Source organism: Asticcacaulis endophyticus, assembly GCF_014652575.1.
GTDB lineage: Bacteria > Pseudomonadota > Alphaproteobacteria > Caulobacterales > Caulobacteraceae > Asticcacaulis > Asticcacaulis endophyticus.
This window is the reverse complement of the sequence record NZ_BMZB01000001.1, coordinates 1,445,093-1,502,763: the sequence shown is the minus strand read 5'-3', so window position 1 is coordinate 1,502,763 and position 57,671 is coordinate 1,445,093. Positions and strand designations below refer to the sequence as shown.

General features: G+C 58.0%; 43 protein-coding genes and 1 riboswitch (2 of these 44 running past the window's edge). Of the genes, 17 read left to right on the top strand and 26 right to left on the bottom strand.

Translation table 11 applies throughout. From position 1 onward, the window contains the following. The 4 genes from galA to IE102_RS06705 form a co-directional block, all read left to right on the top strand. A protein-coding gene (gene galA / locus IE102_RS06720) for a beta-galactosidase GalA (protein ID WP_189485630.1) crosses the window boundary here: on the top strand, window positions 1-1,978 show its 3' portion. Its footprint begins 527 nt before the window's first position; only the last 1,978 of its 2,505 coding nucleotides appear in the window; its start codon lies off the left edge, out of view; its stop codon occupies window positions 1,976-1,978. An 80-nt stretch (window positions 1,979-2,058) separates the two neighbouring features. Then, the gene (locus tag IE102_RS06715) at window positions 2,059-2,655 is read left to right on the top strand and encodes a hypothetical protein (protein WP_189485629.1); all 597 of its coding nucleotides are present in this window, start codon (window positions 2,059-2,061) and stop codon (window positions 2,653-2,655) included. 1 nt (window position 2,656) lies between these two features. After that, window positions 2,657-4,171 (top strand): PepSY-associated TM helix domain-containing protein, encoded by a 1,515-nt coding sequence (locus IE102_RS06710; protein ID WP_189485628.1) that lies wholly within the window; start codon window positions 2,657-2,659, stop codon window positions 4,169-4,171. 128 nt (window positions 4,172-4,299) lie between these two features. Next, window positions 4,300-6,402: a TonB-dependent siderophore receptor gene (locus IE102_RS06705; RefSeq protein WP_189485627.1), complete on the top strand. Its 2,103-nt coding sequence runs from the start codon at window positions 4,300-4,302 to the stop codon at window positions 6,400-6,402. 156 nt (window positions 6,403-6,558) lie between these two features. Here IE102_RS06705 and IE102_RS06700 read toward each other — a convergent pair whose 3' ends face one another. Continuing rightward, window positions 6,559-9,198 carry a TonB-dependent receptor domain-containing protein gene (locus tag IE102_RS06700; protein WP_189485626.1) on the bottom strand — a complete coding sequence of 880 codons (2,640 nt, stop codon included), beginning with the start codon at window positions 9,196-9,198 and terminating at the stop codon, window positions 6,559-6,561. A gap of 88 nt (window positions 9,199-9,286) precedes the next feature. Next, the gene (locus tag IE102_RS06695) at window positions 9,287-10,750 is read right to left on the bottom strand and encodes a beta-helix domain-containing protein (protein WP_229807592.1); all 1,464 of its coding nucleotides are present in this window, start codon (window positions 10,748-10,750) and stop codon (window positions 9,287-9,289) included. A 327-nt stretch (window positions 10,751-11,077) separates the two neighbouring features. Between IE102_RS06695 and IE102_RS06690 the strand changes: the two genes are divergently transcribed. Further along, window positions 11,078-12,604, top strand: a complete 1,527-nt coding sequence (locus tag IE102_RS06690; RefSeq protein ID WP_189485625.1) for an oligosaccharide flippase family protein — start codon at window positions 11,078-11,080, stop codon at window positions 12,602-12,604. 118 nt (window positions 12,605-12,722) lie between these two features. Here IE102_RS06690 and IE102_RS06685 read toward each other — a convergent pair whose 3' ends face one another. Then, complete coding sequence (locus IE102_RS06685) at window positions 12,723-14,051, bottom strand: MFS transporter (protein WP_229807591.1); 1,329 nt, start codon at window positions 14,049-14,051, stop codon at window positions 12,723-12,725. 763 nt (window positions 14,052-14,814) lie between these two features. Between IE102_RS06685 and IE102_RS06680 the strand changes: the two genes are divergently transcribed. The 3 genes from IE102_RS06680 (at window position 14,815) to IE102_RS06670 (ending at window position 20,677) form a co-directional block, all read left to right on the top strand. Further along, window positions 14,815-16,335: an OpgD/OpgG family glucan biosynthesis protein gene (locus IE102_RS06680; protein WP_189485624.1), complete on the top strand. Its 1,521-nt coding sequence runs from the start codon at window positions 14,815-14,817 to the stop codon at window positions 16,333-16,335. Further along, complete coding sequence (gene mdoH / locus IE102_RS06675; RefSeq protein ID WP_189485623.1) at window positions 16,323-18,200, top strand: glucans biosynthesis glucosyltransferase MdoH; 1,878 nt, start codon at window positions 16,323-16,325, stop codon at window positions 18,198-18,200. The genes IE102_RS06680 and mdoH overlap by 13 nt, the downstream gene beginning before the upstream one ends. A 383-nt stretch (window positions 18,201-18,583) precedes the next feature. After that, window positions 18,584-20,677: a catalase gene (locus IE102_RS06670; protein ID WP_189485622.1), complete on the top strand. Its 2,094-nt coding sequence runs from the start codon at window positions 18,584-18,586 to the stop codon at window positions 20,675-20,677. Here the strand turns inward: IE102_RS06670 and IE102_RS06665 are convergent. The 8 genes from IE102_RS06665 to IE102_RS06630 all read right to left on the bottom strand — a co-directional run bounded on the left by IE102_RS06665 (window position 20,669) and on the right by IE102_RS06630 (window position 27,870). After that, window positions 20,669-22,264: an MFS transporter gene (locus IE102_RS06665; RefSeq protein WP_189485621.1), complete on the bottom strand. Its 1,596-nt coding sequence runs from the start codon at window positions 22,262-22,264 to the stop codon at window positions 20,669-20,671. The two genes, IE102_RS06670 and IE102_RS06665, sit on opposite strands and share 9 nt — an antisense overlap. A 3-nt stretch (window positions 22,265-22,267) precedes the next feature. Continuing rightward, complete coding sequence (locus tag IE102_RS06660; protein ID WP_189485620.1) at window positions 22,268-22,426, bottom strand: DUF1427 family protein; 159 nt, start codon at window positions 22,424-22,426, stop codon at window positions 22,268-22,270. A gap of 2 nt (window positions 22,427-22,428) precedes the next feature. Continuing rightward, entirely contained in the window at window positions 22,429-22,701 is a 273-nt protein-coding gene (locus IE102_RS06655; protein ID WP_189485619.1) for a DUF1427 family protein, read from the bottom strand. A 2-nt stretch (window positions 22,702-22,703) separates the two neighbouring features. Continuing rightward, a complete protein-coding gene (locus IE102_RS06650; RefSeq protein WP_189485618.1) occupies window positions 22,704-24,647 on the bottom strand; it encodes an amidohydrolase in 1,944 nt (647 codons plus the stop codon). A gap of 22 nt (window positions 24,648-24,669) precedes the next feature. Beyond that, window positions 24,670-25,350 (bottom strand): hydrolase, encoded by a 681-nt coding sequence (locus IE102_RS06645; RefSeq protein WP_189485617.1) that lies wholly within the window; start codon window positions 25,348-25,350, stop codon window positions 24,670-24,672. Between the two features lie 238 nt (window positions 25,351-25,588). Continuing rightward, window positions 25,589-25,978, bottom strand: coding sequence for a c-type cytochrome (locus tag IE102_RS06640; protein WP_189485616.1), 390 nt, complete (start codon window positions 25,976-25,978; stop codon window positions 25,589-25,591). A gap of 58 nt (window positions 25,979-26,036) precedes the next feature. Continuing rightward, window positions 26,037-27,401, bottom strand: coding sequence for an FAD-containing oxidoreductase (locus tag IE102_RS06635; RefSeq protein ID WP_189485615.1), 1,365 nt, complete (start codon window positions 27,399-27,401; stop codon window positions 26,037-26,039). Between the two features lie 10 nt (window positions 27,402-27,411). Further along, entirely contained in the window at window positions 27,412-27,870 is a 459-nt protein-coding gene (locus IE102_RS06630) for a DUF4126 family protein (protein ID WP_189485614.1), read from the bottom strand. A gap of 251 nt (window positions 27,871-28,121) precedes the next feature. Between IE102_RS06630 and egtB the strand changes: the two genes are divergently transcribed. The 4 genes from egtB to IE102_RS06610 all read left to right on the top strand — a co-directional run bounded on the left by egtB (window position 28,122) and on the right by IE102_RS06610 (window position 34,124). Further along, window positions 28,122-30,275, top strand: coding sequence for an ergothioneine biosynthesis protein EgtB (gene egtB, locus IE102_RS06625; RefSeq protein ID WP_189485613.1), 2,154 nt, complete (start codon window positions 28,122-28,124; stop codon window positions 30,273-30,275). A 107-nt stretch (window positions 30,276-30,382) separates the two neighbouring features. Continuing rightward, window positions 30,383-32,221 (top strand): M10 family metallopeptidase C-terminal domain-containing protein, encoded by a 1,839-nt coding sequence (locus IE102_RS06620; protein ID WP_189485612.1) that lies wholly within the window; start codon window positions 30,383-30,385, stop codon window positions 32,219-32,221. A 117-nt stretch (window positions 32,222-32,338) separates the two neighbouring features. Then, a complete protein-coding gene (locus IE102_RS06615) occupies window positions 32,339-33,418 on the top strand; it encodes a zinc-binding metallopeptidase family protein (RefSeq protein ID WP_189485611.1) in 1,080 nt (359 codons plus the stop codon). Between the two features lie 82 nt (window positions 33,419-33,500). Beyond that, on the top strand, window positions 33,501-34,124 hold the full coding sequence (locus IE102_RS06610) for a DUF2939 domain-containing protein (RefSeq protein ID WP_189485610.1): 624 nt from the start codon (window positions 33,501-33,503) through the stop codon (window positions 34,122-34,124). 2 nt (window positions 34,125-34,126) lie between these two features. On the opposite strand, the gene IE102_RS06605 is transcribed toward IE102_RS06610, so the two are convergent. Next, window positions 34,127-35,446, bottom strand: coding sequence for an amidohydrolase (locus tag IE102_RS06605; RefSeq protein WP_229807590.1), 1,320 nt, complete (start codon window positions 35,444-35,446; stop codon window positions 34,127-34,129). 118 nt (window positions 35,447-35,564) lie between these two features. On the opposite strand from IE102_RS06605, the gene IE102_RS06600 reads away from it, so the two are divergent. From IE102_RS06600 to IE102_RS06590, 3 genes are all read left to right on the top strand, one after another. Then, window positions 35,565-36,485, top strand: coding sequence for an AEC family transporter (locus IE102_RS06600; RefSeq protein ID WP_189485609.1), 921 nt, complete (start codon window positions 35,565-35,567; stop codon window positions 36,483-36,485). A gap of 11 nt (window positions 36,486-36,496) precedes the next feature. After that, entirely contained in the window at window positions 36,497-36,787 is a 291-nt protein-coding gene (locus IE102_RS06595) for a Dabb family protein (RefSeq protein WP_189485608.1), read from the top strand. A gap of 39 nt (window positions 36,788-36,826) precedes the next feature. Continuing rightward, window positions 36,827-36,913: riboswitch (yybP-ykoY riboswitch) on the top strand. Between the two features lie 104 nt (window positions 36,914-37,017). Beyond that, window positions 37,018-37,596 (top strand): TMEM165/GDT1 family protein, encoded by a 579-nt coding sequence (locus IE102_RS06590; RefSeq protein ID WP_189485607.1) that lies wholly within the window; start codon window positions 37,018-37,020, stop codon window positions 37,594-37,596. Here IE102_RS06590 and IE102_RS06585 read toward each other — a convergent pair. The 4 genes from IE102_RS06585 to dnaG form a co-directional block, all read right to left on the bottom strand. Continuing rightward, a complete protein-coding gene (locus tag IE102_RS06585; RefSeq protein ID WP_189485606.1) occupies window positions 37,585-38,373 on the bottom strand; it encodes a glucose 1-dehydrogenase in 789 nt (262 codons plus the stop codon). The genes IE102_RS06590 and IE102_RS06585 overlap by 12 nt on opposite strands. Continuing rightward, window positions 38,361-38,867 carry a hypothetical protein gene (locus tag IE102_RS06580; protein ID WP_189485605.1) on the bottom strand — a complete coding sequence of 169 codons (507 nt, stop codon included), beginning with the start codon at window positions 38,865-38,867 and terminating at the stop codon, window positions 38,361-38,363. The genes IE102_RS06585 and IE102_RS06580 overlap by 13 nt, the downstream gene beginning before the upstream one ends. A 317-nt stretch (window positions 38,868-39,184) precedes the next feature. Beyond that, the gene (rpoD, locus tag IE102_RS06575; protein ID WP_189485604.1) at window positions 39,185-41,290 is read right to left on the bottom strand and encodes an RNA polymerase sigma factor RpoD; all 2,106 of its coding nucleotides are present in this window, start codon (window positions 41,288-41,290) and stop codon (window positions 39,185-39,187) included. 104 nt (window positions 41,291-41,394) lie between these two features. Then, window positions 41,395-43,311, bottom strand: coding sequence for a DNA primase (gene dnaG / locus IE102_RS06570; RefSeq protein ID WP_189485603.1), 1,917 nt, complete (start codon window positions 43,309-43,311; stop codon window positions 41,395-41,397). 222 nt (window positions 43,312-43,533) lie between these two features. Here dnaG and IE102_RS06565 point away from each other — a divergent pair, with 222 nt between their 5' ends. Then, on the top strand, window positions 43,534-48,534 hold the full coding sequence (locus tag IE102_RS06565) for a Calx-beta domain-containing protein (protein WP_189485602.1): 5,001 nt from the start codon (window positions 43,534-43,536) through the stop codon (window positions 48,532-48,534). A gap of 230 nt (window positions 48,535-48,764) precedes the next feature. Further along, window positions 48,765-49,247 (top strand): Hsp20 family protein, encoded by a 483-nt coding sequence (locus IE102_RS06560; RefSeq protein WP_189485601.1) that lies wholly within the window; start codon window positions 48,765-48,767, stop codon window positions 49,245-49,247. A 315-nt stretch (window positions 49,248-49,562) separates the two neighbouring features. Here IE102_RS06560 and IE102_RS06555 read toward each other — a convergent pair whose 3' ends face one another. From IE102_RS06555 to murC, 10 genes are all read right to left on the bottom strand, one after another. Next, window positions 49,563-49,907: a VOC family protein gene (locus IE102_RS06555; protein WP_189485600.1), complete on the bottom strand. Its 345-nt coding sequence runs from the start codon at window positions 49,905-49,907 to the stop codon at window positions 49,563-49,565. A gap of 39 nt (window positions 49,908-49,946) precedes the next feature. After that, window positions 49,947-50,708: a helix-turn-helix transcriptional regulator gene (locus IE102_RS06550; protein ID WP_189485599.1), complete on the bottom strand. Its 762-nt coding sequence runs from the start codon at window positions 50,706-50,708 to the stop codon at window positions 49,947-49,949. A 65-nt stretch (window positions 50,709-50,773) separates the two neighbouring features. Beyond that, entirely contained in the window at window positions 50,774-52,027 is a 1,254-nt protein-coding gene (locus IE102_RS06545) for a pentapeptide repeat-containing protein (protein ID WP_189486035.1), read from the bottom strand. 64 nt (window positions 52,028-52,091) lie between these two features. Further along, complete coding sequence (locus IE102_RS17835; RefSeq protein ID WP_229807589.1) at window positions 52,092-53,099, bottom strand: DUF559 domain-containing protein; 1,008 nt, start codon at window positions 53,097-53,099, stop codon at window positions 52,092-52,094. Window positions 53,100-53,212: 113 nt separating this feature from the next. After that, window positions 53,213-53,938: a 2,3-diphosphoglycerate-dependent phosphoglycerate mutase gene (gene gpmA, locus IE102_RS06530; RefSeq protein WP_189485598.1), complete on the bottom strand. Its 726-nt coding sequence runs from the start codon at window positions 53,936-53,938 to the stop codon at window positions 53,213-53,215. 64 nt (window positions 53,939-54,002) lie between these two features. Continuing rightward, a complete protein-coding gene (locus IE102_RS06525) occupies window positions 54,003-54,416 on the bottom strand; it encodes a hypothetical protein (protein WP_189485597.1) in 414 nt (137 codons plus the stop codon). Further along, entirely contained in the window at window positions 54,413-55,243 is an 831-nt protein-coding gene (folP, locus tag IE102_RS06520; RefSeq protein WP_229807588.1) for a dihydropteroate synthase, read from the bottom strand. The genes IE102_RS06525 and folP overlap by 4 nt, the downstream gene beginning before the upstream one ends. Before the next feature lie 141 nt (window positions 55,244-55,384). Then, on the bottom strand, window positions 55,385-56,290 hold the full coding sequence (murB, locus tag IE102_RS06515; RefSeq protein ID WP_189486032.1) for a UDP-N-acetylmuramate dehydrogenase: 906 nt from the start codon (window positions 56,288-56,290) through the stop codon (window positions 55,385-55,387). Window positions 56,291-56,295: 5 nt separating this feature from the next. Continuing rightward, entirely contained in the window at window positions 56,296-56,733 is a 438-nt protein-coding gene (locus tag IE102_RS06510; protein WP_189485596.1) for a DMP19 family protein, read from the bottom strand. Window positions 56,734-56,748: 15 nt separating this feature from the next. Next, window positions 56,749-57,671 carry the 3' portion of a UDP-N-acetylmuramate--L-alanine ligase gene (gene murC, locus IE102_RS06505; RefSeq protein ID WP_189485595.1) on the bottom strand. Its footprint extends 505 nt past the window's final position, so 923 of the gene's 1,428 nt are visible here — the last part of the coding sequence; its start codon lies off the right edge, out of view; it ends in the stop codon at window positions 56,749-56,751.

Here is a 57,671-nt window from a genome sequence, read left to right as displayed (position 1 = left end):
GTTCCGCGATGCCGTCATCATCTTCAATGGCTTTATCCTGAAACGCCATGAGAGCGGTTATACGTCTTTCAATGTCGACATTACCGACTTCATCAATACCGACGATAAGCCCAATGTGCTGGTGGTGCGCGTTGACGCGACGCAGGGCGAAGGCTGGTTCTACGAAGGGGCCGGCATCTATCGCCATGTTTGGCTGGTTAAGGCCAACCCGGTTCACATCCCGCAGTGGGGCGTATGGGTGCGCGGCAGTGCGGATGGTAAGACCTCCGTTTCGGTCACCATCGCCAACACCTCGGCCGAAAAAGCCGACGTTAAATATGTCATTACCGCCTATGATGCTGACGGCAAGGCCGTTCTAACCGAAGACTATGTTCTGGATTACGGCCTGCAAGCCGGTGACCGGCGTGAGAGCACGATGGTCACTCAAGTGCCCGCGCCACGTCTGTGGTCGATCGAGGCGCCCCATCTCTACCGGCTGGAAACCAGGCTATATCTGGGCACAGCCCATATCGACACGCAGGTCACCTATTTCGGCCTGCGCGACATTAAGTTCGATGCCGAAAAAGGCTTCTTTCTTAACGGCAAACACGTCAAACTCAAGGGCACCAACAACCATCAGGATCATGCCGGTGTCGGTGCCGCCATCCCCGATGCGCTGAACTTGTGGCGCTTGCAGCAGCTTAAGGACATGGGCTCCAACGCCTATCGCTGCTCACACAATCCGCCGACGCCCGAAGTGCTGATGGCCTGCGATCGGCTGGGGATCGTGGTCATCGATGAGACGCGCAAGATGTCCTCAAGTGAGGACGGCCTCTATCAGCTTGAGGCCATGATCGTGCGCGACCGCAATCACGCATCAGTCATCCTGTGGTCAATCTGCAACGAAGAGCCCCTGCAAGGGACTGAACGCGGCATCGAAGTCGCCAGGACCATGAAGGCCCTGTGCAACCGCCTTGATCCGACCCGCCCGGTGACGGCAGCGCTTGATAATTCCTACGGCAAGGGCATCACCTCGGTCGTTGACGTGCTGGGCTTCAACTACCGCCACGGTCAGATGGAGCAGTTCCACAAAGACTATCCGCACATTCCAATTTACGGCTCGGAGACGGGCTCGACCGTCTCGACGCGCGGGGAATATGTGACGGATGCGGCCAAATCGTTCGTGCGCGCCTATGACACCGAACATCCGTGGTGGGCCTCGACCGCCGAAGCCTACTGGCCACTGTTCGACGAAAAGCCGTTTATTGCCGGAGCCTTTATCTGGACCGGTTTTGACTATCGCGGGGAGCCGACGCCCTATAACCGCTGGCCGGCGATTTCGTCGCAGTTCGGCATTCTGGACACCTGCGGCTTCCCCAAGGACAACTATTACTATTACCGCGCATGGTGGAAATCTGAGCCGCTGCTGCACCTGTTCCCGCACTGGAACTGGGAGGGCAAGGAAGGCGAGACGATCCCCGTCTGGGTGCATTCCAACCTTGATGAGGTTGAGTTGTTCGTTAACGGCAAGTCAGCGGGCAAGAAGCCGGTCGTCAAGAACCGTCACCTTGAGTGGGATGTCGTCTATCAGCCCGGCAAAATTCAGGCCTTTGGCTATAAAGGCGGCAAGGTCGTGATGAAGCAGACCCGCGAAACGGCAGGGCCTGCGGCCAAACTGGTGCTCACCGCCGACCGCACGGCCCTCAAAGGCGATGGCCGCGATGTGGCGATCCTTAAGGTCGAAGCCTTCGATGCCAAGGGCCGTCCGGTGCCAAAAGCGGATCATCTGGTGACCTTTAGCGTCTCCGGCCCCGGTGCGGTGATCGGCGTCGGCAATGGCAATCCGGTCAGCCACGAGGCTGATAAGGCGTCGGCGCGTAAGCTGTTCAACGGTCTGGCTCAGGCGATTGTTCAGACCGATCGTAAAGTGGGGGCCATCACCGTGACCGCCAGCGCCGAAGGTCTGCGGGCCGGTAGTGTGAAACTGACGGCGAGTTAAAAGGTTGATAACAAACACGACCATGCAAATGCTTCGCAGTTTCTATTTACAGAGCCGCAAGCATTTGTTATCGCGTGATCATGACTTTTATTCTCACCGTGATCGCCATCGCCCTGATCGCCGCCGCCATTGGTTTACTGTATGTCAAATGGCGGGGCGAAGGCGTGCCCGCCCTTGTGCTGGGTCTGGCCGTGCCGGTGGCATGGGGGTGTTTGTGTGTATCGGCGGCCCTGTGGATGCGCGCCTATACACCTGATTTTGGTCTTTCGGTCGGGTTCCTGATCTTTATGTGTTTGCCACTGATTATCATCGGCTGGCAGGGCTACAGGGGCTGGATATCGGCCCCGCTCAGCCATCGTGAGCGCCGCGAAAAGGCCCCCGCCGACCCCACAGCCTCGCCCGGTAAGGGCCTGCGCATCACCGCGCGGTTTCTGTCCTGCCTGATCGTCGCCCCCGTCACCGGCATGGCCGTCGGGCTTCTGGCCTGGGCCTACATGCCGGGTCACGGTTCGACGCGTTATGCCTGGGCGGTGTTCTTTTTTACCTTTTCATTCGCCGTAGCTCTGATGGCGGGTTTAGCCGCCCAACGTCCGTGGCGGGCCACTGGCCTGATTGCCCTCACCGGTGCCGCCGCCTCCGCCCTTGTCAGCCTGCCTATCCTAACGGGAAGCGTTTAATATGTCCGTCTGGCCCAAAGTCCCCGCCCCGTTCGTTCGCCGCCTGTTGAGCGGCCACAAAATTCTGGGCCTTGCCCTGTGCGGCATCCTGTATCTGATCTGCATGACCGGCTGGGCCGGGGTCTATTATGTTGAGGTTGAGCGCTGGGAACGGCCCAATGTGCCGGAATTTTCCACCGCTACCCCCGAAGCGATTGCCCGCGCCACGGCGGATATGCGCGCAGTCATGCTGGCTGATGATCACCGCGGGCCGCTGGACACGGATCTTTATATCACCACCCCGTCGCAGGCCATGCCGCGCCTGACGGTGGGTTATGGCCACGAAGCCCGCGCCTATGATCAGGACGGGCGCTATGTTGGTGAAGCCAGCCACGACCTGACCCACTTTTTGACCGAACTGCATTACTATCTGCACCTGCCCGAAACCTTCGGCATGATCGTGGTCTGCCTGTTTGGGGTCGGCATGATGGCCCTGCTGATCGGTGGGGCATTGTCCCACCCCAAGATGTTCCGCGACGCCTTTGCCATTCGCGTGCGCCGTCAGGGCCACCTGACCCGCGCCGACATCCATAACCGCATCGGCGCGTGGACCCTGCCGTTCGGGCTGATCATTACGCTTACCGGCACGGCGATCGGCCTGGGGCAACTGGTCGCGCTGGTCATGGGTGCGCTCTATTATGACGGCAACAGCCTCAAAGCCTATGAGCCCATATTCGGCACCCCCGAAGAAGTGACCGCCGCCACCGGAGGCTTACCGCTTCAGGACGGCGCGATGATCAACGCCGTTAATAACCTGACTGCCGCCCAACCGGATCAGCCGATCACCTTCATCGCCATCCGCATGGTCGGCACCCCGACCGAATTTATCGAGATCACCACCAAGCCCAATCAGCGTCTGGTCTACGGCGAAGCGTGGCGGTTTGACTCTCTGGGCAACCTCAAGGGCAGCTATAATCTGTCGGATGGTCCGGCCGGCCGTCAGGTTGCCGCCAGTCTGTACGACCTGCATTTCGGATCGTTCGGCGGCTGGCCGGTCAAGTTGATCTACGTCATTCTGGGCTTTGGCCTGACGGTCATGATCGCCGCAGGGCTTGATATCTGGCTGATCAAATCGGCCGAAAAGGGCAAGCCCCATCCGCTGATCCATCGCCTGTGGACCGTGCTGATCTATGGCTCACCCGCCCTGATTGCCGCAACCTTTGCACTGGGTATGGGGCTTAATCTGCCGCCGGTGCCGGTATTCTGGGGCGGCATGGCGTTGATGGCGGTACTCACCCTGATCAGCCCGCGCTTCAGCGACGCCCCTATTGCCGACGTGTCACGCCTGATGCGGCTGGCGCTGGGCCTGAGCCTGCTGGCCATGGTCAGCGTCCATCAGGCGACCCACATGTCGTTCACCACCGCCGCGTTACAGGTCAATATCGTGGTGGTTCTGTTAGGCATCGGGCTTACGCTGACGGCGGCACGCGGCTGGCTCACCGCCCGCAAGGCAATGATGTTGCAAATAGGCCAGTAAAGCTGACTATTTGCAATTAATTCTCAATCAAACTTGACTTATCAGCCAGCAAGAGTCATTGCGACGCATTGTTGAAAAAAAGCTGGCGACTTTGTGTGTGACCAGCGCAAAACAAAGGCCTTTACCTGATGTTCAAATCCTCCCTGCGCAAATCCTCCCTGCGGACGACCGCCTCTGTCCTCATTCTGTCCAGCCTGACCTTCGCCCTGCCCGCCGCTGCCGATGATGCAGCCGACGCGGGTGATGTGCGTGAAGTCATCGTCATGGGCAAGCGCGTCATCCGTGAATCGGCAGGCGCCACCGGCCTTGACCTGAGTTTGCGCGAAACGCCGCAGTCAGTGACCGTGATTACCGCTCAGCAGATCAAAGAATTCGGCCTGTCGGATGCCAACCAATTGCTGGACACCATCCCCGGCATTAACGTCGTGCCGGCGGAGACCGATCGCACCTATTACAATTCACGCGGCTTTGAGATCACCACATTTCAGGTCGATGGCGTGGGCCAGCCTCTGGATTGGGGCCTGCAAACCGGCGCGTTTGACACTGTGATCTACGACCGTATTGAAGCGGTGCGCGGGGCCACCGGCATGATGACCGGCACCGGCAACCCGTCGGCGACCATCAACTATATCCGTAAGCGTCCGACCAAGGACTTCCGCGCCAATGCCTCCGTCGGTTACGGCACATGGGATAATATGCGCCTCGAAGCCGATGTCTCAACACCGCTCAATGCCGATGGCACGGTGGCGGCGCGCTTTGTCTACGCCAATACCGACACAGAATCCTACCTCAACTATTACGGCGTCAACCGCAACGTCTATTACGGCGTCGTGGCGTGGGACATTACCCCTAAGCTGAACTTCACCGCCGGCTATTCGCAGCAGGACAATCTGGCCACCGGCAACAACTGGGGCGCTTTGCCTCTGGTCTATACCGATGGTACGCCCATTGATTATGATGTGTCGGAAACGACCGCCGCCCCGTGGACCTTCTGGGATACCTTCAGCAAGACCAGCTTTGGCGAACTGTCCTATAAGTTCGAGAACGGCTGGACGATCAAGGGCATCTATACCCACAAGGATCTGGAAGACGAGGCTAAGCTGTTGTACGCCTATGGCAATCCTGATCCGGTGACCGGCCTCGGTGTTGTCGCCATGAGCGGCTATTATCCGTCCGAATTAAAACAGGACATGTTCGACGTTATCGTCAATGGCGGGGTCAGCCTGTTTGGCCGCGAACATCAGGTCGTCGCAGGCCTCAACACCTATGAGAGCAAAAGCCATAAGTGGGAAGCCTTTGCCGATATGTTCGCCTATGATGCCTATCAGGGTACCCATATTGTGGCACCACCTGAGCCCACCTACCCGGACACTTACCTCGCCGAAGACATCACCGATAAGCTGACGCGCGGCTACGCCGCTATCCATCTGAATATTTCCGACAGCCTGAAAAGCGTGGTCGGGTTCAATGCCATCAAGCTTGAGACCACGGGCGAATCCTACGCCGTAGATGCGTCACGTGAAGAAGAGGCGGTCAGCCCCTATGTCGGCATAGTCTATGATGTGACACCGAATGCATCGCTGTACGCCAGCTATTCGGATATCTTCAATCCTCAGTCAGAGGGCAATTTTGACGGCAGCCGCCTGCCCGCGGCCAAGGGCAAAAGCTATGAAGTCGGCGTCAAATCGGAATGGTTCGAAAAACGCCTCTACGCCACCGCGTCCGTTTTCAAGTCCGAACAATATGATCTGGCGGAATATGCCGGCTTTAACCTAGATACAGGCAAGAGCTATTATACCGGCATCGACACCTTCGTGAAAGGTTATGAACTCGAAGTCGCAGGCAAGATCACCCCGCAGTGGACGCTGAATGGCGGCTGGACCCAGATGTCGATCGAAGGCCAAGATGGCAATGACGTACGCACCTATATTCCGCGTAAGACTCTCAAGTTGTCTACCACCTATAGCATCCCGGAACTGCGCGATTTGAAGCTGGGCGGGTCTGTGCGCTGGCAGGACGACATCTCAACCACCGATCTGGGCTATACGGTCACGCAAGGCTCTTATGCCATCGTCGATCTGATGGGCCGTATCAAACTAACCGATAAGGTGGGCGCCACCCTCAATGTCAAAAATGCCTTTGATGAGAAATATTTCGGCAGCCTGATGTGGAGCCAGTCCTTTTACGGTGCCTCGCGCAGCGTAATGGTCAGCCTCGACTACACGTTCTAAGATTAAGCCGGGCTAAGCCTGATTAGGCGCACATCTCCACAATGAAAAGGCCGGAGCATTTATGATGCTCTGGCCTTTTTATATTCTGGCCATTTTGTATAAAGAAAGCCCCTCCGCCAGAAGCGAAGGGGCTTAAATTTATCCAGATCAGCTATCTTAGAACTGGGTCGACAGGCTGACCGAGACGCTCTGGCCGATATCGTAGTTGTTGATATTTACGCGGCCATTGCGCTCCTGGTACTCTTCGTATTCGGTGCCGAGCAGGTTGCGAACTTCCAGACCGAAGTTCAGTTCCTGACCGAAGGCGTCAAAGCCCTTACGGTAGGTGAAGTCGAGCATGGCGCCCGGCTCCTGAATGTAGTCAGGATAGCCCGGCTTGCCACGGGCAGAGACGCGCTCGGAGACGTAGGTCAGCAGAAGTGTGGCTTGTGACTTGGCTTCAAGGTCGTTCCAGCCGAACTGGACGTTGGCCACATGCTCCGACTGGCCCTGAAGACGCGAGCCGTCGAGGATGTAGTTGGTGGCGGGTGTCGGCATGCCCTGGTTGGCCGCGGTGTAAACCACGTCACCGGACTTTGCGGTCACTTCTGAGTCCGTCCAGGTATAGTTGGCGGCGACCAGCCACTTTTTCGAGGCAAACCATGCGCCTTCTACGGGGGAGTCAAACTCGCCCTTGTAGTCGAATTCCATCCCGATCAGCGTGGCTTTCGGCGCGTTGATGTAGGACTGCTGGCCTTCACCGGAACCGGTATCAAGGATGGTGGCTTCGACCGGCTTTTCGATGTCCTTATAGAACAGGCCGGCGGTGATGTACTGACCGGCGTCGTAGTACCACTCATAACGGGCATCGAAATTAGTGATTTCGGTGTCCTTCAGGAACGGGTTGCCGACGAACAGACGATCCTGTTCAGGGTCAAGATAGACCTGCGGGGCCAGTTCGCGGAATTGCGGACGACCGATGGTCTTGGAGATACCGCCGCGCAACTGCATGTCGTCGGCAAAGTTCCAGGTCACGGTGGCCGAAGGCAGGAGGTATTCTTCCTTCAGCGGTGTGATCGGTGTGGGTGTTGTGCCCGACGTGAACAGATTGACCGTGGTGATGCGCTGCTTGGCGGATTCAAAGCGTAAGCCCGCCGCGACACGCACCAGCGGAATGACTTCGACATCGACCTTGGCGAAGGCTGCATTGACGAACAGACCGCCTTCGTAAGCCGCAGCGCCGTCGCCGCCGGTGACTTCGGTCAACACCAGACGATCCGGCGAGATGTTGAAGTCCGATAGCAGGAAGTCAACACGGGTATACTGCACCGGGGTCGGCAGGGTGTTGTTCGGCGTCAGATAGCTGAACTGACGGTTCCAGGCATCACGCTTGTTCTCAAGGATATCAAAACCGCCGGTCAGGGTGCCGTCACGGCCTTCGCCGAGCGAGAAGTCATAATCGAGGCTGGCGCCTGCGCTCTTGACCTTATCGTTCAGTTCCGAGAAATCGGTGCGGTTACGCACGCGCGACGCATCGTGATACCAGCGCCCTTCGAGGCCGACACCGTAAGTGATCGACTTTTCGTACGGCACGTCACGCTCGGTTTGCGCGTAGGAGGCGCGCCAGTTCAGGGTCAGCTTGTCGGTCAGATCGGAGTTGCCGTTCAACTGGGTCGAGAACAACTGACGCTCATACCAGCCGCTTTGTTCACGGCGGCGGACTTCGCCATTGGCGCCGTCATAGCCTTCGCGAACCTGAGTGCGCTTGGTGGTGTTGCGGATGAACAGGTTGGTCCACTGCACCGAATGCTTGGCCTGACGGAAACCCAGACCGAACAGGCCGTTCAGGCTGACGTTATTTTCCGAGGTCGAATAGTCGTAATCGTCATAGACGGCCAGCTTATCCAGGTCGTTCACGGCGGTCTGCTGGATACCATTGCGGACTTTCCAGCTATTGGAGAAGTCGACCAGACCGATCACGCCCAGTTCACCAGCGGCAACATCAAAGCTGCGGCCCCCGACGACGTTGAAGCTGAGATTGGCCGGTAAGCTGTCGGTTTCCTGAATGAGGTTAAGCGGCGCGTTGACAAAGTCCTGACCGATTTTTTGCAGTTCGGTGTCGGTGAAATTGCCCTGCGTGACCTGCTTGCCGGTGGCGATGGCCTGACGCAGGCGCAAAGGTAACTTACGCGTGCCGTCATCAAAGCCGAACCAGTCGCTGTCGGAACCGTAGTGCGTAAAGGCGTGCTGGCCGGTCGTTTCGGTATTGCCGCCTGTGCTGACGCTCAGCGACAGGAAAGGCGATGCCGGGGTCGTCACGGTCTTAAGGTCGACCACGCCGCCACCGAATTCACCCCAGTAATCAGCCGAGTGGGTCTTTTGAACCGACAGGCGGCTCAGGATCGAGGACGGGAACAGGTCGAGCGGCACGACGCGCTGAAGCGGCTCAGGCGACGGCAAGGGCGAACCGTTCAGAAGGGCTGACGAATAACGCTCGCCCAGACCACGCACATAAACGAAACGGCCTTCGACCAGCGACAGACCGGTCACGCGGGTAAGGGCAGTGGCTGCCGAGTCATCGCCGGTACGCTTTAGGTCTTCCGAGGTCATGATGGAGACGACTTCGGCGGTGCGGCGCATGGAGTTCGGCACGAACTTGCCCTTCACCGTCACTTCGGTGATGGGTTCTTCGGCGGCGGTATCGGTAACTTCGGGCTGGACGTCAGCCGGTGGGGCTTCCTGAGCAATAGCGGCCCAGGGCGCGATCAGCGCCGAGGTCGCCATAAGCACGGCCAGAGACAGGGTTGTGGGCTTCATGTGATCAAACCTTTGCTGATCAAAAAAAGGAAAAAGGGCGTCGGGCCATAGCCGGCCTGACGCCCCGCATCAGGCGCTTATGCTTTGATTAGCAAGGGTTGCTGTCCAGACCGCAGGACCAGCCCTTCCACCAGTTGTCGTTGGCATCTTTCACGGCGCCGACATAGGTGACGCTGGAGAAGACGGCGTTGACGGCGGTTGCCGGAGTGACCGTGACGGCGGTTTCATTGGCGCCGTTCACGAAATCAACCAGGGTCGACGTGCCGTTAGCGGTGTTGTTGGTGCCGCCGGTGAAGATCGCCGCCGTGTTGCCGGAAGAGGCAAACTGGGTGGCAAAGCCTGACATGTAGACCGAGCTAAAGGTCGGTGCCGCGGTTTGAGTCGCGACATCAGTGATACGGATGCCGGTCGTGGTGGTGGCCGAGGTGTTGTGGATCACCGAGTTGATCAGGGTCAGGTCCGTGCCGGTGTTCAGTTCCAGGCCGTTCGACGCGACCGACGAGCGGCGGATCAAGGTGGCGTTGGAGATCATCGGATGCGAGCAGTAAGCCGCGTTGCCGGCGCAGGACATTTCAAACAGACGGTCACCGCCGTTGTCACGTTGCTTAACGATCAGGAACTGGACCGCGCCGCGGTAGCCGTTGTCGGTGTCGAGGCTGTCGTCGTCGTTGCCGGTCAGGATGATGTGCTTCAGGTTGAGCGTGCCGCCGAACATTTCCATGCCGTCGTCGGACGAGTTATGAACCTGAACGTAATCAACCGTGGTGCCCGAACCGACGCCGGCGAAGGTGATGCCGTTCAGTTCCTTGGCGGGCAGAACTTCAAAGCCGGAGTGCTGTACGCGGACGTACTTCAGGATGCCGGAGTTGTCGTTAGCCGTGTTGCCGCCGTAGAATGCGTTGGTGCCTTCGACCTGACCTTCGGAACAGGCGACGTTCGGCGGGGTGACACCAGCCGGGCAGACATTGGACGGTGCGCGACCGGCGATGACCAGACCACCCCATTGACCGATGGCGTTAGCACCGGCGGTGCCTTCGATGCCTTGCTTGGAGGTGAAGATAATCGGTTCAGAGGCGGTGCCCGACGCGAAGATTTGCGAACCGCGGCTGATGATCAGGTAGTCAAGACCGGCTGAGCCGAAGATCTTCACGCCCGGAGCGATAGTCAGGGTGCCTTTGGTGCCCGCCAGCGGGGCAGCCGGGTTAGCGCCGAGGTCGTCACCGACCTGAACGCGACCGTTAATGGAATAAACCGCACCCGCGACCTTGTTCAGAACCAGATCACCGGTGATCAGGTTTGGCAACTGACAGGCACGCAGGGTGTTGTTGGCAACCAGGCCACCATCCAGCAGGCCGGTCGGACATGCCGTAGCCGGTGTACCATTTCCAGGTGTAGAACTGCTGCTCGAAGACGACGAACCGCCGCCAACCAGGACGCCTTCGCCAGGTGAGGCCACGCCGTCAGCACCGCCACAAGCGGCCAGCGTCAGGGCTACGCCAAGCGCAGCGCCGCCGGTCATAAGGGCGATACGGAATTTTCTGGATTTGATCATGTCTTTGTCTCCAACGTTTGACAGGCGTCGAAGAGCGAAGACCGCTCTCCCCCACAACAAAGGTCGTTTTGCCTTAAGGGGGCTTATAGGGGCCCTATATGACAGAACCGACATGGACATGTGACAGATTTGTGTAAATTGCGACACAGCGGAGGCCGTTGTTCGTTAAGGCCTCGCCTGTGGCGCACAGACCACACTCAAAGCCGGTAGGGAAATCCTAATGGCTTATAACTATGGTAATAACCGGCGCACGCCTTGCCCTACGCGCGCGCTGTGTGCCAATAGCCGGGGCATCTCGCCCGTCAATCTGTACCGCCCGGAAACCTGATGACCGACCAGCCCGCCCCCTCTCCCGGCGATACCCCGAACCCATCCTTATCAGGCCGCACCGCCAAGGCCGGGGCGTGGTCGATCAGCGGGCGGTTACTGGCCAAGGTGCTCGATTTTATCGCCCTGCTTATACTGGCGCGCTTTTTAGGGCCTGCGGATTTCGGGCTGGTGGCCATGGCCATGACGTCGGTGTTTATCGTCGAGACCGTGCTTGACCTGCCGATTACGACGATTTTGCTGCGCGAAGAGCATCTGACCGATGACATGTTCAACACGGCCTTTACGCTCGGCCTGATGCGCAGTTTGATTGTGGCGGCGGTGCTGGGGGCGCTGGCCTGGCCCATGTCGCTGTTTTACAATGAGCCGCGCCTGCTGCCGCTGATTGCGTGTCTGGCGATCTCACCCATCATGCGCGGCCTGATCAGCCCACGGCTTATCCTGTTTGCCAAGCGCTTTGATTTCAGCAAAAGTTTTATACTGGATGTGGCGTCCAAAAGCGTCTCCCTGATCGTGGTGGCGACCGTCGCCATTCTGACCCGCAGCTACTGGGCGCTGGCCATCGGCACCATCACCACGGCGGTCGTGTTTGTGTCCCTGACCTATGTGTTTGCGCCCATGAAGCCGTCCCTGACCTTTAAGGAATGGCCGCGCTTTGCCAATGTCGTTGGCTGGAGCACCCTGACGCAGTTTATATCGTCCGTGAACTGGCAAATGGACCGGCTGATCCTGCCGCGCTACATTGATCTTGTGCCATTTGGGCGGTTTACGGCGGCGACCGATATGGTCAATATCCCTTATCAAGCCATTGCCCTGCCGACCATTGGGCCGATTAACGCCGCCTTTGCGACCCTCATTCAATCGCCCAAAGATCTGGGGGCCGCCTATCTTAAGGCCTCAGCCGGCATACCCATGCTGATTACGCCGGTTTTGCTGTCGCTGGCCATGTTGTCGACGCCGGTGCTGAATGTGCTGTTTGGTGATAAGTGGCTGGAGGCCGCGCCATACCTTACCGCGCTGGCCCTGACCGCGATGATTGTGCTGCCGTCGTTTCCGCTGCCGTGTCTGGCGATGGTGCTAAACCGCAACCAGTTTGTGTCGATGCGCGGGGTGGCCGAACTGGCCGTCAAGCTGCCGATCATGCTGTTTGCCGCCAGCCAGTACGGCGTTTACGGCGCGATTGCCACTCAGGCCATAGCCGCCACCGCCGTGGTTATCTTCTCCATGTTCAGCGTGCGTACCCTGATCGGTCTGAAAATCCGCGATCAGATCGGCGCGTTAGTCCCCTATATGCTGGGCCTTCTTGCGATGGCCGCGACGATTTACGGCCTGAAACCGCTGGTCTGGTTTGACAAAGGCATATGGCTAGAGGTCATCAGCATTGGATTGGTCGTCGCCCCGGCCCTGATCGTGTATGTCGGCGTTGTGTTCTCGGTGTGGACGCTGACCGGGCGACCCAATACGATTGAACACACGATCGTCCATAAGGGGCAGGGCATCGTCAGGCGTTTGCGCCGCCGCGCTTAAGGTTTTTTGACGCGCTTTTATTTCCAAAAACCGCATACACTTTTTGGCAAGCGCTTATAAAAATAGCGCCGCTCCCGTAAGAGAGCGGCGCTTTTTTGAGAGTTGGATATCCGCCGGTTTAGCCGACCCGGATCTTTTCGATCGGTATCCGCTTGAGGTGCGGCGTCAGCAGGTGGATGACCGTAATCGCCACCAGATAGGCACTGCCCGCCACGATGAAGATCGGCTGATATGAGCCAAAGAACTCAAGAATATAGCCGTTATAGGTGGTCATCAGCATACCGCCGATGGCGCCCGCCGTACCGCCGATGCCGATGACCGAAGCTACCGCCGCCTTTGGGAAAATATCCGATGGCAGGGTCATCAGGTTGGCTGACCATGCCTGGTGAGCCGCAGCCGCCAGACCAATAATGGCCACAGCGCCCCACAGATTGCCGACAAACTGGGCAAACACGATGGGTATAACCGCAAACGCGCACAACAGCATGGTGGTCTTACGGGCGGCATTAGGGGTGCGGCCCATCTGAATTTGCTTAGACGACGACCAGCCGCCCGCGACCGAGCCTACATCGGCCAGAATATAGATAGCAATCAGCGGCGGCCCGAAGCTTTTGAGGTCAAGCCCGTAGGATTTTCCCAGAAAGTCCGGCAACCAGAACAGATAAAGCCACCAGATCGGATCGGTCAGGAACTTACCCAGCGCATAGGCCCAGGTGCCGCGGAAGGTCAGAAGCTTAAACCATGAGATTTTCTCAATCGCTTCACCGGAGTGCTGATCAACATCCGAGCGGATGTGCGCCAGTTCGGCGGCATTGACCTTGGGGTGCTTTTCCGGCTGACGGTACATCAGCATCCACGCCACCAGCCACAGGGCCGTCACAATACCGATTGAGATAAAGGCGGCGCGCCAGCCGAACGCCAGCGTAATCGCGGGCACCAAAAGCGGGGTGATGATCGGGCCCATAGCGGTCCCGGCGTTAAAAATGCCGACGGCCTGCGCGCGTTCTTTTTGTGGGAACCATTCCGATACGGCCTTGAGCGATGACGGGAAGCTGCCCGATTCACCAAAGCCCAGAACAAAGCGGGCCAGAGCAAACTGGGTCACCGTATGGATCAGGCCGTGTCCGATCGAGGCAATCGTCCAGATGGTGAAGGCGACGGCATAGCCGATCTTAACGCCGACCCGGTCGATAACCCGTCCGAAGGTCAGAAAGCCGATGGCATAGGCGCACTGAAACCAGAAAACGATATTGGCATATTGGATTTCCGTCCATTTCAGGTCTTCCTGCAGCGTGCCCTTCAGGATGCCGATCATCTGGCGGTCAATATAGTTGATGCCGATAGCGATAAACAACAGGGTGACGATCACCCAGCGGTATTTGCTCATCCGGCTCTCAGGCATGGTGCCCGGCTGCGGGGCTGCGGTGCCCCCCGTTGATTCACTCATAGCGTTCCCTTTTCTGCGACCGTACATGGCCCGCAGTGCAATATCCCGTGTTGCCGCTTGTTTTATGTTTTCGATCACTCAGCGACGTAGTGACCGTTTATGTCCGCGTGCGTGCGCGGCTGCCTGACTCTGGCGCACATATGACTCTAAAAATTCTCAGACTTCAACACGCTGTGTCAGATATAGCGATTTTTTGGTAAGACCATACACCTTACCAAGCGTGCCGCTCGTCGTGACCATGCGTAATTGTCGGTGAAAAATTACCCTAAAAGCCACACCTGAGTGTGTTTGAGTGTGTCAGATTTGACACCAGACAGGCGAAATCAACCGTTCATAATTCGCCTTTGTTGTAATTGGTACGCGTTCCTTATCGAATTTTTACAACCCGAAACCGTAACTGGTTAATTGCGTCTTAAGGATTGCGACACGGACGGCGGCCTGTTTCAAAGCAGGCGCTGTATTCCTCCCCGGTTTGTGTCCTTTGCGACGTTGTCTGTGGTGTCCCGCAAATTGGGACACCGGGATAAGTCAGGCCATTAACGCCCCAAGCGGTTGCCTCATGACCTTAAAGGCCCGCCGACGGTTTCCGTTCACTGCATAAGACAGCAGGGTTCAGAGGGCGACCTCTGAGCACAATTTCAACAGACGGATTCTTAATGACCCGCCGCATGGCCCTTTAAGCCTCCAAAGGGTGTGCCGCTTTGAGTTCAGACCTGAACGCAGCCGCATTCAGGTGACGAGAGTTGTGTGTTTTGGGGATAGGATGAGTTTGAAGCGACGCCAGTTTGTGAGCGGGATCAGTGCGGCGGCCATGGCGACAACCATGCTTGCGCCCGCGCGTGCGCTCAGCGCCCCAAATTTTGGCTTTCAGACGGTCATTGATCTGGCGCGAAAAACCGCCCGCAGCCCCTATGTGGCGCCATCGAGCGAGTTACCCGCCGAACTGGCCAGCCTAGGCTATGACGCCTATCGCGGCATCCGCTTTAAGCCGGAACATGGGCCGTGGAAACAGGCGGGCTTAGGCTATCACCTCGAATTTTTCCATCGCGGCGGCTTAAGCCGCGAACGCATAGACATCTTTGAAGTCCATGACGGTAAGGCACTGCCCTTCCGGTATGACGCCGCGCAGTTCACTTTCGATCCACGCTCGGCCACGGCCCCTGCCGGTGATATCGGCTATGCCGGGTTTCGCATCCACGCCCATAATGTCCCCGGTATGGACGAAATGGCGGTGTTTCTGGGGGCCAGCTATTTCCGGTCTTTAGCCACAAACCAAACCTACGGCCTGTCGGGTCGCGGACTGGCGCTTGCGACCGCCAGCGCGCGCGGCGAAGAATTTCCGATTTTCCGCAGCTACTGGATCGTACGCCCCAAGGCGGGCGATACGTCCGTTCAGGTCTACGCCCTGCTCGATAGCCCCAGCGTCTCTGGTGCCTATGCGTTCAAGATCACGCCGGGCACAGCGACAGTTTATGATATTCAATGCACCCTGTTCCCGCGCGTAACGCTCGATATGGTCGGCATTGCGCCGCTGACGGCCATGTATCTCTACGGCCCTGCCGATCAGGGCGGCTTTGATGATTTCAGAGGGGCCGTTCACGATGCCGACGGCTTGCAACTGCGCACCGGCAGTGATGAGGCCATCTGGCGCGTCCTGACCAACCCGCCTAAGCCTGAAGAAAGCGCCTTTCAGGATACCGGCCCTAAAGGCTTTGGCCTGATGCAGCGCGAGCAATCGCAAGCGGTATTTGAGGATTATGAAGCCCGCTACGACCTGCGCCCCAGCGGTTATGTCACCCCCAAAGGGGACTGGGGTAAGGGGGCGGTGCATCTGATTGAGTTGCCGTCCAATACTGAGGGTTTTGACAACATTGTGGCCTTCTGGCGGCCCTCTGCCCCGCTTGCGCCCCACCGGGGCCACAGTTATCACTATACTGTCATGTGGGGATCACCTTCGGTTGATCCGCAAATCCAGACGATCGGTCGTGTGGTTCAAACCCGCACGGGTAAGGACATTAATGGCTATGGCCGGGTGTTTATGGTCGATTTTGCTCTGAAAGGCATCGACCCTGACACCCTGACCGCCGTGGCGGAATCCTCCGCCGGGACTTTAAGCGCCGTCAGGCTGCAAACCCTAAACGATCGCGGCGTTATCCGCGTGTGGTTTCACCTAGAATTGGGCCACCTCCAACCCGAACAGGCAAAAATAGCGGACCTGCGGCTTGCGCTGCACAAAGACGCTACGGCGCTCACGGAAACATGGATGTTCAGATGGACTTACTGAGATTTGCAGGCCGCTTGGGCCCCGCCTTTGGCATCCGCCAGCCGGTGACCGAACCTCACACGCCGGTCATGCCGTCTGAGGCCCCGCTCGACATGCCGGTGCAGTCCCTGACCGAAGGGGCCTTGTCATCGGCCCTCATCCCGACCTCACCGCGCCACATGATCTGGCGGCGGGTGTTCATCTTTGGCCTGTCGCTGCTGATCGGGGTCACCGGCATTGGCGTGCTGGCGGCGAGCCTGAGCTATCAGGGCTTTCACCCGCTGGAGATGGTGTTTTTAGGTCTGGCGGGCTTTCTGTTCACCTGGATGGCTTTTGCCTTTATCTCATCCCTGGCCGGTGTGTGGGTATACCTTACGCGTCAGGACGATCTGGGCCTGTTTCCGGACGGGCCGATCCCGCTGCTGACCCAGAAAACCGCCATTCTCATGCCGATCTGCAACGAGGACGCCCATGCGGTCGTGGGGCGGCTCGATACCATCCGTCAGTCCCTGATCGCCACCCTGCAAGGCAATCGGTTTGATATCTTTGTCCTGAGCGACACGCAAGATCCGGTTGCGGCTGAGACTGAGCGCACCGCCTTCCTCAAGATGCAGCGCTTAAGCGGTGCGCCGCGTATCTATTACCGCCGCCGCCCGATCAATACCGACCGTAAAGCGGGCAATATCGCCGACTGGGTCAGCCGCCATGGCGGGGCCTACGCCCACATGATCGTGCTCGATGCTGACAGTTTGATGAGCGGCAACACTCTGGTGCGACTGGCGGGCGGGATGGAGCGCCACCCCCGCGTTGGCCTGATCCAGACCGCGCCGCGCCTGATCAACCGCAAAAGCCTGTTTGCGCGCTGTGAGCAATTCGCCGCCCGCCTTTACGGCCCGGTTGCCGCCTGTGGCATTGCGTGGTGGTCCGGGTCTGAGGGCAATTTCTGGGGCCACAACGCCATTATCCGCACCCGCGCCTTTGCCGAAGCTGCCGGTCTGCCGCACCTGCCCGGTCGTGCGCCCTTTGGCGGCCATATCATGAGCCACGACTTTGTTGAGGCCGCCCTGCTACGCCGCGCCGGCTGGGCCGTACATATGGCCCCGCACCTTGACGGATCGTATGAGGAAAGCCCGCCCAGCCTGATGGACACTCTGGGCCGTGACCGGCGCTGGTGTCAGGGCAATCTGCAACATGCCGCCGTAGTCGGCGCTTCGGGCCTGCACGGCATCAACCGTTTCCACCTGCTGCGCGGCGTGTTTAACTATCTGCTGGCCCCGATGTGGGTGGGTATGGTTATTACTGGCGCCGCTCTGGCCGCCGCAGATATTGCCCCTGCGGCGACCTCGGTTGGGCCGCTGGCCGGATTGTTCGCCGTCACCATGGCGTTCCTCATTGTGCCCAAGGTTCTGGCGGCTATTGTTGTTCTGCGCGATCCAGATACCCGCTCTGGCTTTGGCGGCGGTGTGCGCGCGACGGTGAGCCTGATGGTCGAGACGGTGTTGTCGACCCTGATCGCGCCGGTCGTGATGATCAGCCACGCCTTTATGGTGGCGTCGATCCTGTCGGGTCGCAAAAGCGGCTGGAAATCCCAGCGCCGGTCGGAATACGAAGTCTCCGCCGATGAACTGGCCCGGCGCTTCACCGCCCACACCCTGATCGGCATGGGGCTGTTGCTGGTCGCGTCTATCTTTGCGCCCGAAACCTTGCTGATGACCGCCGGTGCGGCCTTTGCACTGATGCTGTCGGTGCCGGTGGCTTACCTTACGGCTAAGGCGACACCGCGCCGCCTGATGCCAGTGTTCCTGATCCCCGAAGAAGGCCGTCTCACGCCACAGGACGATAGCCTGCTGGACACACCCTTAACACCCGTAACGCAGGCGCCATAATTTTAGCTTCCCAAAACCGCCGGAAATGATTTCGGCGGTTTTTTTTCATGCCTCGATTTCGGGCCCCTATTTGGGCAAAAAAAAGCCGGACACGAATGTCCGGCTAAAAGTTTACAGGGAGGAAACGCCCAGGAAGGGCAATCAGCGTCGAAACGCTGAACAACCTCAGAATATGCTGCGACGCACAAAGTTGCAAGTTTTTTAAAACACAATCCGCTTCAACTCATGTTACATTTTGGAGTAGTTTTGTGATCGTATACAAAACGTAAATTTTAAGCGTGTCGCACGCAGTCCCCTTATCTATTCAGCCGCGTTAACGACTGCATCTTTACGCCCATAAGGCGCACCTTCCCGCCATTCAACATATGCGCTGGGAGGCCATCATGGACGATAAGACACATTTTGACACGGTCAAAGGTAACGGCGGCGAAACCCATCAGCAGGTGCCGGAAAAAGGCCCCCACACGCCGGACGGCCATCTGACCACCAATCAGGGCATCCGCGTCTCCGATAACCAGAACAGTCTTAAATCAGGCGCGCGCGGGCCAAGTCTGCTCGAAGACTTCATCCTGCGTGAAAAGATTTTCCACTTTGACCATGAACGCATCCCAGAGCGCATCGTTCATGCGCGTGGTTCCGGCGCGCACGGCTATTTTGAGCTGACGCAATCGCTGTCGGATGTCACCACCGCCGATTTGTTTCAGAGGGTCGGCGAAAAAGTGCCGGTGTTCACCCGCTTTTCGACCGTGGCGGGCGGGGCCGGTTCGGTCGATACGCCACGCGATGTCCGAGGCTTTGCGGTCAAGTTCTATACCCAGGAAGGCAACTGGGATCTGGTCGGCAACAACATCCCGGTCTTTTTCATTCAGGACGCCATCAAGTTCCCTGACCTTGTCCATTCGGTAAAGATGGAAGCCAATTCCGGCTATCCGCAGGCCGGATCGGCGCACGACACCTTCTGGGACTTCGCGTCGCTGATGCCGGAGACGACCCACATGCTGATGTGGGCCATGTCGGACCGCACCATTCCACGCAGTTTACGCACCATCGAAGGCTTCGGGGTTCACACTTTCCGCTTCATCAATGCCAAAGGCCAGTCGACCTTTGTGAAATTCCACTGGAAGCCCAAGCTGGGCCTGCAATCCACGGTCTGGGAAGAAGCGCTTAAGCTGCAATCGGCGGATAATGATTACCACCGCCGCGACCTTTATGAAGCTATCGACACCGGCAACTTCCCGGAATGGGAACTTGGCGTGCAACTGTTCGATCAGGCCTTTGCCGACAGCCTGCCCTATGATGTGCTCGATGCCACCAAGCTGATCCCCGAAGAAACCCTGCCCATTAAAATTATCGGCCGCATGGTGCTGGATCGCAATCCGGATAACTTCTTTGCGGAGACCGAGCAGGTCGCCTACTGCCCGGCCAATATCGTGCCCGGCATAGATTTCAGCAATGATCCCTTGTTGCAGGGGCGGTTATTCTCCTATCTCGATACCCAAAAATCACGCCTGGGCACCGCCAATTTCCATCAATTGCCGATCAATGCGCCCAAATGTCCGGTCATGAACTTCCAACGCGACGGCATGATGCAGATGAACGTGCCCAAGGGCCGCGCCAACTATGAGCCTAATTCTTTGGCCGAATTTGGCGAACCGGGCGGACCGCGCGAATGTCCGGTGACGGGTTTCAAGACTGATGCTGGTCGCGCCGATCAGGACGAACAGGGTGATAAGCTGCGGGTGCGGGCCGAACTGTTTGCCGACCACTACTCTCAGGCCCGCCTGTTCTGGATTTCGCAAACCGAGTCCGAGCAGGCCCACATCGCCTCAAGCTTCGTGTTTGAACTGTCCAAGGTCGGTTTAGCCCCGGTGCGTGAGCGGATGCTCGGTAATCTGCGCAATGTCACGGATGAACTGGCCAAGCGTGTGGCCGACGGTATGAACATGCCCCTGCCGGATAAGGCAAAGGCGGCCCGCGCGCCGTTTGACCTGCCCGCGTCGGACGCCCTGTCGATCCAGAAAAACCTGAAACCCACTCTTAAGGGCCGCGCGGTCGGGATTCTGATCGCCGATGGCACCGATGCCGCTCTGTTGAAGCAGGTCAAGACCTCGGTGACCGACGCGGGCGGCAAAGCCGTGATCATCGCCCCTAAGGTCGGTGGGGCCAAACTGTCGGACGGCAAACTGATGGCCGCCGATGCCCAGCTTCAGGGCGCGCCGTCAGCCCTGTTTGATGCTATCTTTGTCTGCCTGTCAGATGACGGCTGCAAGGCGCTGATGACTGAAGGGGCAGCCATTCAGTTTGTGATGGATGCCTTTGGCCACCTTAAAGCCATCGGTCACACACCGCAAAGCCATCCCCTGCTCGATAAGGCCGGGGTGGTGCATGATGACGGCGTGGTCTTTGCCGAGCACTTTATCGATAAGGCAGCACAGCGCTTCTTTGAGCGAGAACCGAATGTGCGGACGTTAGCTTAACGCCAATAAGTGCCGCACCACCGGCCGATTAGGGCCGGTGTGAAAGCGTAACACCCCCGCCTGCAGGTCAGCATCAGCCTTTGAGACGCGCTGGTGCTGACGCAGGTGCTCCGCCCACGATTCGACCATGAACCATTCGGTGATGCGCTCCGCATCGTCGCTGTCTTCGCTGACACCCCAGCTATAGGCCCCGTCACGCAGGCGCTCAAACGACAACTCTTTCAACGCGGCCAAAAAGGCCGGGCGGTCTTCACGGCGGATTTTATAGTCAATCAGGATCAGGACCGGGCCGCGATCATGGTCGGCGGCCTCAAGCCTGACCGGCTCCGGCCAGTGCACCGATGGCGTCAGGTCCGCCTCACCGACCGGCAGCTTAAAGCGGTGAAAGATCAGCCCCGCCAGAAATAAGCCCGCGGCCGCGATCAGCAGCGTCGTCGCCACATTGGTGACCTGCGCCACCGCCCCCCAGCCCAGACTGCCCGCCGTCATAGCGCCGTTAAATACGGTCAGATAGACCGCCAACGCCCGCCCGCGCACCCAGTTCGGCAGGACTGACTGAGCCGTACCGTTAAGGGTGGTGAGCGCTATGATCCACGCCGCCCCCATAAACAGCAGGATGATCACGGCCACAACCTTGGGCGGAGACGCGGCCAGCACCGTCATGGCAAGGGCGGTTACAATCGCCGCCATCAGCATCAGGCCATCCGCGTTCAGCCTTTGGCGCAACCGCGGCAGGAGCAAGGCCCCGCCAATCGCCCCGGCACCCACGGCACCCAGCAACAGGCCATAAAAGGCGGCATCGCCCTTAAGCAGGGTCTTGGCCACCAGCGGCAGCAGGGCCCAGACCGAACTGGCAAAGGCAAAGAATATAGCCGCCCGCATCAGGACACGGTGCAGTTCGCGGCTGGCCTTCACATAGCGCATCCCCGCCCGGAACGCGCCTGAGAACGATTCTTTCAGATCTGAGGCCTCGGTCTTGGGTCGCTTCCACCACAGCAGGGCGGCAATCACGAAACCGTAAGTCGCCACGTCCGCCCCATAGGTCAGGGCCGCGCCAAACGATGCCAGCAGCATCCCGCCGGCGGCCGGGCCGATGGAGCGGGCAATATTGATACCCAGTGAATTGAGGGCGATGGCGTTTTTTACGTCAGGCTTTTGGACCAGTTCCGGCACAATCGCCTGCCAGGTCGGCCCCATCAGCGCCGCCCCAATCCCACCGACAAACGTCAGACCAATCAGCCATTCGACGCTCATCAGGCCATTCGCCGACAGGACCACCAGAGCCAGACTGACCGATGCCAGCAAAAGCTGAATGAAGATCAACAACTTACGCCGGTCCAGAATATCGGTCAGCACACCCGCCGGAATGGCCAGCAAAAAGATCGGCAGGGTGGCCGCCGCCTGCACCATCGCCACCGCCGCCGGTGATCCGGAAAGATCCGTCATCAGCCAGCTAGAGGCGACATCGCGCATGAATGAGCCGGTATTGCCCAGCACGGTGGCGGCCCACAACACGGCAAATACCGGCTGGCGCAAAGGCGCAAAGGCGCCAGTGGATTTACCCGTGGATTTATAAGCGACTGACATACACTAACTCACAATATATCCGCCTGCGACAAAGCCTAGGGTCATGGTCAGAACCAGCAGGGCGCCGACAAGCCTGGGTGGGGCCGGCAAGGGCAGATCAAAAAAACGACAGACAAACCCGATCAACAGACCAAGCGCGATACCGATAAACGTGGGCCACATGATCAGTCTTTCCTGGAGGTTTGGGGTTGAGGGGTTTGGGTCTGGGCTGGTTTATGGGGATGGCCGGTGGGGCCGCCACTGTGTACTTCGCTCACTTTGGGCCGATGCGACAACCTGCGGTCAGTGAGTATCCACCCGACCGTCATGGCGACGACCAGCAAAGCGCCGGTGATTACGGGCGGCGCAGGGCTGGGGATACCGCTCACGCGGCAGCCGAACCCTATGCCGAAACCGAGCACCAGTCCGATCACGATCTTGAGATGCTGAGCGGTCACGGTCACGCCCAGCACGCGCAGCCGAGCACACCCCAGAAATCACGCAGATTATTCGCCGGAACATTGGCGGCATAGGCGCCTCCGTGGGCATGGCCGTGCACCTTACAGTCCGTACCGCAGGCGCAAGATAGGCGAGAGATTTTGTCGAGCGACGCGATCTCAGCCTTTTTATGCTGATACCCGCCAAAGGTGCGCACCGGCGACCAGTCAGGGCTGATCGGCAGCGCCGCCGGGGCGAGCGGTTTAAACGCGTCCTGCGCATGAACAATCTTGCCGCCGACGATCGTCAGGACGGAATAAAGATCCTTGATATCGCTTTCAGGGATGCGCATCAGGTCGGCATTGGGCACGGCGATATCCGCATATTGACCGACCTTAAGCGCGCCCTTCTTGCCGTTTTCGGTCGAGAACCATGCCGAGCCTTCGGTATAGAGCCGCACCGCCGCTTCGCGATCGAGACGGTTTTGCGGGCCATAGAGCGACAGGCCGCCCAGCGTCTTACCAGAGATCAGCCAATATATGCCCACCCACGGATTATAGCTGGCCACGCGGGTTGCATCGGTGCCCATGCCCACCGGCACACCGGCCTCCAGCATGCGCTTGACCGGCGGGGTCTGTTCGGCGGCCTTAGCGCCATAGCGAGCCACAAAGGCCTCGCCCTGATAGGCCATGCGGTGCTGAACAGCGATCCCGCCGCCAAGAGCCCGGATGCGGTCGATATTGCGCGGGCTGACGGTTTCGGCGTGATCGATGATCCAGTGCAGGCCATCGAACGGAACTTCGGCATTGACACGCTCAAACACATCGAGAAAGCGCGAGATGCTTTCATCATAGGTGCCGTGGATGCGGAACGGCCAGCGGCTTTCGACCAGATGCCGGGTCACCGCATAAAGCTCATCTTCCATAGTGGCCCCAAGCTCCGGACGCGGCTCACGGAAGTCTTCATAGTCGGCGGCCGAAAAGACCAGCATTTCCCCGGCACCGTTATGGCGATACATGCCGTCACCCTCCCCCGGCTTAACGATCTTCGTCCAGGTCTGGAAATCTTCCAGTTCTTTGCCCTTGTTCTGGGTGAACAGGTTATAAGCGATGCGCACGGTCAACTGGTCATTTTTGGCCAGGGTACCAATTGTGTCGTAATCATCGGGATAATTCTGAAACCCGCCGCCGGCATCGATCACCGAGGTGATGCCCAGCCGGTTCAGTTCCTTCATGTAATGGCGGGTCGAGATGACCTGATCGGCGGGCGACAGCTTTGGCCCCCTGGCCAGGGTCGCATACAGGATCAGGGCGTTGGGTTTGGCAATCAGCAGCCCGGTTGGGTTACCGGCACTGTCGCGCTGAATTTCACCACCCGGTGGATTGGGCGTGCCCTTATCGTACCCTACCGCCCGTAGAGCCGCCTTATTGAGCAGGGCGCGGTCATAAAGATGCAGAATAAACACCGGTGTATCCGGGGCGATGGCGTTGATTTCATCCAGCGTCGGCAGGCGCTTTTCCGCAAACTGGTGCTCGGTAAAACCACCGACCACGCGCACCCACTGCGGGGCCGGGGTGACGGCGACTTGCGCCTTAAGCATATCGAGCGCCTCAGCAACCGATGCGACCCCGTCCCAGCGCAGTTCCATCAGATAGTTCAGCCCGCCGCGGATCAGATGGGTGTGGCTGTCGTTAAGACCCGGAATGACGCGCTTGCCTTTCAGGTCGATCGTTTGCGTCTTCGCACCCTTAAGCTTCATGACCTCGGCGTCCGTATCCACCGCCGTGAACCGCCCGTCTGTGATCGCCACCGCCGTCGCATTGGGGTTGGTGCGGTCGAGCGTGGTCAGCTTGGCGTTATAAAGGATCAGGTCGGGCGTCATATTCAGGTCTTTCGTCAAGGCGGGTACAGAGATCAGGGCCGAAAACGCGGAGCCTCCGGCAAGGACAGTGCGGCGGTCAAACATGGGAGGCTCCTGCGTTCAGACGTTAGGCGTGTTCCGCCGCCCCCTTGACGACATGGGCAAATTCGCCGCGCTGAGGCGCCTTATGGACGTGGGTGTAGGCGTAATCGACGCCCATGCCGTAAGCGCCGAAATTATCGCGCACGATCTCCATGACACCGTTATAGGTGTCGCGTTTGGCCCAGTCGCGTTGCAGTTCCAGTAGGGCCGTAATGGTGGTCATCGACCGGGCGCCGGCCTGCTCCATGCGGCGGACGGCGGCGTTATGGCTTTCCTCGGAAGTGCCGCCCGAAGCGTCCGTCACGATAAAGACTTCAAAGCCATTTTCCAGCGCGCTCAAGGTCGGGAACAGCAGACAGGCCTCGGTCCACAACGCCGCCATAACCAGCTTTTTCTTGCCCGTGGCCTTTACCGCCGCCACAAACGCATCAGTATCCCAGGCGTTCATCGATGAGCGCTCGATCGGGTCCTGCTGCACGACGTTGAGCAGTTCCGGCCAGATGTAGCCGGAGAAGCTCTCGGTCTCAACCGAAGTCAGGATGGTCGGCACACCGAACAGCTTAGCCGTACGGGCCAGGGCGACGGTGTTATTCTTAAGGGTTTGGCGGTCAATGGTCGTCACGCCAAACGCCATTTGCGGCTGGTGGTCGATAAAGATGAAGGCGGTGTCGTCGGCATTGATCAGGGCATTGGTGCGATAGGACATGATGTGGCTCCGTGTAAGATTGGCGATGTCAATTTACTCCCCTTTTCACAGCCAAAGGCCACTAAGACGGGGGATTTACAGGGGAGACACAAATGTCTGCGCGGCGTCGCCCTGTGGTGACAACAGGTGTAAGCCGATCAAATTAGTTGCGAAAGTCGCGTTTTTTCGTTCAGTGAGTTGCAATATTTGCAACACTATAGGCGCCAAAATGGCCATCTCCGGCAGGCACCGCCGGCGCTTAGCGCGTCGCTGATTTCAGATAGGCAATCAGGGCCGCACGGCGTGCCGGATCAGCGGGGGCGCGGGTGACCATCTTGGTGCCGGGTACGGTCTTGGCCGGGTTGGTAAGGTAAGCGTCAAGCGTGGCCTCATCCCAGACTTTGCCATAGGCTTTCAGGGCCGGGGAATAGTTGAAGCCCTTGGAGACCGTGCCCGCCTTTTTGCCGAACAGGCCATTCAGGTTTGGCCCCGCCCCGTCCTTACCACCGGCCTCTAAACTGTGGCAGGTCTTGCAGGCCAGAAATACGCGCTGGCCTGCCGCCACCGGATCGGTCGCCTGAGTCTGAGCGAGGGCGGACGATGTGGTCATCAATGCGCCAACTAAGACAAATGCAGCAACCGTTTTCATGGGAACTCCGAACGCTAAGAATATCCCTTTTTAGATCATGGTTTTGAGCGGCTGACAATCAACCTTTAAGCGGCTTTAAATCCCCCAACAGCGTCGGAATAAGCTCCGACACCGTCGGGTGTATCGGCACCGCCCATTGCAATTCATCGACGGTGGCGCCCGCATTCATCATGTCGAGTATGCCGTGAATGGCCTCATCCCCGCCGGTGCCCAAAATCGCTGCGCCTAAGATTTTCTTAGTCTCGGCATCCGCCACCACCTTCATAAAGCCTTTCGTTTCGCCTTTTTCGATGGCACGGCCGACACGGGTCATGGGTCGGGTCGAGACCAGCAACGGTCGGCCGGTTTTTTCGGCCTCGGCCACCGTCATACCCACGCGCCCCAGCGGCGGATCGATATAGAGCGCATAGCCCAAAATCCGGTCGCTGACCTTACGCGCCGCGCCATCCAGCAGGTTGGCAGACAGGATTTCAAAATCATTATAGGCGGTGTGGGTAAAGGCCCCGCGCCCGTTGCAGTCGCCCATCGCCCAGATGCCGTCAACCGAGGTCGCAAGGCCATCATCAACCGTAATATATCCCCGCGCGTCGGTCTTTATACCCGCCACCTCCAGTCCCAGATCATCAGTATTGGGCCTGCGTCCCGTGGCGACCAGCAGGTGGGAACCGCTTACCGTCTGCGCGCCCATAGCCACGCTGATGACCGCGCCGGTTTGGGAGACAGCCATGTCTTCGATGCCGGTTTGAACGGCGATCCCCTCGTCCTCAAGGATATCACGCACGGCGTCTGAGATATCGGCATCCTCACGCGCGATCAGGCGAGCCCCGCGCTCAATGACCGTGACCTTTGCCCCAAACCGGCGATACATCTGCGCGAATTCCAGCGCGATATAGCTGCCGCCGATGACGATCAGATGGTCCGGCAGATGATCCAGCGTCACGATCGAGCTGTTGGTAAGATATGGAACCCCATCAAGCCCTGGAATACCGGGTATCGCCGCTCTTCCGCCGACATTGAGAAAGATTTTGGGGGCGGTTATGTCCTGTCCGTTAATACTCAGGGTTTTGGGGCCGGTAAACCGCGCATGGCCCTCAATGACTGTGCAACCCTCCATCCCTTTGAGCCAGCTCTCTACATTGCCGCGCGCATCGAGCGTGACCTTGTGGCTGCGGGCGGCGACGGCCTTCATATCGACCGACACCGCGCCCACCGTCACCCCGTAATCCCCGCCACGTCGCGCCAGATGGGCGGCATAAGCACTGGCGACCAGCGCCTTGGTCGGCATACAACCAGTATTGACACAGGTGCCGCCGAACAGCTTACGCTCAATGATGGCGACCTTTTGCCCCGACTGCGTCAGCCGTCCGGCCAGAGATGGCCCGGCCTGCCCGGCACCGATGATGATCGCGTCAAACTCTGCCACGAACGCCCCCTTAGACGAAATGGATCAGGGCCAGCGCCCCAAGCACGGCCACAGCGTCCTCAATAAGTGCTGCGGGCAAATCCTTGCCAAACCGCGCCGCCAATTTCCCACGGGCCGCCGCCCCGCCAAAGGTTCCGACAACCGCCCCAACAACGCCCAGAACGATACCGGGGATAAGCGCGCCTACACCAATCGCCAGCGTTGCCCCGGCCAGAGCACCTGAGACCAGCCGCGCCCCAAACTGCACCGGCACCTTACGGCTGGGGGTTTGCGGCAACTGATCGGTGATCAGCTCAGCAACGGCCAGCACTGTGAATACCCAAGGCGTCCATGAATTGCCCATAAACTCAAGGGGTGTGCCCGCCACACTGACCCAGCCCAGATGCGCCGCCCATGAGGCCGCCGCCAGCGGCGTCATGGCCCTTAAGCCCGCCACCACACCCATCAAAAGCGTCACTACAAATATCATGATAGAAAATCTCCGGTGCCCTGCTGCCAAAACATGCTGCCAGAAACGGGCAGCGCGTCAGCCTATACCGGCCGGCAGTGGGCTGGTATCACCCGAAAAAGATTATTTCGGGGGATGCCGCTGGTCAGACATGCCGCTGATGGCCAGTATTGTGGGCTGTATTCAGGGCTACTGACGACACCATTTAAAACTTATGATTATCTGCCGATAGTCCCCCACGCGACAGCAGACCGAACGACAGGATGCAGGTTATGGATACGCTTTACGTCCCGGCCACCACAACACAAAGCGTAAACCCGCCCTGCCTTCAGCGCTACCTTCAGATGCGCACCCACACCCACAGCCTGATCGCGCCCCTGACGCCGGAGGACATGGTGGTGCAGTCCATGCCGGACGCCAGTCCCGTCAAATGGCATCTGGCCCACACGACCTGGTTTTTTGAGACCTTTATCCTCAGCCAAATGCACGATTATCAGGTTTTTGATCCGGCGTTTGGCTACCTGTTCAATTCCTATTACGAAGCCTTGGGCCCGCGCCAGCCGCGCGCGCAGCGGGGCCTTCTGACCCGTCCGTCTCTGGAGGCCGTTCTGTCCTATCGCCGCTATGTCGATGACCATATGTCGGTTTTCCTGTCGTCGGATCTATCGCCGGAAGTCACGGGTCTGCTTGAGTTGGGGCTGGCCCACGAAGAACAGCATCAGGAACTGCTGTGCATGGATGTGCTGCATTTGCTGGCCCAATCGCCGCTCAAACCGGCCTATAATCCGCGCTGGCCCAATGTGGAGGCCGGTCGGCGCGGGCGGTTCACCCGCATCGACGGCGGGCTGGTTGAGATTGGTGCGGACAATGACGGGTTTGCGTTTGATAATGAGCGCCCGCGCCATAAGGTCTGGCTGGAACCGTTTGAGATCGCCGACCGGCTGGTGACCAACGGCGAGTGGCTGGAATTTATGGCCGATGGCGGTTATCAGCGCGCCGACCTGTGGCTGTCGGACGGCTGGGCGATGGTGCTGGCGCAACAGTGGGATTCGCCGATGTACTGGCAATCCGAGGGTGCTCATTGGCAGGTCATGAGCCTGCGGGGTTTACAGCCGCTGCAACCGGATGCTCCTGTTACGCATATCAGCTATTATGAAGCCGCTGCTTTTGCCGTATGGAAAGGTGCGCGTCTGCCGACCGAAGCCGAATGGGAGCACGCCTGTCTGAGCGGCGCGCTGGAGCAGGCCCACGATGTCGCTTGGCAATGGACGAATAGCGCCTATTTGCCCTATCCCGGTTTCACCCCCGGCACCGGCGCGGTCGGGGAATATAACGGCAAGTTCATGTCGGGTCAGATGGTCTTACGCGGTGGGGCTAGCGTCACGCCCAAGGGACATGCCCGCCCGACCTATCGCAATTTCTTCGGCCCCGATAAGCGCTGGCTGTTTTCCGGTTTGCGGCTGGCAAGGGATTTTAAACCGAACCGTTTCAAAGACAGCGAGTTCGCCGCCGATGTTATCGCAGGATTGTCCGCCACGCCGAAATCCCTGTCGCCGAAATATTTTTATGATGCGGCGGGTTCCGACCTGTTTGAAGCCATCTGTGAGCTGCCGGAATATTACCCTACCCGCACGGAGACCGCTCTACTGCAAAAGACCGCGCCAGACATCGCCGCCCATATTCCGTCGGGCGCTGCCCTGATCGAGTTTGGCAGCGGGGCCAGCGCCAAGACTAAGATCATGCTGGATGCCGCCCCGCAAATCTCAGCCTACGTGCCAATCGACATCAGCGTAGATGCTTTGGACGGGGCGACGGCCCGGCTTAAGGCCGGTTACCCGCAGCTTGATATCCAGCCGGTTGCCGGGGACTTCACCGCCCGCGTAGACCTGCCAGACACGGTGCGCAACCGCCCCAAGGTCGGGTTTTTTCCGGGCTCAACCATTGGCAATTTCAGCCATGACGCCGCCATTGCCTTCCTAATGAGTGCCCGTGAGGTGCTGGGGGCGGGCAGCCAACTGATCGTCGGCGTCGATATGGTCAAGGATGAGGCTACGCTCCATGCCGCCTATGATGACGCCCAAGGGGTGACCGCCGCGTTCAATAAGAACCTGCTCACCCGCATCAACCGCGAACTGGACGGCGATTTCGACGTTGATAGCTTTGATCATCTTGCGGTCTGGAACCCGGATCGAATGCGCATCGAAATGCATCTGGTTAGCCGTAAAGATCAGACCGTGCACGCCTTGGGACAGACTTTCGGCTTCACCAAAGGCGAGCGCTTTCATACCGAAAACTCCCACAAATTCACCGTCGCCTCGTTCACCCGTCTGGCCACCGCCGCCGGATGGACGATCAGCGATCAGTGGATCAGCCCGGCCCCTGAATTTGCGGTTTTCCGCCTGCTTCCGGGTCAAGCTACGGACTGATTTCGGGTCAAGTTATTGTCATCCTATTCTACAAACGGCGGATATAGCGTAGGTTTCAGATCTATAGCTGCGTAATGCTCTAACATCGATTGCCTATGGAGACCGCCGTGTTTACCTCCGCATCTGCCGCCCTCGAATCCTCAAGCTTTGTGTACAGCCAAATCGATCCGAACTATGTGCGCGGCAATACTGGGCCAAACACCAAGCCCTCCTTCACGGTTGACGAAGCGGCCGCCCAACTCATCCGTGGCGGCTGGGCGCTTAATGGGTATAATGTTTCCGGGCAGGCTGCGACCATCACCTATGGCTACCGTGCGACCTCCGGCACCATGCCCAACGACACCGGCGGCTTTTCTGTATTCAACGAAGCACAGATTCTGGCGACAGAACTGGTTCTTCAAGCCTGGGCCGATGTGGCCAACCTAACCTTCGTCAGGGCTGGTTCGGGTACATCCGGAGGGGCTGCCTATTCAGACTCAGCGTCGCTTCTGTTTGGCAATTACTCAACCGGAATGGATGGTGCCGCAGGTTTTGCGCAAAGCTCGTATTCCACCTGGGGCAGTCAGGTCACCGTCAACGCCGGAGTATGGATCAACTCAACCTCTTATGGCAATGGAACGCCGGCAGTTCTGAACTATGCATTTCAGACGCTGACCCACGAAGTCGGCCATATTCTGGGCCTGTCCCATCCTGGCAATTACAGCGCAACCGGCGGGGAAACCTTAAGCTATAGTGCTCATGCCCCCTACTACGAAGACAGCCGACAATATACTGCCATGAGCTATTGGGACGAAAGCAATACCGGCGCCGATTTCCAGAACTACTCAGCCTCAGCCCCCTTGCTGGATGATATCGCCGCCGCCCAAAGCCGCTACGGCGCCAATATGTCGACCCGCACCGGCGATACGGTTTACGGCTTTGCCAGTAATGCAGGCCTGCCGTGGTTCTCAGCCACCAGCGCGTCTTCGGCGCTGATATTCTGTGCCTGGGATGCGGGGGGAACGGACACCTTTAATTTCAGCGGCTACACCAGCGCCTGCCTGATTGATCTGCGGGCGGAACATTTTTCCAGCGTTGGCGCTCTGATTGGCAATGTCTCGATCGCCAGGGGCGCTACCATCGAAAATGCGATCGGCGGATCAGGCAATGATACCCTTTATGGTAATTCGGTCGCCAACTTTCTGTACGGTCAGGATGGCCGGGATCTGGTCTATGCCGGCGGTGGCAACGATACGCTTATCTTGGGACATAATGACGATACCGCCTACTCAGAAGATGGTGACGACACCCTGTTCGGAGAATACGGCCATGACTTTCTGGCCGGCGGGTTTGGCAATGACACCCTGTATGGCCAGGTCGGAAACGACACGCTGTTTGGCGAGGGCGGGCAGGATACGCTGATTGCCGGTACTGGCAATGACACGCTCTATGGTCAGGACGCCATGGATGTTCTTTTCGGAGAGACCGGAAATGACTTTCTGGCCGGGGGAACCGGCGAAGACCGACTCTACGGTCAGGAAAACGAGGACACTCTGTTTGGCGAATGGGGCGCCGATATACTGGACGGCGGCAATGGCGGCGATTTCCTGATTGGGGGACTTGAGGCAGATTACCTGACCGGCGGCGCGGGCGGGGATATATTCTATTTCGATACGCGCACAACGGCCGCCGATTTTGTATTTGATTTTGATCGCGCGCAAGGCGACCGGCTGGCCCTAAGCGCGTCTGCCTTTGGGGTTCCGGCCGGATTTCAGCTTACGCAAGGTGTTGGCTTCTTAACGGGTGCAGGTGTCACGCCAACGGCGACCACGGCAACGGTTTATTTTGATACCGCCACGCGCGCCCTGTGGTTTGATATTGATGGCAATGGCGCATCAAGCGCAAGCGTGGTGGCGTTTCTGCTGAATACACCGACCCTTCAGGCGGGCGACATTATGTTTATCTGAGTTAGTCCTTACGCACTGCTTACAAAACAGAGGATGTGTAAAGATGGATTTAGGAGCATCATACGCCTTAGACAGGCAATAAGTGTAACCCAAGCCGCCAGAAAATAACCGCAAGTCATGAAAATCTTCACCTGTAGCAACTGTCAGAATACGGTCTATTTCCATAACCGTAATTGCGTGAACTGCGGCTACCGGCTGGGCTTTGTGCCGCAGCTACAGGAACTGTGCGCGATGGAGCCGGTCAGCGAACCATTCTGGAAGCCGGTGAATGGTTCGGCCAGTCAGCGCTTTTGCGCCAATGCCGTCACCGATGTCTGTAACTGGACGGTCGGGGCCGAAGACCCCAACGATTTTTGCCGGGCCTGCCGCTACAACCGCTTTGTGCCCAACAGTATCGACAACTGGCGCCGGATTGGTGAGGCCCAGCGCCATCTGTTCTATTCGTTCCTGAAATGGAACCTGCCGGCGCAGGGGCGCGATGTCGACCCGCACGGCGGGCTGGCTTTTGATTTCCTTGAGGATCAGATCACGTCCGACGGCCGCCATAAAGCCGCCATGACCGGTCACGATGAGGGACGGATATCCATCCGTGCGGCCGAAGCCGACGACCTGACCCGCGAGACCGTGCGCAGTCAGATGAATGAGCATTACCGCACGCTGCTCGGCCATTTCCGGCATGAGATCGGCCACTTTATCTGGAACAAGATGGTGCGTGATGGCGGATTGCTCGAAGAATGCCGCGCCGTCTTTGGCGATGACCGCATCGACTACGACACGGCCATTCAGAAGCACTATACCAATGGCACGCCACCCAACTGGCAGAACGAATATATTTCCGCCTACGCCTCGATGCACCCGTGGGAGGATTTCGCGGAATCGTTTGCGCACTGCCTGCACATCATCGACGCGCTGGAAACCGCCCATTGTTACGGCATGGCGCTCAAGGCCCCGCATCACGATGCCATTGCCGCCGATGTCGATTTCGATCCCTATACGGTGCTCGATTTTGATCGTCTGGCCGAGACCTGGATACCCTTAAGTGTGGCTATCAACTCCATCCATGCCTCGATGGGGGAACGCCCGCTTTACCCCTTCATCCTGTCGCCGCGCGTCAAGGAAAAGCTGGCCTTCGTCCATAAGATCATCACCCGCCAGCCGGTGCAGCGCCCGTTTATTCAGACTCCGCAAATGGCGTAAAAAAAGCAGGTGCGGAAGTACGCTGCGTCATGATATGGTTAACGGGTGGGATGCCTGAACGGGCAAAATTGGGGGACGCTTCGTGTCAAGGATACTGCCGCTTACCGTTATTTTCGCGCTGCTGGCGTTCGTCGCGGCGTTTCTGGCCGGGCCGATCTGGTCGTTTTACGATCTGCGCTCGTCTGCCGAAGCCGAGGATATTCAATCCCTTGCCGAACTGGTCGCGTTTGATGATGTGCGTACATCGCTCAAAGCCCAGTTGATCACCTCCACGGAGGGCGACAGTATCGCCGCCCCGCCGCCCAGCTTCCTGAAAGACCCGATCGGTGCCGTCGCTGCCGCCATTGTGCCTATGACCAAGCCCACGCCGACGATCAATATCGACTCGTACCTGACCGCCCGCGCGATTTGGGCCCTGACCTTGGGCGCCGGTAAGGACGCCAATAAGGTCGACCCCAGAACTTTTACCGACAAACCACCGGTGCCGGACGTGCTGTACTGGAGCCCCGACCGTACCCGCCTGTCGGTCACCCATCCGGTGCAGGGCGAAACCATCTTCACCATGAAGCGCAAGACTTTGTTTGGCTGGCAGCTAATGCATGTCGGCCTGCCGGGTGTGGATGACCTGCCCGCCACCATGTCGGTGACGCCTTCGCCAGAAGATAAGGCTCTCGCCAGTTCCGGAGCCAAATCGCCCGTCGAGTAGGATTAAACTGACGCCTCGCGCGTCAGCATAAATAGCGCCGCCAGAGCATGGGCGCGCACCCCGACTTCCATCGCCGGTTCATAAATGTTGAAATAGGGCGAATGGTTGGGCGGGATTTTTTCCGGGTCTTCGCCGGGTTTAGCGATGCCTAAGAAACAAAACACCCCCGGTACGACTTTTTGATATTCGGCAAAGTCCTCACCGCCGGTAATCAGCGTCGCCTTATCGCTGACCTTACCCTCCCCCGCCGCCTTGACCAGCACCGGAAAGATGTCCTTCGACAGTTGCGGATCGTTATAGGTCAGCGGCGCGTTCATGGTGAACTCGACCTTGGCTGTCGCCCCATAGGACGCCGCCAATTGCTCGACCACCTTGGTCACCTTATCGATGGCTTCATCGCGGCGCGCCTTTGAAAACGTACGCATGGTCCCGGCCAGCCGCAGGGTTTCAGGTATTATATTATAGCGCAGACCGCCTTCCATGATCGAAATCGTCACCACCGTCGGCTCCTTGGTGATGTTCAGACGACGCGAAGTAATCTGGTTGATCGTCTGGGTGATATCGGCCGCCAAAGCCGTAATATCGACCCCGTCCCATGGTCGTGATCCGTGGGTCTGCACGCCGTGCAACTGGATTTCCAGCCGGTCGGTCTGGGCCATGAAGCCTTCGGGCCGGTACAAAAGTTCCCCCGGCTTACCCGGCCAGACATGGATGCCGAAGATGGATTTGACCTTGGGGTTATCCAGCGCGCCGTCGCGGATCATGACATCGGCGCCGCCCTCTTCGCCCTTGGGCGGGCCTTCCTCAGCCGGTTGAAAGATAAAGACAATATCCCCGGCAATGTCGGCCTTCATCTGGCTCAACACTTCTGCCGCCCCCAGCAGCATGGCGACATGGGCATCATGGCCGCAAGCATGGGTGACCGGCACGGCCTTACCTTCATATTCACCCATGGCTTTGGAGGCAAACGGCTCACCGGTCTTGTCCTCCACCGGCAGGGCGTCCATATCGGCGCGCAACGCAATCGCAGGCCCCGGTTTCCCGCCTTTTAGCACCCCAACCACGCCATTGCCCGCAAGGCCGGTGCGCACGCTAAGGCCCATGCGCTTAAGATCCTTGGCGATCAGTTTTCCGGTGCGCACTTCACGGTTGGACAGTTCCGGGTTCTGATGGATATCGCGCCGCCAGGCGACGACCTTGGGCTGATACTGGGCCGCCAGTGTCGCTACGCGGGCCTCTAAGTCTTGCGCCCACACCGGCAAGGGCATGGCCGCGCCTGCCAGCCCCATCAGAACGAAACGGCGATCAAATTGGATGGTCATGGCCTGCCCCTCATGTGAAGCTTAAGCCTTTCACTGAAACGCCAATCCGGCAAGTTTTTTTGCCGCGCGACACTACGCACACTTTACCTGACAGCGTGCGTGGTTTACGCCAAATCCCATGTTTGAAACCGTCGCGCGCGTCCTGATCTTTTTCAGCCTGATCGGGCTGGGCGCGCTGCTGGTCAAGACCAAGCGCCTGACCGCGCACGGTCTTGATGGCTTATCGGCCTATTTCTACTGGCTGGGCTTTCCGGCGTTTCTGCTGTCCTACTTCTCGCAGATGACCCGGCCCGATGCCCACACCGCCTTGATGATCCTGACCTATGCCGGGGCCATGATGGTGTGCGCAGGCGTTAGCGTCATCACCCTGACCGCCCTCAAATCCCAGCGCACCGAAGCCGTCGGTGCGGGCATGGCCAGCTTTATCAATAATTCGGCGTTCCTCGGCATCCCCATCGCCACCAGCCTGTTCGGGCAGGCGGCGGGCCAGATCGGGGCACTGATCGTCGCGGTCGATTTCCTTTTGTTGTTTTGTCTGGGATGCGCGGCGCTGGCGTGGTCATCAGGACACCGTATCCGCTCGGCGCTGAAACGCACCGCCATGAACCCGACCATCATCGCCAGCGCCGTGGGGTTGGTGCTCATGCTGTTTCATGTGCGCTTTCCGCCGGTGTTTCAGACCGGGCTTGATATGCTGGGGCGGTCCGGCCCGCCGGTGGCGTTAGTGGCGCTGGGCGGGATGCTGGCCATGATGCCGGCCAAGACCCTGTTCGGGTTTGAGAAATCATCAGCCGTGGCCGTGGCCGCCAAGATCGTCCTCGCCCCCGCCGTTGTGGCCGTGGCGCTGTGGGCCGTGAACGCTGAGCCGCTCATTTTCAAAACCGGCGTCCTTCTGGCGGCCACACCCACCGCAGTCAGCGTATTCATTCAGACCAAAATCTATGGCACATGGTATGAAAATGCCGCCATCGCCATCTCCCAAAGCACGGCCATCAGCCTGTTTACCCTCAGCGCCATAGCGCTAATTTTAACGCATTAAGGAGCCCATCCATGATCAAGCACATCGTCATGTGGAAACTGAAAGACGACAACAAGGCCGAAAACGCCGCCAAGGTGAAAGAGGTTTTGGAAGGCCTTGCGGGCAAGATCGACGGCCTGACCTTGATCGAGGTCGGCATTGATTTTTCGGCGACCAATGTGTCGGGTGATGTCGTGCTCTATTCGGAATTCACCTCGCGCGCAGCCCTTGACGCCTATCAGGTGCACCCCGCCCATCAGGAAGCCGCCGCCTTTGTGCGCTCGGTCGTGGCTGATCGGCTGATGGTCGATTACGAAATCTGATGTTGACTAAAGGCGCCTTATCCTCGATAAGGCCCGCATCCTTTAGGGGAGTAACCGCGCGGTTTTAATCGCGGATAACGTCAACACACTTGCCGGGTATCGGCATGGCGTTATCACTCCGGAGTTTCCGGTGCAGGTGAGACCTAACGATCCGCTGACGGCCATATGTGATTGGCCGCCGTCAGAAGATCGTTATGTCTTAAGACCGGCCGGTCACGCGGAAACCCTGAATGCCTCCCTTTTTTGAACCGTTCCTCCACTCCACCACCCTCGTAGCGCTGAGCGAAATTGGCGATAAGACTCAGCTTCTGGCGCTGATTCTGGCCGCACGGTATCAAAAACCTGCCCCGATTATTTTCGGCATCTTTGTCGCCACCCTGATCAACCATGCCTTTGCGGCCTGGGTCGGTACCTTTGTCGGCGGGTTGGGTATTGAGGCCTATATGCCCTGGCTGGTCGCCATTGCCTTTATTGGCTTGGGTTTATGGATTTTGGTGCCCGACAAAATCGAAGAGGGCGAAGGCGAAATCAAAAAAGACTACGGCCCGTTCGTCACCACCACCATCATGTTCTTTCTGGCTGAAATGGGCGACAAGACCCAGATCGCCACCGTGGCCTTGGGCGCTCAGTATGACAATCTGATCGCCGTGGTGTTCGGCACGACCCTGGGCATGATGCTCGCCAATGTACCCGCCGTATTCTTCGGCGATAAGGTGCTGAAAGTCGTGCCGATGCAGTATATCCGCTGGGCCGCGTCAGTGATGTTTGTGGGCTTTGGTGTGTGGCAAGTGGTGGAATTACTCCGGTGACGCCGACGACCCGGCCAGTATCCCGCCGTCGATATTAAACTCCGACCCGGTGATATAGGTCGCCTCATCCGATGCCAAAAGAAGCACCAGGGCGGCCACTTCCTCCGGCCGCCCGAACCGGTGCAAAGGTGTCGCGGCCCTCATCTTGTCGGGATTGCCCTTTTTGACGATCTCATCCCACATGGCGGTCTGGATCGCCGCCGGATGAACCGAGTTGCAGCGGATATTCAGGTTCTGCTCGGCGCAATATAGCGCCACGGTTTTCGAGTGATTGCGCACCGCCGCTTTTGAGGCCGCGTAGGCCGCCTGATGCGGAATCCCGACCAGTCCTGACCGCGATGACATATTGATGATCGACCCGTTTGAGCCCGTTTCCCTCATCACCCGAATGGCGTGCTTGCAGCCCAAAAACGTGCCGTCCAGATTGACGTGCATGACCTTGCGCCAGTCTTCCAGCGCCGTATGTTCCGGGTCGTGAGGCCTGCCGCTACCGCCCTCATTGCCGGTAATCCCGGCATTGTTGACGAGGATATTGAGTCCGCCGAACTTGGCAGCGATGATATCGGTGACATTGATCCACTCGGATTCCAGCGCCACATCCAGGTGCATGTAGGATGCCTGATCGCCAAGTTCAGCCGCCAGCGCCTCGCCCACTTTCGGGTCGATGTCGGAGATGATGACCGTCGCCCCTTCCGCCACAAAGGCCCGCACGATGGCCTCACCGATCCCGCTGGCTCCGCCGGTGACAAGGGCGATTTTGTTGGTTAGGCGTGGCATGGTGTGGCTCCTGTAGAATAGTTCAGCAACATTCCATCTAACTTGCGAGGAGTAATTAATTGCCCAATTTCTTGTTCTTTAGCATCTCTGAACTTAATGCAGCGTAGAAAAAAATTAGCATAACTAACATCACAATCTAAATAATCGAAATTAAGCTTATTAAATGACTTTTTGCCACTCTTCACTTCTTTACTAAGTGCCCGAACTGCAATCTGATCATAAATAAACACAGATTTAGGAGCATGAAAGTGAAGATATTTCGACGCCAATGAACGCTTATCTAAGTTAGTAAATTTCTTGAAAATCTGCGTAACTACAGCATGGTATCGGCAAATTTCATGAGCGTTATCAAAAGACGGTCTATTAATTTCAGATAATTTCGAAATCATCTGATCGATATCCGAGACAATCAGAGCTTCCACAAGGCTATCAATATTAAAATCTTTCCCAGCTTTACGCTCAATTGCAGCAGAATAGGCTCGGCCAATCAGCAATATCTTACCTTTAATTGTATCTACATATTTGTGAGAAGGCCTCTCTCTGCACATTCTGTAAAGTACTTCATTCCCCAGCCTGAGTAATCTTCCGCGTATTCCATTATGCCCCCTTTAGCTACAATGAGCTTACATTAGATTGACACACTTGTCCCCAACTTCTGGGGCGTGGGGTCTGTGACCCCACAAACCTTCAAACCAAAAAGAAAGGCCCCATCTTTGAGATGGAGCCTTTCTTTTTGAGTACAAAAGACTTGGGGCGCATTTTAGCGCGCTAACGCTTCGCTCCTTGAGCGCGGGGCCCCAAACCCCGTAACTTAACTGTCGAGGAACGACCGCAGCTTCCGCGACCGGCTTGGGTGCTTAAGCTTGCGCAGCGCCTTGGCCTCGATCTGGCGGATACGTTCACGAGTAACCGAGAACTGCTGGCCGACCTCTTCCAAGGTATGATCAGTGTTCATCCCGATCCCAAAGCGCATCCGCAGGACACGTTCTTCACGCGGCGTCAGTGACGCAAGCACGCGGGTTGTCGTTTCGCGCAGGTTCGACTGGATCGCCGCATCAATCGGCAGGATCGCGTTCTTGTCCTCAATGAAGTCCCCAAGGTGCGAATCCTCTTCGTCCCCGATCGGGGTCTCAAGGCTGATCGGCTCCTTAGCGATTTTTAAGACCTTACGCACCTTCTCCAGCGGCATGGCCAGCTTTTCAGCCAGTTCTTCCGGCGTCGGCTCGCGACCGATTTCATGCAGCATCTGACGTGAGGTGCGCACGATCTTATTGATCGTTTCGATCATGTGGACCGGAATACGGATGGTACGGGCCTGATCGGCGATCGAGCGCGTAATCGCCTGACGTATCCACCAGGTCGCATAGGTCGAGAACTTATAACCGCGGCGATATTCAAACTTATCGACCGCCTTCATCAGGCCGATATTGCCTTCCTGAATCAGGTCAAGGAACTGCAAGCCACGGTTGGTATATTTCTTGGCAATCGAGATCACGAGGCGCAGGTTGGCTTCGACCATTTCAGTCTTGGCCTGACGGGCTTCGCGCTCACCCTTTTGCACGGTCTGCACGATGCGGCGGTAATCATCAACCGCCACGCCCATATCGGTCGCCAACTGGATCACATCGCCGCGAATACGGGCAATGGCATTACCTTCGTTGTCGATGAACTTTTGCCAGCGCACGCCCATGTCACGCACTTTTTCGGCCCATTGCGGGTCAAGCTCACGGCCATAATAGGTCTGCAGAAACTCGGTGCGCGAAATGCCGTAGGAATCCGCCATCCGCAGCAAACGCCCCTCTAAGCCCATCAGGCGCTTATTGATCGCATAAAGCTGCTCGACCAGCGCTTCGATCCGCTGATTGTTGAGCTTCAACGTCTTAAGGTGACGGGTGATGGTCGCGGTCACTTCGTCATAGGCGGCGCGGTCTTTGGGATCGAGCGGCAGGCCCTCAAGCTTGGCCGTCAGCATCTTTTCCTGCGTCCGGCGATAGGTCTCAAACTCACCGGCAATGGCGTCCAGCGTTTCCATCACGCCGTCGCGCAGTTCCGATTCCATGGCAGAAACCGTAGGCCCCGCGCCATCATCGAAGTCATCTTCGTCTTCTTCTTCGACGACTTCGGGCTTTTTCTCTTCTTCGTCCATCGGGACGTAGTCATCGTCGTCATCGTCGTCGCCGGATTTCGGGGCCTTAGCCTCTACGGGTTTGGCTTCGACAATCTCTTTAACGGGTTCAGGCGCCTTAACCGGCTCGGGTGCCTTGATGACCGGCGCAGGCGTCGCTTTGAGGGCAATCACGCCATCATCCGCGACCTCTTCCTCCTCGTCGGAACCATCGAGCACACCCGGCGGCGGACCATCCGGGGTATTGCCGCCGTAGGTGCCTTCGAGGTCGATGATTTCACGCAGCAGAATACGGCCGGAACCCAGTTCTTCGCGCCACACCATAATGGCTTCGAACGTCAGGGCCGATTCACAAAGCCCGCGGATCATGGTGTCACGACCGGCTTCGATCCGCTTAGCGATGGCGATTTCGCCTTCGCGCGACAACAACTCAACCGAGCCCATTTCGCGCAGGTACATGCGCACAGGATCATCCGTACGATCATAGGCCGAGGTCTTGGCGGTCTCAACCACCGCACCGGCATCTTCGCGCACAACGACTTCGCCGCCCTCAGCGGCGTCTTCTTCCGAATCGACCACGTTCACGCCCATCTCGGTGAGCATGGCCAGGGTGTCTTCGATTTGTTCTGACGTAAATTCTTCCGAAGGCAGAACCTTATTCAGTTCATCCATCGTCACATAGCCGCGGACTTTCGCCTGCTTGATGAACTTTTTAACCCCGGCATCGGTTAGGTCGAGCAAGGGGCCGTCGGAAGGCGTATCGGCTTCGGGTTTGTCCGTAGCTTGGCTCATAAAAATTTCATCTCCGCCGTGACGTCGAAAACCTTCCGACCCCACACCATTTTCCAAAGGAATCTCAAGAACTTGGTCAGAAAAATCTTGTTAAGGTGTTAACCTTAAGAAGGTTTATCGACGTCGTCCGCCCAAATTTGTCCGCTCATGAGACTTCGCCGCAGGGCATCACGCTCAGTTTTAAGACGCATATATGTCTCAGTGCCTACTTTTGTTAAAAGTTCTCCTGAGCCAGCCTTAAACTCGCGATCCAACGCCGTCAAACGCGCTTGCGCATTTAACGTTCGTAACCAGCGGGCATGAGCATTAGCGAGAGATATGTCCGGTGCGAGGAATGGCGCGCCTGATCTGAAGGCCGCCGTCTGTACTTCGCTTAACAATGCTCCAAGTCCTGACTTTTGCAGATGGCGGTTTAAGGCCGCTCTGTCAAGGCCCCCATCGCTCATATCGTGCATAAAACTGAGTGACACCAAAGTCTTTGCCAGTTTTTCCAGTTCCTCATCGCCAAAACCATAGGATTCCAGCACCTCCACCACATCGCCCAGCCAGTCGGGATGCTCGATTATACCTTGCGCCAAGGCTGAGGCCATCGGATCAAGCGAGCGCGATAGTTTCTGAGACGCCGCCAGCCCCTCCTGCGTGGCCTGAATCGGCGGCTCCATATATTTGCCGCCCTTGCGGAACGGCGCTTTAGGCTGCCACGGTGTCCGCGCCGGTGCCGCAGTCCGCTTAGGCGCAAGCAGCGCGTCCAGCCGCTCCAGCAAATCCTGCCGGTAGCTGTCGGCCAGATCCTTGTCTTCAATCTGGGCCGCCAAAGCCCGCAGGCGTTTTTTCAAACCGGCCTTTTTTTCCGGTGTATCCAGCGGCTCAACCTCGGCCTCCCGCCGGAACAGCACCTCAACAAACGGCTGGGTGACCGTCAGCGCTTCTCGCAAGGCCAAAGCCCCCTTTTCGCGCAGCATATCGTCCGGGTCCTGACCGTTCGGCAGGTAGCAGACCTTAAACGACCGGCCGGACTTGAGTTTGGGAAGGGCGCGATCCAGCGCCCGTGACGCCGCGCGCATCCCGGCCTTATCGCCGTCAAAACACAGGGTCGGCTCATTATGCCTGCGCCACAATATGTCGATCTGTTCTTCGGTCAGGGCCGTCCCCAGCGGGGCAACCGCCGGGACATGGGCGCGCTGGCAGGCGATCACGTCCATATAGCCTTCGACCACCACCAGATCACTGGCATAGTCCTTGGTCTGGTTGGCCCCCATGATTTTGAGCGCCCCCGGCAGGCCGTACAGCATCTGGCCCTTATGGAACAAAGGCGTTTCCGGCCCGTTGAGGTATTTGGCCTTCTCATCGGGATTAAGTGCGCGCCCACCGAAGGAGACGATCTTTGAGCGCTGATCCTCGATCGGAAACATCAGCCGGTCGCGGAAACGGTCATAAGGCGCCCCGCCGCCTTCGACCGAAATCAGCAGCCCACATTCGACCAGATCAGCCACCTTGGCGCCCTTTTGCACCAGCGCGTCTTTGAGCGCCGTGCGATCCTTGGGCGAATAGCCGAGGCCAAAATGATGGATATCCTCATCCGACAGGCCGCGTTTTTTGAGGTAGTCACGAGCGGCCTGAGCGTGCGGATTTTTGTCGTGCAGCCGCGCCGCAAACCACTTACCCGCCAGCTCCATCCAGTCGGTCAGGGACTGCTTTTTCTGCTCCTGAGCGGCCGCTTGCGGGGTTTGCACCGGCATGGACATACCGGCCTGGAGCGCCAGTTTTTCAACCGACTCCATGAAACTTAGGCGCTCGGTCTCCTGAATGAAGGAGATAATGTCGCCGTGCTTGCCTGATGAGAAGTCATGGTAAAACCCCTTCTCATCGTTGACATAAAATGACGGGGTTTTCTCCTTGGAAAATGGCGACAGCCCCACCCATTCGCGGCCATTTTTGCGCAACTTGACGCTCTTGCCTATGACCTCCGACGGCCGCAGACGGGTTTTTAGCTCTTCAAGGAAATGATCATCGAAACGCACGGCCTATATATAGCCACAAACGTGCGTGTCGAGGCGCTTTTTTCTAACACCCCACAGCGTTTTACGCCAAGGGAAATCCCCGGCCTCACCACTCAGAGCTGTTGCCCAATAGATACATCCCGCAGCCATAACGCTCTGTGATCACGGCGCACATTTACTTAAAAGTTAAAATATCGTTAAAATTTATGGATTTTTTATTTCATATTCCAAGGGGGAAATTCTATGGCTGAGATTATTGTATCAACGGTCGCGATCACTGAGGCTTCAGATTCCACAGTTACCGTGACGCTTAGTGAAGCCTCTTTGGCTGCGGTTACCGTTAAATATCGTGTGGTAACGGGCGCCAACCTTGGCACCTACGGCGACAGCGAATTAAACTATTGGGCCAATACGGCGACTATATACACCTTAACTTTCGCACCCGGTGAAACCGTCAAGACTTTTAACATTGGCGGCTACAGCGAAACCACCGACGAGGTTGATGAGTTTTTCACCATTGAGCTCTTTGACCCAACCAATGCCGAATTTGCAGGCGGTGCGACGGTGCTTCGCACCATGGGCATCAAGCTTGATAACGATGGCGCGGGTGTAAACACGGCCGTCTTTGTCGGCTCACCGATCATCACCGAGGGCGACAACGGCTCTAAAATGGCCGTCTTCGAGGTCAGACTGTCGCAAGCTTTCGGATCGACCACGACTATGGCCTATACGACCATTAATGGCACGGCTCAGGCCGGCTCCGACTACACAGCTACCTCCGGCACATTGTCTTTTTCGGCTGGCCAAACGGTCGCCTATGTCAGCGTCCCGGTTTCTGGCGATACCGCTATCGAAGCCGCCGAAACGTTCCTGCTCAAGGTCACCCCGCCGGCAGGCGCACCGTCAACCCTGGGCACCGTTGGCGAAGCGATCATCATCAATAATGACACCCTTCAGGCCCGACCTTCCGTTTCCATAGATTCGGGCACAAGCTCAGAAGCCGAAAACACCGTAGTGACCGTCAGGCTTGATGAAGCTTCACTCGCTACAGTTACCATCAAATATCGCGTGGTAACGGGTTCAAACCTTGGCACCTATGGCGACGGAGAACTGAATTACTGGGCGAATACGGCGACGATATACACTCTGACTTTTGCACCGGGCGAAACGGTCAAGACGATTGCTATCGGTGGCTATAATGAAAGCACCGACGAAGTTGATGAGTTTTTTACCGTCGAACTGTTTGACCCGAACAATGCCGAATTTGCCGGTGGAGCCCCCGTTCTGCGCGCCATGGGCATCAAGCTTGATAATGATGGCGCCGGTGTAAACACGGCCGTCTTTGTCGGCTCGCCCGTCATTACCGAAGGCGACAGCGGCTCTAAAATGGCCATATTCGAGGTCAGACTGTCTCAGCCCTTAGATGTCGCCACCACAATGGCCTATACGACGGCAAATGGCACCGCCATAGCCGGATCGGACTATACTGCCACTTCCGGCACACTGTCGTTTGCGGCAGGTCAAACCGTGGCTTATGTCAGCGTCCCCGTCTCTGGCGACAACGCCATCGAAGCCGCCGAGACCTTCCTGCTTAAGGTCACGCCGCCCGCCAACGCACCGTCAACGCTCGGCACGGTCGGCGAAGCCACTATTATCAACGATGATACAACCCAGGCCAGACCCTCGATTTCTATTGACTCAGGCACAAGCTCAGAAGCTGAAAACACCGTATTTACCATCAGGTTGGACGAAGCCTCGCTCGCCACAGTCACTGTCAAATACCGCGTAGTCACCGGTGCCAATCTTGGCACCTATGGCGATGGTGAGCTGAATTACTGGGCCAATACGTCCAATATCTACACCCTCACCTTTGCTCCCGGTGAAACCGTCAAGACGATTGCCGTGGGCGGTTATAACGAAAGTACCGACGAGGTTGATGAGTTTTTCACCGTCGAACTGTTCGATCCGACTAACGCTGAATTTGCCGGTGGCGCCACGGTCTTGCGCGATATGGGCATTAAGCTTGATAACGACGGCGTCGGTGTAAATGCCGCTGTATTCGTAGGATCGCCCGTCATTACCGAAGGCGATAATGGCAGCAAGATAGCCGTATTCGAAGTCAGGCTGTCTCAGCCTTTGGATGTTGCCACCACAATGGCCTATACCACAGTCGACGGCACCGCTTTGGCCGGTTCAGACTATACGGCCACCTCCGGCACACTTTCCTTTGCCGCCGGACAGACCGTAGCCTACGTCAGCGTTTCCGTCTCCGGCGATACCGCTATTGAAGCCGCGGAGACTTTCTTACTTAAGGTCACGCCGCCGGCCAATGCCCCCTCAACCCTGGGCACGGTCGGCGAAGCCATCATCATTAATGACGACACGGCTCAGGCACGGCCCTCAATTTCCATTGATGATGGAACCAGCACGGAGTCTGAGAATTCCGTATTCACGGTAAGGCTTGACGAAGCTTCACTTAGCACCGTTACGGTAAAATACCGTGTGATTAACGGGGCGACCCTGGGAACAAATAGTGACGGAGAATTAAACTACTGGGTAGACACAGGAACCATCTACACCCTGACCTTTGCCCCCGGCGAAACCGTTAAAACCATTGCCATTGGCGGTTATGGTGATAGCCTCGATGAGGTTGACGAATTTTTCACCGTCGAACTATTCGATCCGACCAATGCTGAATTTGCTGGTGGCGCCACAGTCTTGCGCGATATGGGCGTCAAGCTTGATGATGACGGCGTCGAAGTCAATGCCGCCGTCTTAGTCGGCTCCCCCATCATCACCGAAGGCGACAGCGGTTCAAAAATGGCCGTCTTCGAGGTCAGACTGTCTCAGCCCCTGACGGCGGCGGTCACTATGGCCTATACGACCATGGACGGCACGGCTCAGGCCGGATCGGACTATACCGCCACCTCCGGCACCCTGTCGTTTGCGGCTGGCCAAACCGTCGCCTATGTCAGCGTCCCGGTTTCTGGCGATACCGCCATTGAAGCCGCTGAGACCTTCCTGCTTAAGGTAACCCCACCCGCAAACGCGCCTTCAACGCTTGGCACCGTGGGCGAAGCCACCATCGTTAACGACGACACCACCTCCGGCTTGCCGTCGATATCTGTTGACACGACCTACACCACCGAAGGCGGTAATGCCGTTTTCGCCGTCAGTCTTAGCCGGCCATCAACCTCAGCCGTCACCGTAAAATATATGTGGGAGACCACTGGCGGCCTCGGAACGGCGGCCGCCAGTGGCGACGTCTATGTCCGCGCGGGCACTATTACGTTCGCCCCCGGCGAAACCACCAAGCTGGTGCTGGTCGATACATATTCTGACTCTACTGACGAAATCGACGAAGCCTTTACGTTTGAGCTGTTCGATCCCGTCAATGCCGAACTGGCCAATGCCGCGCCGATCTTAATAACGTCAGCCGTTATTCTTGATAATGACGGCGTAGGCGATAACCGCGCCTTTTATGGCACCGGCATGGTGATCAATGAATCCGGCCTGAATGGCAACGTCATGGTCTTCACGGTCGAGCTAAGCCGGCCTGCGGATTACACCATTACCGCCAACTATACGACCCGCGATGGCACGGCGCTGGCCGGAGCCGATTACACCACGACCTCCGGCACCATCACCTTTGTTGCCGGTCAGACCAAAGCCATCATCCGCGTCCCTCTGCTCACTGATAATCTCCAGGAATCTGCGGAATCCTTCTTCCTTGATGTGACGCCGGTAACCGTTGGCATTGGGCCGTCTACACTGAACATACTCGCCGCCATCTACGATAATGACATCGTGGGCACGGATAATGGCGAAACGCTCAACGGTAGCAATTCGGACGATTTCATTTCTGGCCTCGGCGGCAATGATACGATCTACGCCAAGGACGGCAACGACCTGGTCTATGGCGGCGCGGGCGACGACACCATCATTGGCGGCTTTGGGAATGATGCGCTGTACGGCCAGGACGGTGTCGACACAATTTTCGGCGAATTCGGCAACGATACTATTGTCGGCGGCAATGGCGACGACATCGCGTTCGGGCAAGATGGCAACGACACCCTGTTCGGCGAGGACGGCCACGACACCCTGTCCGGCGGCAATGGCAACGATACCATCTATGGGCAGGCAGGCTATGACACGCTGGTCGGTGAAGACGGTAACGATACGCTCTACGGCTCAATCGGCCTTGACCGGCTCATTGGTGGCTTCGGCAATGACACGCTTTATGGCGAAAACGATGCAGATACCCTGTTCGGCGAATTCGGCGACGACACCCTGATCGGCGGTCACGGAGATGACGGGCTGTACGGTCAGGACGGTAACGATACCCTGTTCGGGGAAATCGGTAACGACAACCTGAATGGCGGCGCCGGCAACGACTCCCTTTATGGTCAGGACGGCAACGATATCCTCGAAGGGGGCACCGGCGTTGACTATATGGTTGGCGGCACAGGTAATGACACCCTCTATGGTCAGGATGGCGACGATAAGCTGTTCGGCGAAACCGGCAACGACACTCTGGTTGGCGGCACGGGTCATGACACCATGTATGGCCAGGATGGCACTGACACCCTGTTCGGTGAAGTCGGCAACGACACGCTCTATGGCGGCAACGACAACGATACGCTTTATGGGCAGGATGGTGACGACACCCTGATCGGTGAACTGGGTGACGACACCCTGGTCGGCGGCAGCGGCAATGATACCCTGCGCGGCGTCGAAGGCGTGGACACCTTGTTTGGCGAAGCAGGCAACGATACTCTGATCGGGGGCATAGGGAATGACCGCCTGTACGGACAGGACAACGAAGATACCCTGTTTGGGGAGGCCGGACAGGATACGATCGACGGCGGCGCGGGCGGTGACTTCATCATCGGCGGCGCGGACGCTGATAACCTGACTGGCGGTCTGGGCTCAGATAATTTCTACTACGATAGCCGCGTAGGCGCTGCCGACTTCATCTACGATTTTGACCGCGCGCAGGGAGATAAGTTTGTCCTGAGTGGCGGCGCCTTTAGCGCACCCGCAGGCTTTCAATTAACTCAGGGCGTTGGCTTTGTTTCGGGCGCCGGTGCCGTACCGGTAGCCGCAACGGCAACCTTCTATTTTGACACGTCCACTAAGGCCTTGTGGTTTGACGCTGATGGCACCGGAGCGCAGGGCGGCAATGTTATCGCCTTCCTGCTTAACACCCCGACGCTCACCGCTTCGGACTTCATATTCGTTTAAACTTCACATGAGGCGGCGGAGCACAGGCTCCGCCGTTTTTTATTTAAAGCCCTCTTGTAAGACGCAAAACCCTCCCCAAATCTAATAGCGAAGGTGCCGATGACGGGCCTTCTTCGGATCACGCCGTTGCCCATCATGGGGACGAAACCGGATCTGAGCCTTCACTGAAACCCTTTGCGGACTAATAGTTTCCCGCTGAGGTCTCGCTTTAGATTAAGGAGCTACTGACTATGCGTACTCAAATCGATTTTTCTCCCCTGTATCGTTCGGCTGTCGGCTTTGACCGTCTGGTGGGCCTGCTCGACAGCGCCGCCCGTTATGACACTACCCCTGGCTGGCCGCCCTACAACATTGAGCGCCTGTCTAAGCGCGATGATGAGTCGGGCACGCTTGATTCCTATCGTATCGAACTGGCCGTCGCCGGTTTTCGTCCGGATCAACTGACCCTCGAAGTCAAGGACAATGTCCTGACCGTGTCGGGCAAAAAGGACGAAGACACAACGGAGCGCACCTTCCTGCACCGTGGTCTGGCCGAGCGTAATTTCGAACGCCGCTTCCAGCTTGCCGATCATGTCAAGGTGACTGAAGCTGAACTGGCGAATGGCCTGCTATCGGTAACCCTGGCCCTTGAAGTGCCCGAAGCCAAGAAGGCCAAACAAATCGCCATCAAGACTTCGGCCAATGTGACCCAGGTGCTCGAAGCCGCCGAATAAAGCGTTTTTGTGTGTAGCTTTGCGTTAGGTCACCGTATCGGCCTCTCTCCGGTGTGGTGGCCGCGCCAGAAGTTTCTGACATTCCCCACGTCGTCCCCGACAGATGAGCATGCCAACAACTTTTGGCACCAAGGGGATGGCATGACCTGCCATTCCCAAGGCTGGCTTTAGGCTGGCCTGACGGAGGGCGCACCGCCGCTAACGGTTGCGCCCTCCGTTTATCGCTTTTGTTGTTTTCTTCCCTTAGTCCCCTAACCTTCATAACCTTGCGGCCTTTGATCGGCGGCAGGGTTTCTTTTTGTCAGGTCGCATCGGTCAGGCGGCTTCGGCCTTATAGAGGCAAAATACCCGCAACCGGTGACCGTCGGGATCAAGGGCCACAAACCCTAAACCAAAGCCCATATCGGTCGGTATTTGCGGCAACCGCACACAGGCATCCCACAGATGCTCATAGGTACGCACCACCCTGTCGGCATCGGTCATGACAATATCGATCTTATGCGCCGTCACCGGATTGCCCGACACCAGTTCCAGACGCATATCTTCGGTTACAAAGACGGCGTGGTCAGCCGAGTTTCCGACCGCCTCACACCCCAGCAAAGCGGCATAAAATCGGGCACTTATGGCCACATCGCACACCTGTAATTTGACCGGTTCCATGATTGCCCCTCATAATGAACAGAGCGACCCTAACCAAACCTAATGCCAGCTTTTGTCAGCAGCATCACGCATCGGTTCGCGTCCACCACCGCGACTATCCCATTTCGCCTGCGCGCAGGCCTCTTCGTCGCGCCAGTCCTTAAGCAGCGACAACCGACGGCGCGGATAACGTTCCGTGGCCACTGTCAGGCTTTGGATACGGTCAGAGCGAAAATGCCTGAAATTGCTGCGCGTTTCGCACCACGCCACCAGCACCCGCGCCCGCTCCCAAAAGCCGAGCGCCACCGGCCAGATGACGCGGTTGGTCACCACCTCATTGACATCGCTATAGAGAATATCGAGCTTGCGCTCATGGCGCATAGCTTGGCGGATCATAGCCAGATGCTTATCTTCCTGCTCGGTCGGGGCCAGTTCCTTCCAGTTCGAGACCATCAGGCCTGATGTTTGCAGACCGTCGCGGACATCTTCGGGCAGGACCGCGGAAATCTTGGCCAGAGCGTTGGTCGCCGCCGCACTTAAGGACTTATCGACCCGGCCCGCCACCCACTGCGCCCCCAGCGCCAGCGCCTCGATCTCCTCCAGCGACAGCATCAGCGGCGGCAACATAAACCCCGGCCGCAGCACAAAGCCGACCCCGGCTTCGGCTTCGATATCAGCCCCCTGCGCCCGCAGTTCGCCCATGTCACGGTAGAGGGTGCGCAGAGAGATACCCAGTTCCTGCGCCAGAAACTCACCCGACACCGGATAGCGGTGCCGTCGCAGAATTTGCAGCAGATCAAACAGGCGTTGGGTGCGCGACATGGGACAATTCCTGAATAGCCGCATCTGTTTTACCGCATTTAAATGAGAACAAAAGCAGAATTTAGTTATTCCGCGATTTTCCCGCGCAGGCCCATGCAGATGACATTTTCCAGCGCTTCAAGCTTAAGCTGCGCCCCCTCCATATTGGAACGCGAAATATCGGCTCCGTCCAGCTTGGCCATACGCAGGTCAGCATGAGTGAAATTGACGTTGCGCATCCGTCCGTCCGACAAATCGGCAGGCATGTAGCGGTCCTTGGCGATCATCAGCGCGCCGAGTTTCGCCCCTTCGAGATTGGCCCCGTCCATACGCACCCTGGTCATGCGGGCCCCGCGCAGGTCAGCCCCGCTAAGGTCGCAGTTGCGCATATCCGCTCCGTCAAGCTGCGAGCCCTGAAGCTGAATGCCACGCATATCCAGGCCGTAAAACACAGCCCCCTTGGCCGACAAAGCCGCCAGATTAAAGCCCTTGATCGATTTCAAACCACGCAGATCGGCCTTATCGAACACCGACGGCGTGCCCTCCTTGCCGATCGTGCTGACCCACAAAGCGTGCTGACGCAACATGTTGCCGTAGGGCAAATCGGTGATGTCCTGGCCCACCGGCTTGTCGGTCAGAACCCCGGTCATGTCGGTTTGCGACACCCGCCACATGTCGGTCTTGGCCCCGATCAGCACGGCATCTTTCAGCGACGCGCCTGAGACATCTGCCCCGGACAGATTGGCCCCTTCGAGGTCGACATTGTCCATGATCGCCTGTTTCAGGTTGGCCCGCGACAGGTTGCACGATTTCATGATGGCGTCGGTGAAATCAGCCTTCATGGCCTGAATACCGGTCAGCTTAGAGCGCTCAAGATTGGCCCCGCGCAGGTTGGCATAGGCGGCTTCTGAGGCCCGTTCGGAAATTTCGCGGTAAACAAGGCCGGTTTTCTTATCCGGCATGGCCATGGCGCCTTCGCGCAGGTCAGCCTCGAACATATCGACGCCTTCGAGATTGGCACCGCGCAGACACGCCCCGCGCAGATCGACCCGCCTGAGGCTGGCCCCCTTAAGGCACGACAACTGAATATCGACACAGTATAGGTTTGAGCCGTCCAGCACCGCCCCGGTCAGGTCGCAATCGACCATGATGGCACCGGTGAAATCGGCATCTTTCAGGACGCGGCCCTTCATCGACAGGCCCGACAGGTCACACCACGCCAGCTTGGCGCGCATACCGCCGGGTATGCCCTTCATCAGCCGCTCATGCTTCAGGCAGACCTGATCCAGTTCCGCTTGAGTCATGCGGGTAAAGCTATAATCGGCCGCCGCAGCGCTCATACTCACGCCAACTTTCCTAAAAGTTTCAGGCGTTAAGCATAGGTAAGAAGTCTTAACTTAGGCTTTATTCTGATAGAAAACCGAGCTCGCGCAAGGCGTGCGCCACCTCAGTACCGGGCCGCACAAAAAGGCTGCGGTAGCCTTTTAGCCCCAGCGCCGCCAAACCCTCTTCGTAGGATATGCACGGGTCGGGTTCGTATTCGCCGTCAAAGCCAACTCCGTCTTCGCTTTCGGCTATACGCGGACGGCCCGTTTCCAGAAAATGCACGAAACCGGCAATCAGTGGATAGGCTTCGTCGTTCAACAGCCCGGCCTCGACCTCGACGCCGGCTGTTTGCAGACGCACAACCCCGGTGTGGGAGGCAAATGGCGACGGATCGGGGCAAGCAAAAATGACTTTTGTCACGCCCGCCGCCACCAGTTTTTCCGAACAGGACAACCCTCCGCCAGAGCGCTGACCGCACGGTTCCAATGTCACATAAACCGTAGCCCCTGTGGAAGCAGCGCCCGCCTGTTCCAGCGCCATCTCTTCGGCATGGGGCCTCCCGCCGGAGCCGGTGAAACCTTCGCCGACGACGGCACCATCCTTGACGATGACGCAGCCTACCGCCGGATTGGGCCAGGTCGTCCCCGGCCGCGCGAGCGCAATCGCCCGGCGCATGAATGAATCCCCCTCTCCCCGTTCACGGGGAGAGGGCTGGGGTGAGGGGCTTCTTTCTTGCATGCTTGGAAGATAGCAGAATTCGGGTGATTGCACTACATCAGCAATCCGCCCCTCGCCAATGGCCACAATCGTCTCCAGTATCGGCTCGATATCGCGCAGCACATCGGCCTGCCAAAAGCGCGCGACCGCCCAACCATTGCCCGTCATATAGCGATTTCGCACGTCATCATGCGGATTACCAACATGCTGGCTGCCGTCGATTTCCACGACCAACCTGATCTCACGACAGGCAAAATCAGCGAAGTATGGCCCAATCGACAACTGACGGACAAATTTCAGACCGTTGACCTGACGGTTGCGCACATGATGCCAAAGCCGCGCTTCGGCATCATTCTCGACCTTGCGCAATTACCGTGCGCGGTTTGTCGCCTTCGTGTCTGGCCCTCGCATGTCAAGAAGCCCCTCACCCTAGCCGGCACGGGCCGCCCCGCTCTCCCCGCGTGCGGGGAGAGGGAATCCACTTATGACGACAACGCGCCTAAGACCGGCAAAGTATTGGCGCGGTCGACATCAAGGTAATGGGCCGACATCGGCCGCAGATTGTCATCCAGTTCGATCACCAGCGGATTGCCGGTCGGGACTTCAACCTCAAGAATCGCCGCATCGCCCAGATCGAACAGCAGCTTGATAATGGCGCGGATCGAATTGCCGTGAGCGGCGACCAGAACGGTCTCACCCTTTTTCAGCTCCGGCACGATCGTAGCTTCCCAGAACGGCAGGACGCGATCCAGCGTAGTTTTCAGGCTTTCAGTCAGCGGCAGGACTGATCCGGCATAGCGGCGGTCACCGGCGAAATCATAGTCGCTACCGGCCTCAAGCTCCGGCGGCGGCACATCGTAAGACCGGCGCCAGATCTTGACCTGATCTTCGCCGTGCAAGGCTGCCGTTTCGGCCTTATCCAGCCCGGTCAGGCCACCGTAATGGCGCTCATTCAGCCGCCAGTCCTTGATCACCGGCACATAGGTCTGACCCGCCGCATCGAGCGCCAGATTGCAGGTACGGATGGCGCGCGTCAGAACCGACGTAAAGGCCAGGTCGATTTCGATGCCCTGCTCTTTGATCAGTTCACCGCCGCGGGTCGCCTGCGCCTCACCCTCAGCGGTCAGGTTAACATCAACCCAGCCGGTGAAGCGGTTTTCCAGATTCCACTGGCTTTGGCCGTGGCGCAGAAGGATAAGCTTGGGCATGGGTCACCTGTTCAAATATTGAGTTATCACAAGGCTATAAAAGCCCCCAAATAATGACGCAAGGCTATTTCTTCTGATTGAGCCACGGCTCATCGTGGCAAATACCGTCCCAAGGTTCAGGCTTGAGCCAGAACTGAAAACGGTAAACATCTTTGCGCGTTCTGAGACAGCGCGGACAGGTTGGTGATGGTACATAGCCTGGCCAGTATAGCGTTTGTTCAGAATCGGCGGCCTTCGTGTCAATATGCTTTCTGCATCGTGGACAGCGGACGCAGTAGTAGCTGAGAAAAAGAACCGTCGTCAGCAGATAAATTGCCACCATAATTCCGGCTTCAACCCATGTCAGCTCAGATCCGGAGGCGTCAGTTTCCCCCAAAGCAGCAGACAAGATCGCCACATTGAATAGGACAAACGGAAAACCACTGAGTATATAAAATCCGCCTCTGAGCCGCCACCTTACTTTCCAGCCTAACGTCATCTTAACGCCCCCCAAATCCGCAAAGCCTGCTTCATCGCCTGAACGTCGTGAACGCGCACCATCCTGGCACCCAGTTCAATGGCTTTCAGATGCACGGCAATGGTGCCACCGATGCGCTCATCAGCCGTTGATGGACCGGCCCCTTCGCGCTCCTCTAAGGCGGCAATAAAGCGCTTACGCGACGCGGCCATCAGCAGCGGAAAGCCATGCGCGGCCAGTCGCCCCGTAGCGCGGATCAGGCTTAGGTTATGATCCAGCGTCTTGCCAAAGCCGATACCGGGATCAAGCCAGATGCGTTCGCGCGCCACCCCTGCCGCCATCGCCCCCTCGGCGCGGGCCAAAAGATAGGCTTCGACTTCCGCCACCACATCGTCATAGCGCGGCTCAGACTGCATGGTCTGGGGGTCACCCTTCATGTGCATCAGGATGATGTCACAGTTAAGGTCGGCGGCGGCCTCCAGACTGCCCTCGCCTTCCAGCGCACGGATATCGTTCCAGATGTTCGCCCCTGCGGCCACAGCGGCGCGGGCGACTTGCGCTTTGAAGGTATCAATACTGATCGGGCCGTTCCAATCCCTGCGCAGCCCTTCGATCACCGGCACAACGCGGGCAATCTCATCGGCCGCACTGACCGGAACGGCCCCCGGACGGGTGGACTCGCCACCGATATCGAGCACATCGGCACCCGCTTCGATCAGGGACTTAGCCTGCTCAATGGCCGACGCATGCAGAAAAAACCGCCCGCCATCGGAAAAGCTGTCGGGCGTAACATTGACCACCCCCATGATCAGCGGGCCGTTTCGGATACGTAACTCTGCAAGCGCCATTTTTACCCCACCACCATCTGCGCCCTCTGGGCTTGATGGTTCCCCTCCCCTCCAAGAGGGGAGGTTCTTCAGACTAGAACGCCCCCTGTTGCAGGGGGAGCTTATCTTTGATCAATACAATCAAAGATAAGAGGGGGTAAATCACTTCCGCCCCACCCGTTTGATTTCCCAGTTGAGCTCAACGCCTAACCGGTCTTTGACCTCAGCGCGGACGGTATCGCCCAGACCTTCAAGGTCAGCGGCGGTCGCGTCGCCGGTATTGATCAGGAAATTGGAATGCAGTTCGGAAAACTTGGCCCCGCCGAACAGCTTGCCGCGCCAACCCGCCTCATCGACCAGTTTCCACGCCGAGTGACCTTCGGGGTTTTTGAAGGTCGATCCGCCGGTCTTTTCGCGGATGGGCTGGGTGGTTTCGCGCCGAGCGGTGATTTCGTCCATGCGATCCATGACGGCCACCGGATCATCGGGCGTACCCTGATAAAGCGCGCCGGTATAGATCAGGTTTTCCGGTACTGAGTGCCGGTAGGTGTAACCCATGTCTTTGTTCGACAAAATCACCCGCTCACCGGCCCGCGTTAAGGCATAGGCTTCGACCAGCACGTCCTTGGTTTCCGAACCATAGCAGCCCGCATTCATGACGATCGCCCCGCCTATCGTCCCCGGCACACCGGTGTAGAACTCCAGATCACCGATGCCGTTTTGCGCGGCGACCTTGGCAACCTGTTTATCGAGTGCTGCCGCTCCGGCATAGATGCGGTTATGATCCATCAGGCGGATATCGGCAAAGCCCTTACCCAACCGAATGACCACGCCGTCCACGCCGCCGTCACGCACCAAAAGGTTGGAACCGACACCGACCGTCATGACCGGCACAGCGGGATCGAGTGCCTTTAAAAAGGCTTCCAGATCAGCCTCATCCGCCGGCAGGAAAATCACATCCGCGGGCCCGCCAACCCGGAACCAGGTGAACGGCGCCATGTCGGCATGGGTCATGATCCGCCCTCGAACGGCAGGGAGATTGTCGGTCCAGCTATTTGGCAAAGTCATCATTCCTAATTGATCGCCTTTGAGGCATAACGATTTGCGGCAACGTGAAAACCATCAGCCTCTTCATCCAAAAGCTCCCAAAACCTTACATCTTCAAAGAAGAAAGGATCAGGCAGTTCACTCAAGCGTTCTTGCCTCTCATCCCGATCTTGAGGGTATGGTGTTCCCAAAATATCCATCGACTGCTGGAGAATTTCGGCAGTTTCCAGCATTCCCAGCGCCTTAAAACCCTCAACAGCTTCTTTTGCTAGAACACCCGTAGAGTTATCAAAGAACTGATCTATTCCACCATTTCGAATTTCGCTTTGAGCCCAGTGTGTGGCGAACAAATGCTGAGAAACTTGAGGCATTTTTTTAAACTCTGCCAGAAAGACATCATAGCCATCGTAAATACTAACGACTTCCCAGTATGGTTCGACCAACGTCCAATAAAGATTCGCCATTGTCCCACTTCCTGCTTAGGATGCCGCACCATCCAATTGCCCCGGCAGGGCATAGGCCCACTGCGTGATGTCACCGGCGCCGAGCAACACCACCAGATCGCCTGGCTTGGCTTCCGCGCGGATCAGTTCGGGCAAGGCCGCCGGGCTTTCCAGCGCGATGGCATTGCGGTGGCCAAAGCGGTGCAGACCGTCAACCAGCGCGTCCTTGGACACACCTTCAATCGGCGCCTCACCGGCGCTGTAGACATCAGCCACAATCACCGTATCGGCGTCATGGAAGCAGCTTGAGAACTCGGCCATCAGGTCGCGCAGACGGGTATAGCGGTGAGGCTGCACGACGGCGATGACGCGATTTGTGGTCACCTGACGGGCGGCCTTGAGCACAGCCGCAATCTCAACCGGATGGTGGCCGTAGTCATCAATCACGCGGATGCCGTCTTTGGTCACACCGGTCGTCGTAAAGCGGCGTTTAACCCCGCCGAACCCGCCCAGCCCCTTACGGACATCGGCCTCACTCACACCCAACTCAAAAGCAATCGCTATGGCCGCCGTGGCGTTGGAGACATTGTGGTTGCCGGTCATCGGCAACTTCAGCTTTTCCCAGGTAAAGGCGTCGGCATCGCGCGGCGAAAAAACCACGTCAAAGCACGCCCCGTCGGCGCTGAATTCGATGTTGGCGCAGCGCACCTCAGCCTGCGGGCTTTCGCCGTAGGGGATCAGGCGGCGGTTATCGACCTTGGCCGCCAGAGCCTGCACTTCGGGATGGTCGATGCACACACAGGCAAAACCGTAAAACGGGATATTCTCCACGAAATCGACAAAGCCTTTTTTGACGGCTTCGAAATCACCCCAGTGGTCAAGGTGCTCGGCGTCGATATTGGTAACGATGGCCAGCGTCGATTTCAGGCGCAGGAACGAGCCGTCCGATTCATCGGCCT

Excerpts from the sequence above, each read along its gene's own strand:
- IE102_RS06715 (WP_189485629.1), top strand. The coding sequence starts at position 2,059 with ATGACTTTTATTCTCACCGTGATCGCCATCGCCCTGATCGCCGCCGCC.
- IE102_RS06710 (WP_189485628.1), top strand. The coding sequence starts at position 2,657 with ATGTCCGTCTGGCCCAAAGTCCCCGCCCCGTTCGTTCGCCGCCTGTTG.
- IE102_RS06705 (WP_189485627.1), top strand. The coding sequence starts at position 4,300 with ATGTTCAAATCCTCCCTGCGCAAATCCTCCCTGCGGACGACCGCCTCT.
- IE102_RS06700 (WP_189485626.1), bottom strand. The coding sequence starts at position 9,198 with ATGAAGCCCACAACCCTGTCTCTGGCCGTGCTTATGGCGACCTCGGCG.
- IE102_RS06695 (WP_229807592.1), bottom strand. The coding sequence starts at position 10,750 with ATGATCAAATCCAGAAAATTCCGTATCGCCCTTATGACCGGCGGCGCT.
- IE102_RS06690 (WP_189485625.1), top strand. The coding sequence starts at position 11,078 with ATGACCGACCAGCCCGCCCCCTCTCCCGGCGATACCCCGAACCCATCC.
- IE102_RS06685 (WP_229807591.1), bottom strand. The coding sequence starts at position 14,051 with ATGAGTGAATCAACGGGGGGCACCGCAGCCCCGCAGCCGGGCACCATG.
- IE102_RS06680 (WP_189485624.1), top strand. The coding sequence starts at position 14,815 with ATGAGTTTGAAGCGACGCCAGTTTGTGAGCGGGATCAGTGCGGCGGCC.
- mdoH (WP_189485623.1), top strand. The coding sequence starts at position 16,323 with ATGGACTTACTGAGATTTGCAGGCCGCTTGGGCCCCGCCTTTGGCATC.
- IE102_RS06670 (WP_189485622.1), top strand. The coding sequence starts at position 18,584 with ATGGACGATAAGACACATTTTGACACGGTCAAAGGTAACGGCGGCGAA.
- IE102_RS06665 (WP_189485621.1), bottom strand. The coding sequence starts at position 22,264 with ATGTCAGTCGCTTATAAATCCACGGGTAAATCCACTGGCGCCTTTGCG.
- IE102_RS06660 (WP_189485620.1), bottom strand. The coding sequence starts at position 22,426 with ATGTGGCCCACGTTTATCGGTATCGCGCTTGGTCTGTTGATCGGGTTT.
- IE102_RS06650 (WP_189485618.1), bottom strand. The coding sequence starts at position 24,647 with ATGTTTGACCGCCGCACTGTCCTTGCCGGAGGCTCCGCGTTTTCGGCC.
- IE102_RS06645 (WP_189485617.1), bottom strand. The coding sequence starts at position 25,350 with ATGTCCTATCGCACCAATGCCCTGATCAATGCCGACGACACCGCCTTC.
- IE102_RS06640 (WP_189485616.1), bottom strand. The coding sequence starts at position 25,978 with ATGAAAACGGTTGCTGCATTTGTCTTAGTTGGCGCATTGATGACCACA.
- IE102_RS06630 (WP_189485614.1), bottom strand. The coding sequence starts at position 27,870 with ATGATATTTGTAGTGACGCTTTTGATGGGTGTGGTGGCGGGCTTAAGG.
- egtB (WP_189485613.1), top strand. The coding sequence starts at position 28,122 with ATGGATACGCTTTACGTCCCGGCCACCACAACACAAAGCGTAAACCCG.
- IE102_RS06615 (WP_189485611.1), top strand. The coding sequence starts at position 32,339 with ATGAAAATCTTCACCTGTAGCAACTGTCAGAATACGGTCTATTTCCAT.
- IE102_RS06605 (WP_229807590.1), bottom strand. The coding sequence starts at position 35,446 with ATGACCATCCAATTTGATCGCCGTTTCGTTCTGATGGGGCTGGCAGGC.
- IE102_RS06600 (WP_189485609.1), top strand. The coding sequence starts at position 35,565 with ATGTTTGAAACCGTCGCGCGCGTCCTGATCTTTTTCAGCCTGATCGGG.
- IE102_RS06595 (WP_189485608.1), top strand. The coding sequence starts at position 36,497 with ATGATCAAGCACATCGTCATGTGGAAACTGAAAGACGACAACAAGGCC.
- IE102_RS06590 (WP_189485607.1), top strand. The coding sequence starts at position 37,018 with ATGCCTCCCTTTTTTGAACCGTTCCTCCACTCCACCACCCTCGTAGCG.
- IE102_RS06585 (WP_189485606.1), bottom strand. The coding sequence starts at position 38,373 with ATGCCACGCCTAACCAACAAAATCGCCCTTGTCACCGGCGGAGCCAGC.
- rpoD (WP_189485604.1), bottom strand. The coding sequence starts at position 41,290 with ATGAGCCAAGCTACGGACAAACCCGAAGCCGATACGCCTTCCGACGGC.
- IE102_RS06565 (WP_189485602.1), top strand. The coding sequence starts at position 43,534 with ATGGCTGAGATTATTGTATCAACGGTCGCGATCACTGAGGCTTCAGAT.
- IE102_RS06560 (WP_189485601.1), top strand. The coding sequence starts at position 48,765 with ATGCGTACTCAAATCGATTTTTCTCCCCTGTATCGTTCGGCTGTCGGC.
- IE102_RS06555 (WP_189485600.1), bottom strand. The coding sequence starts at position 49,907 with ATGGAACCGGTCAAATTACAGGTGTGCGATGTGGCCATAAGTGCCCGA.
- IE102_RS06550 (WP_189485599.1), bottom strand. The coding sequence starts at position 50,708 with ATGTCGCGCACCCAACGCCTGTTTGATCTGCTGCAAATTCTGCGACGG.
- IE102_RS06545 (WP_189486035.1), bottom strand. The coding sequence starts at position 52,027 with ATGAGCGCTGCGGCGGCCGATTATAGCTTTACCCGCATGACTCAAGCG.
- gpmA (WP_189485598.1), bottom strand. The coding sequence starts at position 53,938 with ATGCCCAAGCTTATCCTTCTGCGCCACGGCCAAAGCCAGTGGAATCTG.
- IE102_RS06525 (WP_189485597.1), bottom strand. The coding sequence starts at position 54,416 with ATGACGTTAGGCTGGAAAGTAAGGTGGCGGCTCAGAGGCGGATTTTAT.
- folP (WP_229807588.1), bottom strand. The coding sequence starts at position 55,243 with ATGGCGCTTGCAGAGTTACGTATCCGAAACGGCCCGCTGATCATGGGG.
- murB (WP_189486032.1), bottom strand. The coding sequence starts at position 56,290 with ATGACTTTGCCAAATAGCTGGACCGACAATCTCCCTGCCGTTCGAGGG.
- IE102_RS06510 (WP_189485596.1), bottom strand. The coding sequence starts at position 56,733 with ATGGCGAATCTTTATTGGACGTTGGTCGAACCATACTGGGAAGTCGTT.